Source organism: Streptomyces lushanensis (assembly GCF_001700515.1).
GTDB lineage: Bacteria > Actinomycetota > Actinomycetes > Streptomycetales > Streptomycetaceae > Streptomyces > Streptomyces lushanensis.
Genome location: NZ_MAUD01000074.1, coordinates 1 through 40,746, shown reverse-complemented (window position 1 = coordinate 40,746; position 40,746 = coordinate 1). Strand labels below are relative to the sequence as shown.

Here is a 40,746-nt window from a genome sequence, read left to right as displayed (position 1 = left end):
CCCCCCGCACCGCCGAAGACCCGCCGACCGCCCGGTCCCGCCCCCGTACTCCGGAAGGGCGTGAGCACCGGCCGACGAGAGGAAAACCTCCCGTGCCAGCCTCCCGCTCCCTCGCGCGCCGCCGCCTCGCCGCCGTCGCCACCGCACTGCCGCTGCTCACCGCCGTACTCACCTCCTGCGGCTACGGCTCGGAATCCACCACCGACAAGGCCGCGGACAAGGCCGCTCCCGCCGCGTCGGGCAAGGCTCTCTCGGCCGACACGGTCAAGATCGGCTACTTCCCGAACCTGACCCATGCCACGGCCCTGGTCGGCATCCAGGAAGGGCTCTTCCAGAAGGAGCTCGGCGGTACGAAGGTGGCGCCCTCCACCTTCAACGCGGGCCCCTCCGAGATCGAGGCGCTCAACGCCGGCAGCATCGACATCGGCTTCATCGGCCCGTCGCCCGCCATCAACGGCTACGCCCAGACCGGCGGCGAGAGCCTGCGCATCATCGGCGGTTCGGCCTCCGGCGGTGTCAAGCTCGTGGTCAATCCCGCGAAGATCAAGACCCTGGACGACATCAAGGGCAAGAAGATCGCCACGCCGCAGCTCGGCAACACCCAGGACGTGGCCTTCCTCAACTGGATATCCGAGAAGGGCTGGAAGGTCGACGCCCAGTCCGGCAAGGGCGATGTGTCCGTCGTCCGTACGGACAACAAGATCACGCCGGACGCCTACAAGGCGGGCTCCATCGACGGCGCCTGGGTACCGGAGCCGACCGCGTCCAAGCTGGTCGCCGAGGGCGCCAAGGAGCTGCTGAACGAGTCCGACCTGTGGCCGGACAAGAAGTTCGTGATCACGAACATCATCGTGTCGCAGAAGTTCCTCGGTGAGCACCCGGACGTGGTCGAGGCCGTGCTCCGCGCCTCGGTGAAGACCAACGAGTGGATCAACGCCAACGACGCCCAGGCGAAGGCGTCCGCCAACGAGGCGCTCAAGACGCTCTCCGGCAAGGCGCTGCCGCCGGAGGTGCTCGACCCGGCGTGGGAGTCGATCGAGATCATCAACGACCCGCTGGCCGCCACGCTCCAGTCCGAGGCCGACCACGCGGTCAAGGCCGGTCTGCTGGAGAAGCCCGACCTGGCCGGTATCTACGATCTGCGGCCGCTGAACAAGGTGCTCACGGCCGCCGGTGAGCCCGAGGTCTCCGACGCCGGTCTCGGCGTCAAGTAGCCGCGAGGTCCACGGCGTCCGTCCGGTCCGGCACCTCCGCCGGACCGGACGGGACAGACGGACCCGCCGCGCCCGGCGGATCCACCGCGTCCGCGTGATTCCTGACCCTTCCCACACCGTTCCCAGGAGGTGACGACCATGGCGACAGCCCTCGCCAAGGCCGCCGACAGCACCCCGGCGGTGGACCACGCCGCCCGTATCGCGCATGTCTCGAAGTCCTTCGTGACGCCCGCCGGGCAGCAGCTCGTCCTGGACGACATCACCCTCGATGTCGCTCCCGGCGAGTTCGTCACCCTCCTGGGAGCGTCGGGGTGCGGCAAGTCCACCCTGCTCAATCTGGTCGCGGGACTGGACGCTCCGTCCGCCGGGTCCATCGAGACGCCCGGCGGACGGCCCGCCCTGATGTTCCAGGAGCACGCGCTGTTCCCGTGGCTGACCGCGGGCAAGAACATCGAACTGGCGCTGCGGCTGCGCGGCGTGGCCAAGCAGGAGCGGCGCGGCGAGGCGGAGCGGCTGCTCTCCCTCGTCCGTCTCGACGGCTCGTACGGCAAGCGGGTGCACGAGCTGTCCGGCGGGATGCGGCAGCGGGTCGCGTTGGCCCGCGCGCTCGCACAGGACAGCCAACTGCTCCTGATGGACGAGCCGTTCGCGGCGCTGGACGCCATCACCCGGGACGTGCTGCACGACGAGCTGACCAGGATCTGGCGTGAGACCGATCTGTCGGTGCTGTTCGTGACGCACAACGTACGGGAGGCGGTGCGGCTCGCCGAGCGGGTCGTCCTGCTGTCGTCGCGGCCCGGCCGGGTGGCCCATGAGTGGCGTGTGGACATCCCGCAGCCGCGCCGTATCGAGGACCCCGCCGTCGCGGAGCTGTCCGTCGAGATCACCGAAGAACTGCGTGGGGAGATCCGCCGCCATGGGCAGCACTGACACGACAGCACCGAAGGACACGGCACCGCGGGACCCGGCGGCGGGCGACGCGGCGTCGAGGAGCCGGACGGCGGCCGGAAGCCCGGCGGATCCGGGACTCCAGCACGATCTGGCGGGTCTGGAGGCCGGGCTCGACGCGCTGGACACCGTGCAGACCGGACGGACACCGCTGCGCCGGACGCTCGTCCAGAAGGTCCTGCCGCCCGTCATCGCCGTCGCGCTGGTGCTGGTGGTGTGGCAGATCCTCGTCTGGGCGAAGATCACCGACGACTACAAGCTGCCGTCGCCGACGGCGGTGTGGGACGAGGTGGCGGACGCCTGGGCCCAGGGCACCCTGCTCGGCTACATCTGGACCAGCGTCTCGCGCGGCCTGCTGGGCTTCCTGCTGGCCCTGGCGATCGGCACCCCGCTCGGGCTGCTGGTGGCCCGGGTACGGTTCGTCCGCGCGGCCATCGGCCCGATCCTGTCCGGACTCCAGTCGCTGCCCTCGGTGGCCTGGGTGCCGCCCGCGGTGATCTGGCTCGGGCTGAACGACTCGATGATGTACGCGGTGATCCTGCTCGGCGCGGTTCCCTCGATCGCCAACGGTCTGGTCTCCGGTGTCGACCAGGTGCCGCCGCTGTTCCTGCGGGCCGGGCGCACGCTCGGCGCGACCGGGCTGCGCGGCACCTGGCACATCGTGATGCCCGCGGCGCTGCCGGGCTATCTGGCCGGGCTGAAGCAGGGCTGGGCGTTCTCCTGGCGCTCGCTGATGGCCGCGGAGATCATCGCGTCCTCGCCCGATCTCGGTGTGGGGCTCGGCCAGTTGCTGGAGAACGGCCGTACGGTCGGCAGCATGCCCATGGTGTTCCTCGCCATCTTCCTCATCCTGATCGTCGGTATCGCCATCGACCTGCTGATCTTCAGTCCGCTGGAGCGGCGGGTGCTGCGCGGTCGCGGTCTTCTCGTGAAAAGCTGATTTCCATGCGCCACCACTCCGTCCAGCCGTCCGCGCCCCGGTCCGGTCGCCGGCCCGTGCCGCGGCCCGTGCTGCTCGTCGTGGCCCACGGCAGCCGCGATCCGCGGCACGCCGCGACCGTGCACGCCCTGACCGCGCGGCTGCGCTCGCTGCGCCCCGGGCTGCGGGTGGAGACCGGCTTCCTGGACTTCAACGCGCCCGCCGTGCCACGGCTGCTGGACCGGCTGGCGCGGGAGGACGTCCGGGACGTGGTGGTCCTGCCGCTGCTCCTGACACGCGCCTTCCACGCCAAGGCCGACATCCCGGCGGTGCTGCACGAGGCGGCGGCGCGCCATCCTCTGCTGCGCGTCCGCCGGGCCGAGGTGCTCGGTCCGTCACCGCTGCTGACCGACGCGCTGGAGCGGCGGCTGCACGAGGCCGGGCTCAGGCCCGCCGACCGGGCCTCGACCGGGATCGTACTGGCCTCGGCGGGCTCCTCCGACCCGGAGGCGATCGCGGTGATCGACGGCATCGCGCGGGAGTGGCGGCGTACCGGCTGGTGCGCCGTGCGGCCCGCGTTCGCCTCCGCCTCGCTGCCGCGCACCGAGGACGCGGTGCGCGCGCTGCGGGCCGAGGGGGTACGGAAAATCGCCGTGGCGCCTTATGTCATCGCTCCCGGGTTCCTTCCCGACCGGATCGCCGCCGGTGCCCGCGAGGGCGGCGCCGACGTACTGGCCGGAGTGCTGGGCGCGGCCCCGGAGCTGGCACGGCTGCTGCTGCGCCGCTACGACGATCGGGCCGCGGCCCCGAACGCCCTCGTACCGCTGGCCCGGCCCGCGTAGAACGCCGCGCGACGCCACGGCACACCGCGCTGTGCCGCGCTGTGCCGCGCCGGACGGCGCGGATCAGCCGAACGGTGTGCCCTGATGGAAATAGAGCCGCCATCCGCTCTCGGTCAGCCGCCACACCGAACTCCGGTGGGCCCGCAGGCCGTTGAACTCCGTGTCGAAGGTCAGCAGCACCACCCCCGGAGCGAGCTGGACACCTCGCATCTTGGAGGTGGTGATCGGCCGGGGCCCCGGCGCGCCCTTCGCGGTGAGCGCGGCGACGATCGAGCCGCGGTCCCGCTCCCGGCCCGAGGCACCGAACTCCCTGAAGTCCGGATGGAGCAGTTCCGCGAGCCGGTCCGCGCAGGCGCGGACCGCCGGGTCCAGCAGCCGCAGTTCGGCCTTGATGACGGACGAGATCGCGGAGGCACGCTCAGGCACGGGTCAGCTCCACCAGCTTGACGACGGTGTTCCAGTTGCGGCTGGTGGCCGTGACGCCCTTCAACAGGCCCGGCCTGGCGAGCGCTTCGGAGAGCTTGGAGCGGCCGAGACCGTTCGGCGTGTAGAGGTACAGCACGCGGTCCCCCAGCCGGAAGTCCTCCGGGAGGTACGCGGCCCGGTCGACGGCGGCGAACCGCTCGGCGTCCACCGGCGCGGAGAAGTAGGTGGCGTGGAGCTGCCTGCCCTCAAGGGTGGCGGCGGGAAAGGGGCACTCCTCGGCGACGGCCCGCAGATAGGCGGCGCCGCGCACCAGAACGTCGACGGTGAATCCGAAGCGCCGCTCGATGGCCCGCTCCAGCCCGCCGGTCAGGGCGTCCTCGTCGTCGGAGTCGCTGGTGAAGACCGCGTTGCCGCTCTGGAGATACGTACGGACGTCGCGATGGCCCAGTTCGGAGAGCAGCTCGCGCAGATCGGCCATCGGAACGCGTCGGTGGCCGCTGACATTGATCCCGCGCAGAAGCGCCCCGTATGTCGTGGTCATCCGCCCACGATAGGCCGCGGTCCGTGCCCGGGGCAGCGGACGCGAGCGGGACGGCCGCCGCGCCCCGTGGGGGAGAGCGCGACGGCCGCCGGTTCCGCGGGCCGTACGGCTGCCCGGCCGCGGCAGCCGGTGACGGCTATTCGACGATCTTCAGCAGCTTGTTCACGGTGTCCGGCGACGCGTTGACGATCGCGCCGGGCGTGGCACCGTCGGTCAGGGCCGTGGCGACCTGCTCGGGCGTCGCGTCCGGGTGGGCGCCGAGATGGAGGGCTGCCGCGCCGACCACATGGGGGGTGGCCATCGAGGTGCCGGAGCTGGTGCTGACGGCGGTGTCGCTGTTGTTCCAGTCCGAGATGATGCCGGAGCCCGGGGCGTAGATGTCCACGAGCGGGCCGAAGTTGGAGAAGGACGACTGCGCGTCGTCCACGGTGGACGAGGCGACCGTGATCGCCTCCTCGACGCGCGCCGGGGAGATCTGGCTCGCGTCGAAGGCGTTGTTGCCGGCGGCGACGCCGAAGGTGACACCGGTGGCGATGGCGTTGCGTACGGCTTCGTCGAGGGCCGGGTCGGCGCCGCCGCCGAGGCTCATATTGGCGACGGAGGGGCCCCGGTGGTTCGCGGCGACCCAGTCGATCCCGGCGATGACCTGCTCGGTGGTGCCGAAGCCGCTGTTGTCCAGCACCCGCACGGAGACGATCTTCGCCTTCTTGGCGACTCCGTGCGCGGCGCCGGCGATGGTTCCGGCGACATGCGTGCCGTGCCCGTAGCCGTCGTCGGCCGAGTTGTCACCGTCGATGGCGTCGTAGCCGTGGCTCGCACGGCCCTCGAAGTCCTGATGGGTGATCCGGACGCCGGTGTCGATGACATACGCGGTCACGCCCTCGCCGGCGCCGTCCGGGTAGGTGTACGCGCTGTCCCCGGCGGTCGCGGTCTGGTCGACGCGGTCGAGACCCCAGGAGGGCGGGTCGCTCTGGGTGGCGTTGACGGTGAAGGTCTTGTTCCGGACGACCATGGCGACGGCCGGGTCGGCGGCCAGACGCGCGGCCTCCGCCCCGGTGAGTCCGTCGGCCGAGAAGCCGTTGAGGGCCGTGGTGTAGTTCCGCGCGAGCCGGCCGCCGTACTCCTCGGCCAGTTCCCGCTTCCCGGTCCTGTCGTGGGTCTGCCGGGCGCCCGGCCGGCCGGCGCCCGGCCCGTCCGTCCGGTGCAGCATCACGATGTAGCCGCCGGCCGCCGCGTCCTGGGCGCCGGCGCCGTACACCACACCCTGTGCCGGAGCCGCGCCCGCCGTGGGGGAGGTGAGCGCGGTGATTCCGGCCGCCGCCACGACGGCCGTGAGGGCGGCGATGAGTTTGGTCCTGGTCGCACGTTGTCGAATTGCCATGAAGAGGGAACTCCTCGTCATCTTCCGTGGGGGGAGGCCCGGCGGACAGGAGTCTCCGCCGAACTGGCTCGAACCCTGGCCGATTGACGCGTTCAGATCAAGACCCTGGGGCGGCGGTGACCTGGTAAACCTCAATCCGCGTAAGGAATCGGCCAGTCCGGAAAGCGCCGGGCCCGCCCGCCGGCCCCCGCCCGTGACACGAGGCTTCGCTCCCTCTTGTCGGAGATATGACCGGCGCCGGGAGGAACGGACCTCCCTCCCCGCATCGGGGAAACGACGACGAAATGGCCCGACCCCGCCTTCCGGGAAGGACGGCACCGCGGGCCGCCGCGCTCCCGGCCGGTCCGGCCGCGTCGACGCCTCAGGACACCGCGGCGGGGAGCGCCGATTCGATCAGATCGGCCGCCCTCGGGGTGCCGCCCTCCGCCGCCATCGCGCGCCGGATCCCGGCGAGCCTCCCGGCCACCTCCGGATCGGAGACCAGCGCCAGCACCGCCTCCCGCAGCGCCTCCGGTGTCGCCTCTTCCGTGTCGAGGCGCCGGGCCACACCCAGCGAGACGAGCATGTCGGCGTTGCCGAACTGGTCGACCGCCTGCGGTACGGCGACCATCGGTGTGCCCGTCGCCAGGCCCTCCTGGCTGCCGCCCGCGCCCGCGTGGGTGATGAAGGCGTCGGCCTGGCGGAGAACGGCGAGCTGCGGCACCCAGTGACGCACCTCGACATTGGACGGCACCTCGCCCAGTTCGGACGCGTCCACATGGGACCCGACCTGGAGCACCGCGTACCAGCCGGGCAGACCGCCGAAGGCCTCGACACACGCCCGGTAGAACGCGGGCCGCTTGGTGAAGGCCGAGCCGAGCGAGACCAGCAGGACCTTCTCCGCCCCGGCCGGCCGCCGCCACTCGCCCTGCTCCGCGCGATCGCCCTGGCAGGCGCCGACAAAGGTGTAAACGGATTCGTCCACGCGGTCGGCGTGCGGTTGCAGCGCCTTGGGGATGAGCACCAGGGAGCGGCCGGGCCTGGCGACCAGCCGGTCCGGGTCGGTGTGGTCCATGCCCTGCTCCTTGAGCCAGTCCGCGAAGCGCGCGCGGTAGGCACGGCCGCGCGCGGAAGCCCGCAGCTGCGCGAGCATCGGCTCGCCGACCTCCTCCTCGTATCCCTCCCAGGCGACCAGATTCGGCGAGAGCTGGATGTACGGAACACCCCATTGGTGCGCCAGGACCGGCGCCGGATAGGACGTGATGTCACTGAGGACCAGATCGGGCCGGTCGTTCGCGAACGCGGCGGCGAGCCGCGGAAGCGCCTGGATCGCGTCGTCGAGGAACGGTTCGACATTGTCGATCAGTTCCGTGCCCCAGGCCGCCGGATCGTCGTCGGGCCCCGGCAGGACGGAGGTGTAGATCACCGGCCGGGCGCCGGTCGCCGCGACCTTCTCGGCGAAGGGGGCGGGGATCGCGTAACTGACCCGGTGCCCGCGGGCGACCAGCTCCCTGATGATGTCGAGGCTCGGATTCACATGCCCATGGGCGGCGATGGAGAACATGGCGATGTGGGCGGGGCGCGATACGGTCATGACCCCACCGTAGACAAGACGAGACGTCTCGTGCAATCCGATATCCGCCCCGGCCGACCACCGGCCACCGGCCACCGGCCGACTGTCGGCGACCGGCCGTCAGCGACCGGCCCGCCGGTCAGCGCTGATAGCGGGCCAGCACTCTGTTCCCGTCCTCGACCAGCCGCTTCTCCAGCTCGGCACGGCCGATCGCCCCGCTGTAGTACTCCTGGAGCGCCGGTGTCGCCACCTTGTCCTTCCACTCGGGATAGCCGCGCACCGACTGGGCGGGAGCCGGACGCAGCTCCCGCGCGAGCGCGGCGCCCGTCGCCCAGCCGTCCTCGGCGACCCGCAGGGACGGGTCCTGGAGCGCCCGCGTACCGGTCGGCAGCATCCAGTCGCCCTTGGCGAGCCGCACCATGTTCTCCGGCCGCAGCAGGAAGTCGATGAACCGCACCGCCTCCTTCTTGTACGGGCTGTCCTCGGCGACGGAGAGCGTCTGCGGACTGACTCCCTGGGCGAGGCCCCCGCTCTCACCGGCGGGCGCGGGCAGTACCGTCCACTCGAATCCCTCCGGCGCCTGCTGGATGATCTGCTGGCGGTACGAGAAGCCCAGCGGGACCATCGCGTACTTGCCGCCGAACAGACCGGGCAGGGTGTCCGATCCGCCCATGCCCAGCGTGGCGCCGGACGCGCTCCGGTCCTCGTTGACCTGGTCGTGGACGGTGTCCGGGACCACTCCGTCCGCGTCGGTGAACCGGATCGTCACCCTGCCGTCCGCGCCCCGGTGGAAGAGCCGCCCGCCGGCGGAGAGCCCGAGATTGAGTGTGGCGGAGACGGGATCCTTCAACGGCCAGGCGACCGCGTACTTCCCCGGGCCCATCCACCTGGTCAGCTCCCGGGCGATCCGCCGGAACTCCGGCCAGCTCCAGGGCTCCTCGGCGGTCGGAACGCGGACACCGGAGGCTTCGAGGATCTTCCTGTTCGCGATCAGGACACGCGGCTCCTGGAGGAACGGCACCCCGTACACACCCTCGCCGAAGGTGGCCGTCCGCCAGGCACGGTCCGGGATGTCCCGTTCGAGCCGGCCGGGCAGCAGAGGGCCGAGATCGGCGAGACGGCCGCCGTACGCGAAGTCGGCCAGATCGTCGGAGGCGTCATGGATGATGTCCGGCGCCTCACCGCCCTCGAAGGAGGTGAGCAGCTGGTCATGGACGCTGTCCCAGCTTCCCTGGACGTACTCGACCCGGATCTCCGGATGTGCCGCGTTCCACTCCTCCACCAGTTCCTTGTTGACCTGGACCGACTCGTCCTGCCAGGCCAGGGACTGGAAGCGCAGGGTGATCCGGCCGCCGCGCGTCCCGCCGCCGTCAGCCGAGCAACCGCCGAGCAGCAGGGCGACGACGGCCGCCACGACCGACGCCTTCCGTATGCGCGGCCGTCCGCGCGAAGGACGCATCAGCTCTTCACCGCCCCGGCGAGCATCCCGCCCGTGATCCGCCGCTGGATGACCGCGAAGATCACGAGCGAGGGCAGTGTCGCGAGAAACGCCGCGGCGGCCAGCGGCCCCAGATCGGCCACGCCCTCCGCTCCCAGAAAGTGGGTGAGGACCACCGGCAGCGTCTGTTTCTCCGGGGACTTGAGCAGGACGAGCGCGAAGAAGAACTCGTTCCACGCGGTGACGAAGGCGAAGAGCGCCGTGGCCACGATGCCGGGAGCCAGCAGCGGTCCGGTGACCGAGACGAGCGTACGGAGCCTGCCCGCGCCGTCCACGGCCGCCGCCTCCTCCAACTCGACGGGCAGGGCCCGGACATAGCCGCTGAGCATCCAGAGCGCGAACGGCAGGGCCCATACGGCGTACACCATGATCAGCCCGGTCAGCGAGTTGACCAGACGCAGATTCCTGAGCACCAGGAAGAGCGGAATGATCACCAGGACGAACGGGAACGCCTGGCTGATCACCACCCAGCCCGTCGCCGCCGCCGCGAGTCTTCCGCGTCGGCGGGCCATCACATAGGCCATGGGGGTCGCGAGGACCACGGCGACCAGGGCCGCGGCCACGGCGGCGGTCAGACTGTTGCCCGCCGCCCGCAGCAGCGGCTGTTCCTCGAAGGCCTGGCGGAAGTTGCCCAGCGTCGGGTCGCGCGGGATCCAGGTGGGGTGGAGACTGCCCAGCTCCCTGGCGGGTTTGAAGGCGATGGAGAGCAGCCACAGGAACGGCAGCGCGAGAAAGGCGAGATAGCACACGAGCGCGAGATACTGTCCGGCGCGCGCGGATCCGCCGGTACGCGGACTCATCACTCGTCCCCTCCCTGTCGGAGCCGCCCTACGAGCTGGAGCGCGAGGATCACCGCGATCACGGCCACCATCACGCACCCCATGGCGGCGGCATAGCCGAACTGGCCGTAGCGGAAGGCCTCCTCGTACGCGAAGAGCATGGGCAGCCGGGTGCGTCCGCCCGGTCCGCCGTTGGTCAGCACGTAGACCAGCGCGAAGGAGTTGAAGTTCCAGATGAGATTGAGCGCCGTGATGGCCAGCGCGACCGGCCGGAGCGCGGGCCAGGTGACGGTACGGAACCGGCGCCAGGCCCCGGCGCCGTCCAGCGCCGCGGCCTCGTGCAGTTCGCGCGGGGTGTTCTGGAGACCGGCCAGCAGCGCGACCGTCGTCTGCGGCATACCGGCCCAGACACCGACGACGATCACCGCGGGCAGAGCGGTGGCGAGCCCGGTCAGCCAGTCCCGCCCCTCGCCGAGGCCGAGATCCCGCAAGGTCTCGTTGAGGATTCCGGCGTCGGCGTTGTAGACGAGCCGCCACATGATGCCGACGACCACCTCGGGCATCGCCCAGGGAATGATCGCCAGGGCGCGGGCCGGCCAGCGGAAGCGGAGATTCTGGTTGAGCAGCAGGGCGAGACCGAGCGCGAGCACGAACTGCGGCAGGGTCACACCGAGCGCCCACAGCAGACCGATCCCGAAGGAGTCCCAGAAGAGGGTGTCGTGCAGCAGATCCCGGAAGTTGAGCGCGCCGATCCACTCGGTGGGCTCGGTACGGCCGGACTGCGCGTCGGTGAAGGCGAGCGCGACGCCGTAGAGCAGCGGTCCGACGCTCAGCACCAGGATCGGGAGCAGCGCGGGCAGCACCAGGAACCAGGCGCCGTGATCCAGTGGCCTGCCCGGCCGCCCCGGCCGTGCCGGGCGCCCGCCAACGGACCGTTTCCTGCCCGACCGTTCCTTGCGTGACCGCTCCACCGCGGTCGCCGATGTCACGGATTCGACTCCTTCGGGCGGCTTGTGGGGGTACAGCCCTGGCGGTCCCTGTCATCGTGCTGAGCGGGTCTCCGCCCGTCAAGGCGGTCCGCACGGATGCGAGACTTGCCAGGACCGATCGGCCGGAAGTACGGATGAGTGGGCGAACGATGCACGAGGCACGCGCGCGGGAGATCCTGGCCGCGACGGGGCTGCCGGACACCGCTGAGCTGCTCTCCCTCGGGGAGAACGCGGTGTTCGGGGCCGGTGGGCTGATCGTCAAGGTCGGACGCGATGCCGAGGACCACCCCGAACTGCTGGAGCGCGCACGGCGTGAAGTCGCCATCGCGTCCTGGCTCGCGGAGTGCGGCATTCCGGCCGTGCGCGCCGCGGAACCGCGCCCCCGGTCGGTGGACGGCCATCCGGTGACCGTCTGGCACCGGCTGCCCGCCGCCGTGAGGCCCCCGGGCCCCGGCGATCTGGCGTCCCTGCTCCGGCTCGTCCACGCACTGCCCGCTCCCCCCTTCGCGCTGCCCCGCCGGGATCTGCTCGGCGGAGTCGAACGCTGGCTGCGGATCGCGGGCGACGCGATCGACCCGGCCGACGCCGGCTATCTCCGTGAGCGCCGGGACGGCTTCGCCGAGGCCGGGACCACGCTCACGCCGGAACTGCCACCGGGCCCGGTCCACGGCGACGCGCTGCCGCGCAATGTCCATGTGGGCCCGCAAGGACCGGTCCTGGTCGATCTGGAGACCTTCTCCTCGGACCTCCGGGAACACGATCTGGTGGTGATGGCCCTCTCCCGCGACCGCTACGGCCTGTCCGCCGAGGCGTACGACACCTTCACCGCCGTCTACGGCTGGGACGTCCGCGACTGGCCCGGCTGTCCGGTCCTGCGCGGCGCCCGCGAGACGGCGAGCTGCGCCTGGGTGGCCCAGCACGCCCCGACCAACCCCAAGGCCCTCGCGGAGTTCCGCCGCAGAGTCGCCTCCCTGCGCGACAACGACCCCGAGGTCCGCTGGCACCCGTTCTGACGGACCGCCGGGACACCCGCCGCCGGTGCTCCGCCCCGGTCCTGTCCGACCGGTCCGCCGGACCCGCGAAGGCCGGCCCGGCAGGGCCCGGGGGCCGAGGGCCTCTCGTTCGGATCTTGCCGGGCCCGCGTGCCACGGCACCGCGCCTCGCGGCGTTGTCGTCGGTCCGGCCGGATCCGAACGAAAGACCCTGGGTCACCGGCTCCGCGGAATGACCGGCCAGGCCTGCTCGACCACCGCCGCCGGATTCGCGGTGCGCCGCAGATAGGCCTGCAAGGAGGCCGACTGCTCGGCCGCCGCGCCGACTTGAAGGTCGTGCAGCTCGGCCGGTGGCAGCAGCCCGACAGGCTGGTGCCGCTCGCCCATGCGCCGCACCACCCGGGCCGCGGCCAGCGCGTCCGCCCTCGCGTCGTGGGCGTCCTCGAGCGGCACCCCGTAGTGCGCGCAGAGCGCCTGAAGGGCCCGCTTGCCCTTCCGGTACTTGTCGACGTGCTTGTCTATCACCAGCGGGTCGATGACCGGTGACGGTGCCTCGCCCAGCCGCTCGCTGACCGACTCCGCCCCGTACCGCCCGCACTCACGGTCCAGCAACGACAGGTCGTACCGCGCGTTCATCACCACCAGGGGCGTGCCCGAACGCAGCACCTCGGCGACGGCCTCGGCGATCTCCTCGATCGCCGCGGCGGCCGGCAGTCCGTGCCGACGCGCGTGGTCCGTCGAGATGCCGTGGATCGCCGACGCCTGCTCGGGCACGGCCACGCCCGGATCGATGAGCCAGGCCCGTTCCCGCGAGACCGCCCCGTCCGCCTCCAGCCGTACGAGCGCCGCCGTGACGATCCGGTCGCTCTCCACGTCCGTGCCGGTGGTCTCCAGATCGAAGGCCACCAGCGGCCCGCCGAGCCAGCTCATCGCCCAGCTCTCGGCCGGCCGTTCCCCGTGCCAAGTCATCATGGCCCTCCCTCATGGTGCGGTGGCGCTGCCCCCGTTGGTGCTCCCCCGCCGGACATTCACCCTGCCACGCGCCACTGACAACGCCCGGACCACCGGTCGGGCCCGGCCGGCCGGACCCGCCGGTCGCACGCGGGCTCAGGAGACCGGACGGGAGTCCGTCCAGACCGACTCGAACTCCTCGCGGTAGGTCTGGAAGAGACCGTGCTCCGTCTCCTGTCCCGAACGGACGACCTCACGTCCGCCGCCCCGCAGCACCAGGACCGGCGCCTCCATCCCGCGTGCCCGCCGCAGATACGACTGCACCACGGCGAGCCCGTCGGCGCCGTCGCCGTCGACCAGATACGCGGTGAAGCGCGGTGTCTCGTCGAAGACGTGGATCTCGAAGGCGCCCGGATCGCGCAGCCGGGAGCGCACCCGGCGCATGTGAAGGATGTTCATCTCCACCGAACGGCTCAGTTCGCCCTTCTTGAGCCCGAGCTCGCGCTCCCGCCGTTTGACAGCGCTGCTCGCCGGGTTGAGGAACACCAGCCGTATCCGGCAGCCCGACTCGGCGAGCCGGATCAGCCGGCGCCCGGAGAAGTTCTGGACGAGCAGGTTCAGTCCGATCCCGATGGCGTCGACACGCCGGGCGCCTCCGAAGAGATCCTCCGCCGGGATCTGCCGTTGCAGCCGGACCCGGTCGGGATGGACGGAGACCACGTCCGCGTACCGGTCGCCGACCAGATCCTCCATGGCGTCGACCCGCAGCCGGGCCGCCGACGGCACTCCGCTGCCGCCGCCGAGGATCTCCAGCAGCCGGGCCGAGGCCCGCTCCGCCTGGGCGAGGACCGTCTCGGAGAGCGCGCGATTGCGGGACACGACATTCCGCGCGACCTCCAGCTCGTCGAGCGCCAGCTCCACATCCCTGCGGTCGTCGAAATACGGTTCGAATCCCGGCCAGTGCTGCACCATCAGCTCACGGAGCTGCGGCAGCGTGAGAAAGCTCAGGACATTGTCGTCGGCCGGATCGAGCAGATAGCCCTTGCGCCGCGAGACCTCCCGTACGGCGACGGCGCGCTGCACCCACTCCTGTCCCGCGGGCCCTGCCGCGGCGACCACCCACTCCTCGCCGTGGACCGGCTCGTAGATGGGCCGCAGCACCGCCGCGACCACCGCGCGCAGCCGCTGCTCCACCAGATTCAGCCAGATATACGCACGTCCCGCCCGCTGGGCGCGCGTACGGACCTCGCTCCAGGCGTCAGGCCCCCATTCCAGCTCCGCCCCGATCTCCATCGGCCGCGCGAGGGAGACCGCTCCGGGCGGGATGTCGCCGGAGTCCCCCGCGTGACCTGCGTCACCGGGGGGCAGCTCCAGCCCTCCCGAGCTCACCCGCGCACCGCCTTTTCTCCCCCTTCAACGATCAAGGAAGGGTACTCCGCCGACCGGAGGCGGTGCAGCCCGATGCACAGGCTCCTTTCTCAACTCCCTTATTCGTGAGGCTCGTTCCCGGCGCCGACTTCGGCACAAGTGAGCTGATTCATAGTGGTTGGAGCCGTTGCGTGCCCAGGTCCGACGGGACGTCATGGCCCTCGCGGGGCCGCTGGGACGACGGCCGGTCCCGGGCGACGGCCGGAAACGTGAAGTTGACCCCGGCCTGACCCAGCGGCAAGAACCCACCGAGTTCCTAGGTCGAGGGGCTTCTTTCGGGGAAGATCTGGCGCAAGGCCCCGCAGCACCCGGATCAGAAGTGGAAGAGTCCTATCTATGCAGGTCTGGCCGGGACAGACGTATCCCCTCGGCGCCACGTACGACGGCGCCGGCACCAACTTCGCGGTCTACTCAGAGGCCGCCCACAGAATCGAGTTGTGCCTGCTGCACGACAACGGTTCAGAAACGGCGGTGGAGCTGCGCGAGACGGACGCCTTCGTACGGCATGCCTATCTGCCCGGCATCATGCCGGGTCAGCGCTATGGCTTCCGGGTCCATGGGCCGTACGAGCCCGAGCGCGGGCACCGCTGCAACTCCGCCAAGCTCCTGCTCGATCCGTACGCCCGTGCGATCAGCGGGAGTGTCGAGTGGGGCGAGTCGGTGTACGGCTACCACTTCGGCAAGCCGGACTCGCGCAATGACATGGACTCGGCACCGCACACGATGACCTCCGTCGTCGTCAATCCGTACTTCGACTGGGGCGACGACCGGCTGCCGCGTACGGACTACCACCGCACGGTGCTCTACGAGGCCCATGTGAAGGGTCTGACCATGCTCCATCCGGAGCTGCCCGACGAGCTGCGCGGCACCTACGCGGGACTCGCCCATCCGGCGGTGATCGAGCACCTCACGGAGCTCGGCGTCACCGCGCTGGAGCTGATGCCCGTACACCAGTTCGTCAACGACCACCGGCTGGTGGACTCGGGCCTCGGCAACTACTGGGGTTACAACACGATCGGCTTCTTCGCCCCGCACAACGCCTATGCCTCGTGGGGCGACCGCGGCGAGCAGGTCCTGGAGTTCAAACAGGCCGTACGGGCACTGCACCGGGCCGGGATCGAGGTCATCCTCGATGTCGTCTACAACCACACGGCGGAGGGCAACCACCTCGGTCCGACGCTCTCCTTCCGGGGGCTCGACAACGCCCAGTACTACCGGCTCGCCGAGAATCCCCGGTACTACACGGACACCACGGGCACCGGGAACTCGCTGCTGATGCGCAGTCCGCATGTCCTCCAGCTGATCATGGACTCGCTGCGGTACTGGGTGACCGAGATGCATGTGGACGGCTTCCGCTTCGATCTCGCGGCGACGCTGGCCCGTCAGTTCCACGAGGTCGACCGGCTGTCGTCGTTCTTCGATCTGGTGCAGCAGGACCCGGTGGTCAGCCAGGTGAAGCTGATCGCCGAGCCCTGGGACGTGGGCGAGGGCGGTTATCAGGTCGGCAACTTCCCGCCGCTGTGGACGGAGTGGAACGGCAAGTACCGCGACACCGTGCGGGACCTGTGGCGGGGCGAGCCGAGGACGCTCGCGGAGTTCGCCTCCCGGCTGACCGGCTCGTCCGATCTCTACCAGGACGACGGCCGCCGGCCGCTGGCCTCCATCAACTTCACCACCTGCCACGACGGCTTCACGCTGCGCGATCTCGTCTCGTACAACGAGAAGCACAACGAGGCCAACGGCGAGTCCAACCGGGACGGCGAGAGTCACAACCGGTCCTGGAACTGCGGAGTGGAGGGCGAGACCGACGATCCCGCGATCATCGAGCTGCGCGACCGTCAGATGCGCAACTTCATCGCCACGCTGATGCTCTCCCAGGGCGTCCCGATGCTCAGTCACGGCGACGAGTTCGCCCGTACGCAGAGCGGCAACAACAACGCGTACTGCCAGGACAACGAGGTCTCCTGGGTCCGGTGGCCGGAGCCGGGCGCGGAGACCGACACCGGCATGCTGGAGTTCACCCGGGCGATGGTGTGGCTGCGCCGCGACCATCCGGTCTTCCGGCGCCGGCGCTTCTTCCACGGACGGCCGGTGGAGGGCACGCACGACGATCTGTCGGACATCTCGTGGTTCACCCCTGAGGGTGATGAGATGAAGCAGCAGGACTGGACGGCCGCGCACGCGCAGGCCATGACGGTCTTCCTGAACGGCAACGCCATCTCGGAGCCGGGACCGCGCGGCGAGCGGATCTCGGACGACTCGTTCCTGCTGATGTTCAACGCGAGCGCCGACAAGCTGGAGTTCGTGGTGCCGCTGAACCACGGCAGGCACTGGCAGATCATGGTGGACACGGCGCGCCCGGAGGGCGTGGCTCCGGGACAGGGCGAGAAGGTCGACGGAGGCGACCGGATCACCATGATCGGCCGCAGTATGACGGTACTGATGCGACCCGCGTAGGCATGGTCCGACCGGGAGAGGCGGGTACCGGTGGCGGCGATGACACAGAAGGCGCCGAGCTGGGTACGTACGATCGTATGACACCGACCGCGACCTATCGGCTCCAGCTCCAGCCGGACTTCCCCTTCTCGGCGGCGGAGCGAGTGGTGCCCTATCTCGCCGCGCTCGGGGTGTCGCATCTTCATCTCTCGCCGGTGCTGGAGGCGGTACCGGGCTCGGCCCACGGCTACGACGTGGTCGACCACTCCACCGTACGGGCCGAGCTGGGCGGTGAGGACGGGCTGCGGCGACTGGCCCGTACCGCCGGGGAGCACGGCCTCGGGATCGTCCTCGACATCGTGCCCAACCACATGGCCGCCGCGCCCGCCCACAACCGGGCCCTGTGGGAGGTGCTGCGCGAGGGCCGGGACTCGCCGTACGCCCGCTGGTTCGACATCGACTGGGACGCGGGCGGGGGCAAGCTCCTGCTGCCGGTCCTGCCCTCCCCGATCGGGGACGAGCTCGGCGCGCTGCGCGTGGAGGACGGCGAGCTGCGCCACGGCGACGCCCGCTATCCGCTGGCGCCGGGCACCGGGCACCTCCCGCTGCCCGAGCTGCTGGACGCGCAGCACTACCGGCTCGCCTGGTGGCGGCTGGCCCGTACCGAGCTCAACTACCGGCGCTTTTTCACCATCTCCGAGCTGATCGGCGTACGGGTCGAGGATCCCGAGGTGTTCGCCGCCACCCATGCCAAGATCCTTGAGCTGGTGCGGGACGGAGTGGTCGACGGCCTGCGGATCGACCATCCGGACGGGCTCGCCGATCCGGAGGAGTATCTGCGCCGGCTGGCCGAGGCGACGGGCGCGACCGGCCGGAGCTGCTGGACCGTGGTGGAGAAGATCCTCGCCGACGACGAGGTGCTGCCCGCCGGCTGGCCGGTCGCCGGCACCACCGGCTACGACGCGCTGCGCCATGTCGACGGGCTCTTCACGGATCCGGCGGGCGCCGCCGCGCTGGAGCGGCACTACCGCGATGTCACCGGGCCCGTCGGCGACCGCGGCGGCTACTGGGAAGGGACGGTCCGGCGGGCCGCCTACAAGGTGGTCATCCATGAACTGGCCGCCGAGACCTCCTTCCTGGTCCGTACGGCGCGGCGGATCTGCGCCGCCGATCCCGCGCTGCGCGACCACGCGCCGTGGGCACTGCGCACGGCGGTCCAGGAGCTGCTCGTACGGGTCCCGGTCTACCGCCCGTACACGACGGCGGGCGGCCCGTGCCCGGAGGCGGCCGAGGCCGCCGTTCCCGAGGAGGCGGTCCGCCGGGCGAAGGCCGCGTTCACGGTGGAGCGGGAGGCGACGGCGGTGGACGTGGTGCGGGAGCTGGCGCTCGGCCGGCTCGGTACGGGCCCGGACCACACGGCGTTCTGCGCGCGCTTCGCCCAGACCGCGTCCGCGCTGCGCGCCAAGTCCGTCGAGGACACGGCGTTCTACCGCTACATGCCGCTGATCTCGGCGAACGAGGTGGGCGGTGATCCGGGGCACCCGGCGGTGAGCCCGGAGCGGTTCCACGCGTACTGCGCGCGGCTCGCGCGCGACTGGCCCACCACCGGCACCGTACTGACCACGCACGACACCAAGCGCAGCGCGGACGTACGGGCCGGGATCGCGGTTCTGTCGCAGTGTCCTCGACGCTGGTCGGCGCTGCTGGAGCGGGTCACCGGCGAGACGGGAGTGGCCGCGCCCGATCCGCAGCTCGCCTGGCAGGCGTGGCAGACGGCGGTCGGTTTCACTCCGGCCGCGGAGGGGACCGCGAGCCTTCCCGAGAGCTCACGGATGGTGCCCTCCGGTGCGCGGATGGTGCCCGCGCTGCTGAAGTCCGTGCGGGAGGCGGGGCTGCACACGAGCTGGACGGAGCCCGATCCGCTGTACGAACAGGCGGTGGCGGCCTTTGTCGAGGCGGGTCCGGCCGGTCCCGCGCGCAGGACGGTCGCGGAGTTCCGGCGGGCGCTCGACCCTTATGTACGGGCCGGTGCGCTGGGGGCGGCGCTGGTGCAGCTGACCATGCCGGGTGTGCCCGATCTCTACCAGGGCACGGAGCGTACGTATCCGGCGCTGGTGGATCCGGACAACCGGCGGCCGTTCAGGACGGGACCGCCCGACGAGAAGACGGTGGTGACGACGGCCGCGCTCCGGCTGCGGCGTGAGCGGCCCGCGGTCTTCGGCGAGTCGGGGACCTATGCCCCGCTGCTCGCCACCGGCCCGGCGGCAGCCCACTGTCTGGCCTTCTGCCGGTCGGGCCAGGTGGTCACGGCCGTCACCCGGCTGCCGCTCCGGCTGGTGGAGGCGGGAGGCTGGGCCGGTACGGAGCTGACGCTGCCGGAGGGCCGCTGGACGGATCTGCTGGCGTCGCCCGGACGTGAGTTCGAGGGCGGGGGTCCGGTCGATCTGACCGCGCTGTTCGCGGACTGGCCGGTGGCACTGCTGAGCCGCCGGATGTGACGGCTTTCGCGAGGGACACGGAGGGCCGCGAGGGCCGCGGCGGGCGGGACGGCGGGCCCGGGCTCTTCGGGCCGACAGGAGCGCCCGGTTGACCGGGCCGCGTACCGATGTGCCGACGGGAGCGGTGCTGTTGGAGAAGGGGACCGTCGCGGACGGGACGCGGGTCGCGGCCGTGCGTACCGCGCCCGGCGCCGAGGCGCGCTCAGTCCGTGGCCAGCCGGAAGCTCATCTGGCCGAAGCTCACCAGGTCCCCGTCGTGGACGACCGCGGTCACCGTCACCCGCCGCCCGTTGACCGTCGTGCCGTTGGTCGAGCCCAGATCGCGCAGCACCCATTCCCCGCCCTGCATGCTCAGTTCGGCGTGCAGCCGCGAGACCGTGTCATGACTGAGCCGCAGTCCGTTCATCGGATCGCGGCCGATACGGAGCGGATACGGGCCCGGCTGGGGCAGCAGCAACTTCGGCAGCCGTTCCGCCTGCCAGGCCCTGCGCAGCCGTACGGAGAACGCAGACACCCGGCCCACCGCGCCGAACAGCCGTCGTGACCACGGGCTTTCGATCTCCAGATCCGCGGTGAGCAGCTTCAGCTCGTCGGACCGCCGCGCGGCCAGCGCGAGATCCATCCGGCGCAGAAAGGTGTCGTGCGACAGCATCCCCTGTGCCGCGCCCTCCCTGAGCACCGCGAGGACACGGTCACGCTCGGCGTCGGAGAGCCGCGCGGGATACGTGTGGAACTCGAAGGAGGACGTCACATGTGTGATTGTCCGTCGGACGGCCCTGAGGTGTCCAGACGGAACGGGCGCACCGCGGTCCACCGTTACGTGCGTCGTGACGACCGTTACAAGCGGTGGAGCCGGCAGGGGCGGTGGAGGCGGAAGCTCCCCATCCGCTCCTCGTCCGCACCCGGTCCGCCCCTCTCCCGCACCGGGCCCGCCCCTCGCCCATGCCCCCTTTCCGCCCTCCTGTCCGCCGTCGCGGCCGGTCCCGGAATTTCCTGCCGCAAGCGTTTACAGAGTCGGCCACCGGCGCTACGTTCCGAATTGGGAGCGCTCCCAGTCACCCAATCGCTTGTCATGATCACGCCGAAGGGACCTCGTGCGATGACTCGCCCCCCACTGTGGTTGTCACCTCCGCGCAGAGCCGTACTGCTCGCCCTGCTCGCCGTACTCCCCGCCCTTCTGCTGATCGTCGGCGGCAGCGGGACCTCCACCGCGCACGGCACCCCGATGAAGCCCGCCAGCCGTACCTTCATGTGCTGGCGGGACGGGCTCACCAGCACCGGTGAGATCAAGCCCGTCAACCCGGCCTGCAAGGCCGCCGTCGCGGAGAGCGGCACGACTCCGCTCTACAACTGGTTCTCCGTGCTGCGCTCCGACGGCGCCGGGCGGACCAAGGGATTCATCCCCGACGGTCAGCTCTGCAGCGGCGGCAACACCACGTTCTCCGGCTTCAACAAGGCCAGGAACGACTGGCCGCTCACGCATCTGACCTCCGGCGCGCGGCTCGACTTCTCGTACAACGCCTGGGCCGCGCACCCCGGTTGGTTCTACGTCTATGTCACCAAGAACGGCTTCGACCCGACCAAGACCTTCACCTGGGACGATCTGGAGTCGCAGCCCTTCCTGACCGTCGACCACCCGGCGGTCACCGGCTCCGTCGGGACCGTGGACGGCGCGTACAAGTGGAGCGGCACCCTGCCCGGCGGCAAGACCGGCCGGCACATCATCTACATGGTCTGGCAGCGCTCGGACAGCAACGAGACCTTCTACAGCTGCTCCGACGTGGTCTTCGACGGCGGCAACGGCGAGGTGACCGGCGTCGGCGAACCCGGCACCACGCCTCCGACCGATCCGCCCACGGACCCCACCGCCACCTGCACCGCGACCAGGAAGACCACCAATTCCTGGTCCGGCGGCTACCAGGCCGAGATCACGGTGAAGAACACCGGCGCCAACCCGATCCTCGGCTGGATGGTCGAGTTCACCCTGCCCACCGGCCAGCGGGTCGACAGCCTCTGGAACGGCACCGCCACCTACGGAGGACAGGAGGTCATGGTCCACAACACCGACTGGAACGGCTCGCTCGGGGCGGGAGCCTCCACGACCTTCAGCTATGTCGCCTCGGGAGGACCACCGGACACCGCCGCCACGGCGCCCTGCTCGGTCCACTGATCCCGTAGCCGTACGCATGGGCGGCCCGTACGGCTCGAACGGCCCCGCACCGGCCCGGTCCTCCGCTCCCTCCACCCACCCGGAGCGGCGGACCGGGTCCCTCGTGTCTCCACCGGGGCTCCACCGCTCCTCCACCCGACTCGGCTCGATCCCCGGGCCCGGGGACGTCTCTCTTGCGACCATGGGAGAGACAGCCGAAAGGCCGCGGCAGCGGGCCTGACGACGAGGGGGAACCGCTCGTGCAGTTCGAGGTTTGGGCACCACTGGCGAAGGAGCGGGTCGCACTCCGGCTGGCGGACACCGAGGTGCCCATGGCCCGGGACCCGGAGCGCGACGGCTGGTGGAGCGCCGAGGCTCCCGCCGCCGACGGCACGCGCTACGGCTTCGCGCTCGACGGCGGCCCCGTGCTCCCCGATCCCCGCTCCCGCCGCCAGCCGGACGGGCCCGACGGCACCAGCGCCGTCGTCGACCAGTCGGCGTACGAGTGGCGCGCCTCGTGGCAGGGCCGCGACCTGCCCGGCGCGGTCCTGTACGAGCTGCACATCGGCACATTCACCCGGGAGGGCACCTTCGACGCGGCGGCGGACCAGTTGGCGCCGCTGGCCGGTCTCGGGATCACCCATGTCGAGCTGATGCCGGTGTGCCCGTTCCCCGGTACCCACGGCTGGGGATACGAGGGGGTGTCGCTGTGGGCGGTCCACGAGCCGTACGGCGGCCCGGAGGCGCTCAAGCGCTTCGTCGACACGGCGCACGGTCTGGGCCTCGGTGTCGTGCTCGACGTGGTGCACAACCATCTCGGCCCGTCCGGCAACCACCTTCCGCGCTTCGGCCCGTACTTCACCGACACGCACCACACGCCCTGGGGCGCCGCGGTCAATCTCGACGCACCCGGATCCGACGAGGTACGGGCCTACCTCCTGGGCAGCGCGCTGGCCTGGCTGCGGGACTTCCGGCTCGACGGGCTGCGGCTCGACGCGGTGCACGCCCTCGCCGACCAGCGCGCGCTGACCTTCCTCGAAGAGCTCTCCACGGCCGTCGACGCGCTCTCCGCCGATCTGTGCCGTCCGCTCTTCCTGATCGCCGAGTCCGACCTCGGCGATCCCCGGACCACCACCGCGCGCGCGGAGGGCGGTCTCGGAGTGCACGCCCAGTGGAACGACGACTTCCACCACGCCCTGCACACCGCGCTCACCGGTGAATCCCAGGGCTACTACGCGGACTTCGCCCGGGAGCCGCTCGCCGCGCTGGCCAAGACACTCAGCCGGGTCTTCTTCCACGACGGTACGTATTCGAGCTTCCGGGGCCGGACCCACGGCCGCCCGGTCGACCGTACGAGAACACCCGCGCACCGCTTCCTCGGCTATGCCCAGACCCATGACCAGATCGGCAACCGGGCGCTCGGCGACCGGCTCTCCGCCACCCTCTCCCCCGGGCTGCTGGCCTGTGCCGCGCTGATCGTCCTGACCGCTCCGAGCACTCCCATGCTCTTCATGGGCGAGGAGTGGGGCGCCTCCACGCCCTGGCAGTTCTTCACCGACCACCCGGACCCGGTGCTCGCCGAGGCCGTACGGACGGGCCGGCGGCGGGAGTTCGCCTCCCACGGCTGGGCGGCGGAGGAGATCCCCGACCCGCAGGACCCCGCGACACGGGAGCGCTCCTGTCTGGACCGTTCCGAGGCCGGGAAGGAGCCGCACGCGCGGCTGCTGGCCTGGTACCGCGAACTGATCGCCCTGCGCCACGGCCAGCCGGACCTCTCCGATCCGGATCTGGCCGGGACGAAGGTCGCGTACGACGAGGAGGCGCGCTGGCTGGCGTACCGCAGGGGCGATCTGCGGATCGCGGTGAACCTCTCCCGCGAACCGGTGGTGATCCCGCTGGGCGGCGGCAGACCCCGGTCCGGCGGCGGCCGGGTGCTCGCCGCGTGGGAGCCGGTGGGGCCGCCGGACGAGAACGGGGTGCTGCGCCTGCCACCGGAATCGGGTGTGGTGCTGGCGGGAGGGTGAGGCGGAGCGGCCCGCGGCCCGCCGAGGGGGCCAACAGCCTGCCCAGTGGGCCTAGCTGTCCGGCGGGTCCTGTTCCACCAGCCGTTCCAGGAGTTCCTGGAAGTCCTCGCCCACCACGATCCGCAGCCCCTCGCCGTCCTCGTCCTCGTCGCTGAGCTGCGTGAGCGTGCCGCCGCGCCACCAGTAGACATACGGGCTGATGGCCCCCGGTGTGTCCTCGTACCCGGCGGCGGCGAAGGAGGCCATGGCGTTCAGCGACGGGATCATGGTGCTGTCGCGGATGACATGGAAGGCGAGCTGATGGCGGAAGGGCATCGCGACCAGCGCGCCTTCCGGCGGGATCGGCCGGCCCGTGAGCTGCTCCACGACCGTCTCCAGGGCCAGGACCCGGCTCGCCGTGTAGAAGGAGTCGCCGAGCACCACCTCGAACCGGGTCCCGTCGGAGTCCTTGACGGTCTCGCGGCCCTCGACCGGCAGCATACGGAGGTTGTGCAGCGCGCGCTCCCGCAGCTGCCGGGTCTCACCGAGCGGCTCCAGCGCGTCGTCGGTGAGCATCATGACGCTCTCGGGAAGATCGAGGGCGAGGACCTCGTACAGCCCCGGGGCGACGGAACGCGCGTAGCCGAAGGTCTGCGGATCGAGGCCGTCCTGGCTGATCACCCGCGGGTAGAGCTGGGCGCGGATCTGCTCGGGGGCCAGGGTGTCCAGCGCGGAGGGAGCGTCCATGGTGCGCAGCACCATGCCGACATGCCGGCGTACCAGTACGCCCCAGACACGCGGGCCACGGTCGTCGTTGTGGCAGACCGCCGCGAGATTGCCCAGACCGAACTGGCGTCCGGCGCTGTCCTTCGCCATGTCCGCGTAGAGCGTGACCTCCAGCCCCCGCTCGGCGAAGGCCTCCCGGACCTGGCCGCGGAACCGCGCGGCCTCGTCGGCCGAGAAGAAGGAGAAGGCGGGATCCCTCGGTGTCGTCTCGCGACTGTCGCGCTTCGGTCCTCGTCGGAACAGCCCCACTCCATCGCCTCCGCTCATGTCCGGCCGCGCTCGGGCGATCACCGCCGGCCGGTGATCGTCGTACCTTCGATGCTAGTGCCCCTCCCGATCTCGTTGTCTCCCTCTGCGACTAGTCGCAGAGGGAGACAACGAGATCGGCGCGGTGCCGGCCGCGTTCCACGAGCCGGGCATTGGCCTCGTCGGACTCCCTGACCCAGCGCTCCGCGTACGGCCGGTCCTTGCCGTGGCGGACATGCCGGTCCACCAGTCTGCGGACCCGTGTCACCGGGTCGAGCTCCAGGAACCAGACCTCGTCGAGCAGGGCGTGGACCGGCGCCCAGGGACCGTCGTCGTGCAGAAGGTAGTTGCCTTCGGTGATGACGAGCGGAGTCCCGGGCGCGACGGCGATGCTGCCCGCCACCGGCTCCTCCAGGGAGCGGTCGAAGGCGGGCGCGTAGACGACGGCGTCCGGTTCGGGCGCGCGCAGCCGGGCCAGCAGGGCGGCGTAGCCGGTGGCGTCGAAGGTGTCGGGCGCGCCCTTGCGGCCTGCCCGCCCGAGACGGTTCAGTTCCGCCTGGGCAAGATGGAATCCGTCCATGGGGACGAGTACGGCGAGGCCGCCGAGCCGGTCGACGAGCGCGGCGGCGAGGGTGGACTTTCCCGCGCCCGGCGGCCCGGCGATACCGAGGACGCGGCGGGCGGGAGGCCGGCCCGCGTCGGGCCGGTCACCGGCCGAAGCGGCCGGGCCGGTGTCGGCGGAGAGATGTCCCGGGCCGGCGAGCCGACGGGCGCGGGCGGTCAGCCCGGCGAGCTGCTGCGCATCCATGACCGGCATTCTTCCACCTTGCCCGACCATGAGTCATACGTATAACGTCTGGCCCATGTCCTTCATCGCCCTCATCACCCTCGTCGTGGACGACTACGACAAGGCCATCGCCTTCTACACCGGCCCTCTCGGCTTCGAGCTGGTCGAGGACACCGACCGCGGCGACGGTTCCCGCTGGGTCGTGGTCCGGCCGCCCGGCTCCGGCGGCGCCGGTACCGGTCTGCTGCTGGGCCGCGCCAAGGACAGCGCCCAGCGGGCGAGCGTCGGCGCGCAGACGGGCGGCCGGGTCGGCTTCTTCCTCCACACCGAGGACTTCGCCCGCGACCGCGCGCGCATGCTGGCCGCGGGAGTCCGCTTCGTACAGGAACCACGCGACGAGCCGTACGGCACGGTCGCGGTCTTCGAGGACCTCTACGGCAATCTCTGGGACCTGCTCCAGCCCGCGTAGGTTTCGTGCCCGGCCACCGGACGCAGCGCGTATGTTGGCGGGGGCCGAGTGGTGCCGGGCGGTGCCGCGCCGGTACGGTCGGGCGCGAGGTCGGGGCGGGCTCGCTGCCTGGTCCGTACGCCCGCGTGGCTCTCCTCGGCCGCCGGGCCGCCTTCGCGCGTCTCGACGAACGCTTCCCCGCTCACCTGGTGGTTCGCTGACATGACGACCGTCGTCCGCCCTTGCTGTGCCGGCCGCGCCCCGGCCGCCCGGCTCTCCGCACCGGCCGAACAGGCCGGTACCGGCAGGCCCGGATCGAAAGGGGCCGGCGCATGAGCCTGGCGCAGCTCCACTGCACCTCCGCCGTGCCGGGCGCCGACGGATCGCCCGTACCCGGCGGACCCGGCTTCCGCTTCACGGCGGTCACCCCCGGCGTGCCCGAGTCGCTCCTCGAAGAGGCCGAGCGGCTCCTCGGGTACGAGCCGCCGCCCGGAGCGCCGCTGCGCGCCACCGCCGCCGAACTCGCCTCGTTCCCGGAGTCGTTGAGCCACAGCGTGCTCTCCGACGGCAGCCGGCTGCTGGCCAGGACGGTGTACGCGGGAGCCGACTTCACCGGTGTCTGGGGCACCTTCCACGCCCACGCCATGCGTCTGCCCGCCGATGCCGCGCTCTCCGCCGGAGCGCCGCCCATCAGCACCTGGGACTCACCGCAGTGGGTGGCCGGTACACCGGAGGGCGGGACGCTCCCGCCGCTGGACCGGCTGCCCTCGTCGCGCGGCTTCGACCGGCGTGAGCTGGTCTCGTTCGCCGCCTCGCGCGCGCCGTGGCTCGCCCGGTTCTTCGCCGCCGTGCGCGGGCTGGCCGAGGAGGAGGCCGCGCCGCGGCTCGTGCTCGTGGAGCGCAACAGCGCCGATGTGGCCCGGTGGATCGCGCTGGCCTGCGCCGTGCTGCCGGGCGCGAGCGCCCACCGGCTGACCTTCACCACATACACCCGGCGTCCCCAGCGGGCCGGGCAGCAGATCATCGGTGTGCTGCCGGAGGACGCGCGGGACCTGGCCGGGCTCGACCACCACTACCGCGTGATCGACTGCACGGCGTCCCGCCCGCCGGGCACGCCCGGACAGGGCACGGCCGGACAGGGCGTGTCCGCCGTGGACGCCTGGGCCGAGACCGCCGCGCAGGTCTGGCTGGGCAGGGCCCCCGAGCTGTTCGCGGAGGCGGCGGCGCTGCCGGGCGCGCCGTTCGCACCGGGCCCGCTCGCCGTTGTCGCACTGTGCACGGGGACAGCCCTGGACGCGAACGGCCGTACGGCTGCGGCCACTTGGGTGTACGAGCACACGAACGCGCTGGACGCGGAGCGTATCGAGCAGCTCGCCGACGCCCTGACCGCCCCGGCCGTGGATCGCGGTTCGGCCGAAACGGCCGCGCTGGCACGCCTGTTCGCGGTGCTCGGCGACAGGGCTCCGGCCCGTACGACCGCGCCGCTCGCGGCGCTGGTCCTGGCGGAGGCCGTCCGCAATCCGGCCGCCGGGCTCGAACTGCCCGCCCTGCACATCGTGTCGCTCCCCGAGGACCTCAAGGGGCGTCTCGCCGGTCAGCTGGCCCCCGAACTCCGCGCGGGCATCGCGGACGGCGACGGCCCGGACCCGGCCGTCCCGGGCGCACCGGCCGCACCCGCCGGCACCTCAAGGGCGGCGGAGCTGCTGCGTGTCGCCGAACTGCTCGGGGTGGACTGCGCGGATCTGCTGCCCGGTCTGGCCCGTCGGCTCTCGCGGGATCTGATCGCCGATCCGGTGTCCGCCTACTCCCCGGCCGTACGAACCGCGCTGGAGGAGTACTTCGACCTGCGCACCACGCTGCTCAGCGAACTCGACGCCCTCGCCGCCGACGATCCCTCCGCCGCCGCCCATCTGTTCGGCCGTATCGACCTGCCCCTCACGGAGGTGCAGGCGATACCGCATCTGCGGATGTGCGCGGAGGTGGCGGGCTCGGCCGACTCGGCGGGCCCGGCCGTCGCGGCGCTGGAGAACGGCGACCGTATCGCGGCCCTCCGTTTCGTGCAGCGCGCCTGCGGAGTCTCGCCGTTCGCCGAGCCGCTCGTCCTGCGCACCGCCGTACGGCTGGTGTGGGCCGACGGAGCGCCCACTCCCGGTGAGGCCCGGCAGATGCTGACGGAGACCGGCTCGGACGCCCACCGGACCGCCGGGACCTGGCACACACTGGTCAGGGCCGCGCTCGAAGGTCCGGGCGACAGCCCCGACTCGCCGGGTCTCGCGCACGATCTGCTGCGCGGCTTCCGCGAGGAGCTGGAACCGCGCGTCCGCGGTGCCCTCCAGCTTCTCGAATACGCCGGGGAACTCGCGGCGGGCCGGGCCGCACCGGGATGGACCGACCGGGCGCTGGCGCTGCGCGCCTCGGCGGAGCCGGTCGAACCGGGCGTGCTCGACCAGGCGTTCAGGGCGCTGAGCGGCCAGCTGCTGTCCGAGCGGCGGCCGGAGGGAGAGCTGTACGCGCTGGTCCACAGCGGCGACCCGGAGCTCACCGCCGCCTACCGCGAGGCCGCCCACGACGAGTCCGTACGCGAACGGCTGCGTACCGTACCGGCGTTCGTGGCCCACTGCTTCACCACCTGGACCGCGCTGCCCGGCGCGAACAGCGCCTGGGACCAGATCCGCACGACCCTGCTCGACAAGGTGCTGCGTCCGGCCGTACGGGCGCTGCCCGCCGCCGAGGTCGCCGCCGTCGAGCGCTGCCTGGAGGGGACGGGCGACCGCAAGGCGGAGGAGTTCAGGACGTGGAACCGGCCGGGCGCCCTGGGCCGGCTGGGCATCCGCTTCGGCCCCCGCGCCCGCTCCTGACCGGCGCGCCACCGGCCGTCGCCCCCTCGGACCGGCGGCCCGGCCTCGAGCCGGGCCCCGGTCGGGGCCGGGCTCGCGCCGGTCCGGTTCCCGTCGGGGCCCGGCTCCGGTGCCGAGGTCAGGTCAGGTCTGGTCGGGGGTCCGAGGTCGGTTCCGGTCGGAGGTCAGCTCTGGTCGGGAGCCAGCCGCAGTGAGATCGAGTTGATGCAGTACCGCTGGTCCGTCGGGGTCGGATAGCCCTCGCCCTCGAAGACATGGCCGAGGTGCGAGCCGCAGCGCGAGCAGCGGACCTCGACGCGGACCATGCCGTGGGAGCGGTCCTCGATCAGTTCGACCGCGTCCGTGTCCTTCGGGTCGTAGAAGGACGGCCAGCCGCAGTGCGACTCGAATTTCGTGTCGGAGCGGAACAGCTCGGCGCCGCACGCGCGGCAGGAGTAGACACCGGCCGTCTTCGTGTCCGTGTACTCGCCGGTGAAGGCGGGCTCGGTGCCGGCCTTGCGGAGCACCTGGTACTCCGCGGGCGACAGCTCCGCGCGCCACTGCTCGTCCGGCTTGTCGATGTCGTACGACATGCGCTCTCCTCAGTCGGTCAGACGGGCCAGGATGTGCGGACCGAGGTCCGTGACATCTCCGGCACCCATGGTGAGAACGAGATCACCGGGTCCCGCCATTCCCGCCACGGCGTCGGCGACCGCGCTCTTGTCGGACACGGCCGTCACCGTGGCGCCCGCCGCCTCGGCCGCGTCGGTGATCAGGGCGCTGGTGACACCGGGAAGGGGATCCTCGCGGGCCGGATAGATGTCCAGGACCAGCGACGCGTCGGCGAGGGCGAGGGCCTGGCCCATCTCGGTGGCCAGCTCCTGCGTACGGGAGAAGAGGTGCGGCTGGAAGACGACCAGCAGCCGGGCGCCGGGAGCCGCGGCGGCGCGCATCGCCTCCAGGTCGGCCGTCATCTCGGTGGGATGGTGGGCGTACGAGTCGATCACCTGGACGCCAGCGGCCTCGCCCTTGAGCTGGAGGCGGCGCTTGACGCCGGTGTACGTGCCGAGGGCCGAGGCCAGATTGTGCGCGGGAAGGCCCAGCGCGACACCGGCCGCGAGGGCGGCGACCGCGTTGTTGGCGTAGTGGCGGCCCGGGACCGAGACCGTGAAGGTCAGCGGCCGGCCGCCGAGCAGCACGGTGACCTCGCTGGTCAGCCCGCGTGCGGTGATCCTGTGGATCCGTACGTCCGCCGTGTCGGCCTCGCCGTAGGTGACGACCTTGACCGGGGGCGGACCGCCGGCCGCGGACGGACCTGCGGCGGCCGGGCGTGCGCGGACCCGCGTGGCCAGTTCGACCGCGCCCGGCTGGTCGGCGGAGATCACCAGGGTGCCGCCCGGGACGATCTTGTCGGTGAACGCCTCGAAGGACTCGTAGATCTCGTCCATCGACGCGTAGTTCGCGTGGTGGTCCAGCTCGACATTGAGGACGATCGCGACCTCGGGGTCGTACTTCTGGAAGCTCCGGTCGCTCTCGTCCGCCTCGGCGACGAAGATCCCGCCCTCGCCGTGCCGCGCGTTCGTGCCGGGCCCGGCGAGATCGCCGCCGATCGCGTACGACGGGTCGAGGCCCAGTTCGGTGAGCGCGACGGCCAGCATGGATGTCGTCGTGGTCTTGCCGTGGGTGCCCGCGACGGCGATCGACCGCAGTCCGCGCATCAGCGAGGCCAGCGCGTCGGAGCGGTGCACCACCGGTACGGAGAGCTCCGCGGCCCGCGCCAGCTCGGGGTTGTCGGCGCGGATGGCGCTGGAGACGACCACGCACGACGCGTCGTCCGCGAGATGCGCCGCGGCGTGGCCGATGTGCACGGTGGCGCCCAGGGCCCGCAGCGCCTCCGCGGTCTCCGACTCCTTCGCGTCGCTGCCCGCGACCTTGGCCCCGCGCTGGGCGAGGATCTTCGCGATACCCGACATTCCGGCGCCGCCGATACCGATGAAGTGCGGTCGTTCCATGTCGGCGGGGACAGCGGGGGCCGGTGCCATTGGTGTTTCTCCCGGGTGCGCGTGGGGCGGAGCGACAGGTTTTATGTGTCGTCCCAGCCTATTCGCTGTGGGCGAAGAGTTTGAGCACCGGTACGCCGACCTTGTGGCGCGCCCGGGACGCCCAGTCCCGGTGGAAGAACTCCTCCACGTAGTGCGGCTCGGTCAGCACGATCACCTCGTCGGCGGCCGACGCCTCCACGACCCCCTTGAGGTGGTCGAGCGGATGCTCCTCGACCACCTGGCCCGTGGCCTCGGAGCCCTGGGCGCGCAGGGCGGCCAGGGACGCCTGGAGGGCCAGCTCCGCGGGCTCTCTGGCCTGCGCGCCCTCCGGCGTCCCGCCCTCCCGGGCGGCGTCCCTCAGCTCGCCGAGCGCGACGTCGTCGATGGCGCGCAGCAGCACGTCCGCCTGATCGCCGCGCGGCTGCATGAGCACGACGAAGGACACCGGCTCGTCGCCATGGAGCGTGGTGACGAATTCCACGTCCTCGGGCGTCAGGGGCTTCTCGATCATCAGTACGCTTGTGAACACGACAGGCGCCCTTCGTCTTCATGGACCGTCCGGCCCCACTGCTGAAACCATCCTTCCCCGTGCCCGCACGGGGTCTGCGAAAGTAAGTCTGCCCAGCGGAAGCTAACCGGAACGGCGAATTCCGCTGATTGTCAGACGTCGATCGTCAGACGCGGCGGTACCGGGTGAAGAGGAACCCGTCCTGTTCCAGGAGCGATACGAGAGCGAACCGTTCGGGTACGGCGGGACCCGGGCCGCCGACGACGCGCTGCGCGTACCCGGCGGTGAGCACCGGAGACACCGTCAGGCACATCTCGTCCAGCAAGCCCGCCGCCACGAACTGACCGAGCAGCCGCGGCCCGCCCTCGGTGAGCAGCCGTACGAGACCTCGCTCCGCGAGCGCGCGCACGGCGGCGGCGACGTCCACGCCCGGTCCCTCGCCGGCGATCACCACCTCCACGCCCGCCTTCTCGGCGGCGCGGATCCCGGCCGCCGGCGCCTCGGCGCCGGTGATCAGGAGGGTGGGCACACTCGGTTCGCTGAAGAGCGGCAGCGAGAAGTCGAGCCGCAGGCCGGCGCTGACCACCGCGATGGCCGGCGCGGGACCCTGTCCCGCCGCCGCGCGCCGCGTGGCGAAGACCTCCCGGGCGCGGGCCGGCCGGTAGCCCTCCAGACGAACCGTTTCCGCGCCGACCACCACCACGTCGGCGAGCCCGCGCAGCGTCCCGAAGATCCGCATGTCGGCGGCGGAGGAGACGGTCTGCGAGCGGCCGTCGTGCTGGGCGGCGCCGTCGAGCGTGGACACCATGTTGGCGCGCAGCCAGGGCCCGGCCCCGGCCCGGACCGCCGAGGGGTACGCGTAGGCGTCCGCCAGCTCGTCAAGGGTCCACTCACGGTCCTCGGCGGCGCGCTCCTCGGCACGGTCCTCGGCCGGGACTGTCTGATCGGTCACAGGGAACAGGCGTCGCATGCGAAGCAGTCTGGCACGGCGCATAGAGTGAAGAGTTGTGTCGTACTCCACCGCCGCCTCCGGCCCACGGCCGGTCACCGAAGCGACTCCGATCGCCCTCCGTACACGTGAACCGCGGGTTCCCGCCGACCGTCTGGTGGCGGACATGGTGCCGCCGCCGCGCTTCGACTCCGTACGGTTCGACACGTACGTACCGGACCCGGGCCGGCCCAGTCAGTCCGAGGCCGTCGCGGCGCTGAGCGCGTTCGCCGCGGGCCTCGGCGGGCCGCAGGGGCCGGGGGCCGGGAGCGCGCGGCGCTGGTTCGCCAGGAAGCCGGCCGCGCCCACCGGCCCGCGCGGTGTCTATCTGGACGGCGGCTACGGCGTCGGCAAGACGCATCTGCTGGCGTCCCTCTGGCACGCGACTCCCGCGCCGGCCGAAGAGAAAGCTTTCGGCACTTTTGTCGAGCTGACGAATCTCGTCGGCGCGCTGGGCTTCCAGCAGACCGTGGAGACCTTGGGCGGCCATCGGCTGCTCTGCATCGACGAATTCGAACTGGACGATCCGGGCGACACGGTCCTGATCTCCAGCCTGCTCCGCCGGCTGGTCGACTCGGGTGTGGCGCTGGCCGCGACCTCCAACACGCTGCCCGGCAGGCTCGGCGAGGGCCGGTTCGCCGCCGCCGACTTCCTGCGGGAGATCCAGGGCCTGGCCGCGCGGTTCCGGCCGCTGCGCATCGACGGCGAGGACTACCGGCACCGCGGACTGCCCGAGGCGCCCGCTCCGTACTCCGACGAGCAGGTGACCCGGGCCGCCCATGCCACCGAGGGCGCGAGCCTGGACGACTTCCCCGGGCTGCTCGGCCATCTCGCCAAGGTCCACCCGAGCCGGTACGGAGCGCTCACGGACGGGGTACGGGCCGTCTGCCTCACGGATGTCGCGCCCGTGCCCGACCAGTCGACGGCGCTGCGGCTGGTCGTCCTCGCCGACCGGCTGTACGACCGGGAGATTCCGGTGCTCGCCTCCGGTCTCCCCTTCGACCGGCTGTTCGGCGAAGAAATGCTGAACGGCGGCTACCGGAAGAAATATTTCCGGGCGATCTCCCGGTTGACGGCACTGGCACGGGACGCCAAGGGACTCGTGCCCCAGTAGGTTCGACAGGTCAACACGTTCGGCAGGTCGGCAGGTGCGCCGCCGCGGCGGGTCCGGTGGCCCGGGAAGGGCAGGCCGTTCCGCCGTCGTGGCCGTCGCATCTGTACCACCCAGTTCCAAGCAGAAGGGTTCCACCATGGCCACCACGCGCCAGGCGCACACGGTCTGGGAGGGCAACCTCCTCCAGGGCACGGGCACCGTCTCCTTCGACTCCTCGGGCATCCCGGACCAGCAGGTCTCCTGGCCCTCCCGCGCGGAGGCGGCGAACGGCAGGACCAGCCCGGAGGAGCTGATCGCCGCCGCCCATTCGAGCTGCTTCTCGATGGCGCTCTCGAACGGTCTCGCCAAGGCCGGCACACCGCCGACCAGGCTCACCACGCAGGCCGATGTCACCTTCCAGCCCGGCACCGGCATCACCGGCATCCACCTCACGGTCGAGGGCAACGTTCCCGGCCTGGACGAGGCGGACTTCGTCAAGGCCGCCGAGGACGCGAAGGTGAACTGCCCGGTGAGCCAGGCGCTCACGGGCACGACGATCACGCTGAGCGCGTCGCTCGCCTCCTGACCCGGTTCCGGCGCCGGTCCTCCCCGCTCCGGTCCCACCGGCCGTGCCGCCCCGTCCACCGGACCGGGCGGCACGGCCGCCGTCGTACGCGGGGCGGGAGCGGCGCCCAGCGGTCGCGGACCGCGCCGGTCCGGCACACCCTGAGGTGACCGACCGATCTGACCGGAAGGGGTGCGCGGTGGCCAGGACGGCGGCGCCGAAGGAGAAGGGGAAACGACGGCGGGACCATCCGCCGGCTCTTCGCGAGCTGCTGCGCGTCCCCGGCGGCGAGCCCGTGGACCTCTCCTCGTACGACTCCAGGGCCGTCCCGGGCGGCCCGGCGGACAAGGCGGCGGGACTCGCCGCCACCGCCCGGCTGGCGGAGCGTCTCGCCGGTCTCCAGGACCGGCTGTACGCGGCCAGCACGGCGGGCGACCCCCGTCGGCTGCTGCTCGTCCTCCAGGGCATGGACACCAGCGGCAAGGGCGGCACGGTCAAGCATGTGATCGGGCACTTCAATCCCGCGGGCTGCCGGGTCAGGGCGTTCAAGACGCCCACCGCGCGGGAGCGGAGCCATCCCTTCCTCTGGCGCGTCAGACGCGCTCTGCCCGAGCCCGGCGAGATCGGTATCTTCGACCGCTCGCACTACGAGGACGTCCTGATCGCCCGGGTGCGCGAGCTGGTCCCGCGCGCCGAACTCGACCGGCGCTACGGCGAGATCAATCTCTTCGAGCGGTCGCTCGCCGAGACGGGCACCACCGTCGTCAAGGTCTTCCTCCACCTCGGCCACGACGAACAGCGCGCCCGGCTGCTGGCCCGTCTCGACAACCCGGACAAGCACTGGAAGTTCAGCCCGGCCGACATCGACGACCGCGCCCTGTGGCCCGCGTACCGCAAGGCGTACGAACTGGCCCTCGAACGCTGCTCCACCGGCACGGCACCCTGGTACCTGGTCCCGGCGGACCGCAAGTGGTACCGCAACTGGGCGATCAGCGCACTGCTCCTGGAGCATCTCGAAGCCCTGGATCCGGTCTATCCGAAGGCGGGCTTCGACGTCGGAGAGGCCCGGGACAGGCTGCTGAAGATGCCCTGACCGCGCGAGTGCCGTACAACCGATTCGGGCATATCGTCATATATTTTCCGTGAGTGACCACATATGTACGGATGCTCGCCACCGGCGCCGCCACCATCGCCGTCCTGGCCGCCGCGCTCGCCGGATGCGGCGCCGGCACGGAGTCGCCCCCCTCGCCCTCCGCCTCCCGCTCCGGGGCTCCCGGGAGCAAGGGGGTCGAGGCGCCACCGACCCTGGCCCCCGGTCCCGACGGACTGACGCCGGTGTTCAAGCGCGGGACCCCGGCCGCCGGCAAGACCGTGGCGCTCACCTTCGACGCCGACATGACGGCCGATCAGGGAACCCGCGCGGCGGGCGGCGAGCGGTTCGACAACCCCTCCCTGATCTCCCTGCTGCGCCGGCTCCGCGTACCGTCGACGGTCTTCATGACCGGGCGGTGGGCCGAGGAGTATCCGAGCCAGGCGAAGGCGATCGGCGGCGACCCGGTCTTCGAGATCGCCAACCACTCCTACAGCCACTACGCCTACACCGCCGACTGCTTCGGGCTGCCCACCATCGGCGAGCAGAGGATGGCCGAGGACGTGGAGCGCGCGTTCGCCGCGTTCCGGGCCGCGGGCGCCCGGAATGTGGTGCCGTACTTCCGCTTCCCGGGCGGCTGCTACGACGACACCGCGCTCCGGGCCCTCGCCCCGGCCAAGGTGACCGCCGTCCAGTGGGACGTCGTCAGCGGGGACGCCTTCGCCACGGACGCGGACGCCGTCGCCGAACAGGTCCTGAAGGATGTGAAACCGGGCTCGCTGGTGGTGATGCACTGCACGCGCAGCGCGGCGCCGGTGACGGAGGAGGCGGTCGGCAGGATCGTGCCGGAGCTGCGCAGGCGCGGCTACCGCTTCGTCAAGGTCTCCGAGCTGATGCGGCACTGAGCACGGGACCCGGGAACGGCCCGGGTGCAGGAGGCTCAGCCCGAACAGGCCGTCCGCTGGGCCTCCTGCCACTCGCAGACGGGACAGAGCGTCACGCCCTTGACCGACTCCGGGTACTCGGTCGGCTCTGCGCAGTGCACACAGTCCGCGTACACGGTCTCCTGCGCCCCGGACCGGTCCGCGTCCACGTCCGTCTTCCCGCTCATACCGCCCTCACTCATACCGTCGAGCGTACTCGGTCGCGGCGCGCCGCCAACCGCGGCGCGGGCCGGCGGGGTCAGTGCGCGGCGGGCTTCGTCGGGGTCGTCTCGCTCGGCCGGACGATCACGAAACCCTCTCCCTGGAGCATGAGCTGGACGGCCTCGCCCGAGCCGCCGCGGATCATCGAGCCGACGGACTGCGAACGGTGCAGCGAGGTGCCGAGCTGGGTGCTCCAGCCGACGACCGCGTCCGTGTCGACGTACACCGGCGACTGCGCTGTGACGGGGATCACGATCGGTGTGCCCTCGCAGATCAGACCGAGCTTGCCGTAGCCGGTGAACACGCTGTTGAAGAGCCCGCCGCCGGCCACACCGGCACCCTTCACCGTCTTTATCCCGTACGCGAGAGTCGGATCGAAGCAGAGCACGTTACGGCCGCTGACGGTGAGCGAGTCACCGTGTTCCACGTCGACGATGAAGCAGTTGGCGGCCTCCTGGGCGAACCAGGCCTCACCCTGTCCCCGGACGGCCATCAGCGGCAGACCCTCGCCCGTGACGGCCCGCTTGAGCATGCCGCCGAGGCCCTGGCTCTTCCGCTCGAACTGGAGACTGCCCCGGTAGGCGATCATGGAGCCCTGCCGGGCGTGCATCTCGCCGTTGACGGCGTACTTGATCGATTTGGCGTTCTGGAGGGTCATCCCGGGTGCCGTCGCCGGCTGTGCCAGATACTCCGCGGTGAAAAGGTCGCTCTTCATGCCGTGCATACTCGCCCGGAGGCTTCCCTTCCGCCAAGAATCCGGCGGAAGGCGCGCCGGAGGCGGCTGGCAGACTGGAGCCGTGAGCAGCGACAGCGACGACGTCCCCGGCAGCGGAGCCGGCACCGGCAGCGGCACCCCCGCAGGCAACGGCGACGGCACCGACAGCCCGTTCCGGCACGAGCGGACGGCCCGCGACGAGGCTCCGCAGTTCGTGCTGCCGCTGGTGGTCCATATCGAGAGGGCCACGCCCCCGGCCCGTACCGACGCCCTGGAGACGGCGGCCCGCGCGGTGCTGGTCATGCTCTCCGACGAACGGTCGCTGGGCGAGGGCGAGTGGGCGAAGGCGGTACGGGACTGGCAGGACGCCCGGATCCGCAAGGTGGTGCGGCGGGCGCGCGGCGCGGAGTGGCGCCGCGCCTCGGCGCTCCCGGGCCTGTCGGTCAGCGGTACGGGCCTCTCGGCGCCGGAGGCCGTACCGCCCGCCGAGGTACGGGTCTTCCCGCCGGTCCCGCTCGACGGCTGGCCCAAGGAGCTGGCCAGGCTCCAGGTCTCGGGCACCGACCTCGCCGACCCCGGGCCACCGTCGGCCCCCGACCCGGCGCACCCCGTCCTCTGGCTCAACCCCGAGTTGGACATGTCCGCCGGCAAGGCCATGGCCCAGGCCGGGCACGGCGCCCAGCTCGCCTGGTGGGAGCTGTCGGACACGGAGCGCAAGGCGTGGCGGACCGCGGGCTTCCCGCTCGCCGTACGCACTCCCGGTGCGGCGCACTGGCGTGAACTCACCGCCGCGGGCCTTCCCGTGGTCCGCGACGCGGGCTTCACCGAGATCGCGCCGGGCAGCGCCACCGTGGTCGCCGATCACCCGGCGCTGCGGAACTGAACGTTTCGCCGTCCACGTACGTATCTCCCGGTACCGCCGAGCAGGTTGAACGGCCCACGGGCCGGCGGTGGGTTCAGCGGTGTCCTATATCGGTTCGGGAGGCAGCACATTGTTGCGACGCATCAACGGTACGGCGCTCATCATCGCGGCACTTGTCGCCACGGTCGGGGCGCTGGCCTTCCCCGTCTGGTCCTACGCCGACCGTTCCGGCACCGGGCAGGCCAATCTCAATGCCTCGTCCGTCGCGACACAGTGGGGGCCGCTCACCGCGATCGACCGCGATCTGCTGGTCAAGGTGCGGCTGGCCGGGCTCTGGGAGCTGCCGGCCGGGCAGCAGGCGATCCAGCGCGCGCCCAGCCAGGCCATCAAGGACTGCGGCGACCATCTGGTCGTCGGCCACACCGACCTCGACAAGCGGGCCCGTGACGTGGCGGCCAAGCTCGGGGTCGAGCTGCCGAACCAGCCGACCGAACAGCAGCAGGGCTGGCTCAGGGAGCTGTCCGCCGCCACGGGCCAGGAGTACGAGCGGAAGTTCGCCAATCTGCTGCGCAACGCGCACGGCAAGGTGTTCGCGGTGATCGCGCAGGTACGGCACACGACGAGAAACACCCTGATACGGCAGCTCGCCAGCGACGCCAACCAGACCGTCCTCGACCACATCACGATGCTGGAGGCCACCGGCTTCGTCGACTTCGACAGCATCGCCAACGAGGCCGCGGGCGCCGCCACCGCCAGCCCGACCGGGCCGCCGCCCCCGAACGGTAACCTTCCGCCGGCGCCGTCACCCGTGGAGGCCACCGGCGACCAGTCCTTCACCTCCCGGCCCTCCACCCAGCCGGGCGCGCCGACCGCGATCAACACCAACCGCCCGGAGCCCGGAACGGAACAGCAGCCACCCGCTCCACCGGCACCCACGCCATAGCCGGGCCGTGGCGCCGGGGAACCTCAAATCGACCTCTGAACGTCCCTCTCAACGGATTCAGCGGCGCCCGGCGGGGTCATCACCTCTGCACCGTTGCGCTGTCGCGCACCGAGGAGGGGGAGCCATGAACGGCACACCAGAGCTGGGGATCGGTATCGGCTGGCGCCCGGAGATAGCCGACGCGGTGGAAGGGCTGTCCGGGATCGACTGGGTCGAGGCCGTCGCGGAGAACCTCTGCGCCGGCCATCTGCCCGACTCGCTCGTACGGCTCCGGGAGCGCGGAGTCACCGTCGTCCCGCACGGTGTCTCGCTCGGTCTGGGCGGCGCGGACCGGCCCGACGCACGGCGGCTCGCGGATCTCGCGGAGCGCGCCGGGGCGCTCGGCTCACCGCTGGTCACCGAGCACATCGCGTTCGTACGGGCCGGAGGGCCGCTCACCGCGTCCCCGGCGCTCGAAGCGGGTCATCTGCTGCCGGTGCCACGGACCAGGGACGCCCTGCGGGTGCTCTGCGAGAACATACGGATCGCCCAGGACGCACTGCCCGTACCGCTCGCCGTGGAGAACATCGCGGCGCTGATCTCCTGGCCCGGCGAGGAGCTGAGCGAGGGCCAGTTCCTCGCGGAACTGGTCGAGCGCACCGGTGTCCGGCTGCTGATCGACGTCGCCAATCTGCACACCAACCAGGTGAACCGCGGCGAGGATCCGGCGAAGGCGCTGGACGAACTGCCGGTCGAGGCCATCGCCTATGTCCATGTGGCGGGCGGGGTGGAGCGTGACGGCGTCTGGCACGACACCCACGCGCACCCGGTCACCCGGCCGGTCCTCGACGTGCTGGCGGAGCTGCGCTCGCGGGTCGCGCCGCCCGGTGTGCTGCTGGAGCGGGACGACGACTTCCCGCCGGCGGCGGAGCTGGCGGGCGAGCTGACGGTGATACGCGAGACGCTCACGATCGCCGCCGGCACCGGTGCGGCCACAGCCACAGCCACGGCTACGGGTGAGCCCGCCGCCGTGCCCGTACCGGCGGCGCCTCCCGCAGCTCCCGCACCGCACCGGCCGCCCACCGACGCCACGCGTGAGCGGCTCGCGCTGCGCCAGGCGGCCCTGCTCTCCGCGCTGGTCGCCGGTACGCCCGTCCCCGAAGGGTTCGACACCCGGCGCGTGCGGGTGCAGAGCCGCGCCCTCGCCGCCAAGCGTGCCGACGTGATCGCCAAGGTCGCGCCCGAACTGCCCGAGATCCTGGGCAGCGGCTACCGGCCGGCCTTTCTCCCGTACGCCGCGAAACAGCCGATGCGCGCCGGTTACCGCCGTGACGCGCTCGACTTCGCCGAGCATCTGCTGATCGACGGACGGCCGGACGATCCCGTCGCCCGGCGGGAGCTGACCCTCTGGTGGCAGGAGCGCGCCGGATCGCGTCCGCCGCGCCGGGCGACCCGGCTCGTCCGCAGGGCGCGCGCCGCGCTCATCGGGATCGGGAGATGACGACGATGACCGTGATTCTCGTGACGGTGGTCCACCTCGCCGTGATCGTCTCCTGCGTCCTGCTGATCACCACCGTGGTCCGGCTGCGCCGCCGCGGCCCGGGCGGTCCCGTCCACGAGGCGATGGAGGCCGCCTTCCTCGGCGGCGGTCCCGGCCGGGTCGCGGACGCCGCGATCGCCGGGATGCACGCGGACGGGCGGCTGGTCGTCGGCGGCCCCGGCATCGTCTCCGTACCGCACCCGATCGCCAGGAACGAGGTGGAGCAGGCGGTGATCCAGGAACACGCCCTGGCGCCGAACGGCGCGCTGCACACGCTCCGGCTCGCGGTGATGCGCGGTCCCGCCGTGCAGCGGGTGGGCGACACGCTCGCGGCCCGGGGTCTGCTGGTGCCTCCGGCCGAGGCGCGCGGGCCCGGACGCTGGGGCGGGACACAGGCGCTGATCTGTCTCATCGGGCTGCCCGTGTGCTTCGTCCTCGCCATCATGGTGTTCGTCGCGGGCTCCGTGCCGGGCGACGGCAGTCCGGCCGGCTTCTCCCTGCTGCCGACACTGTTCGCGGGGGTCGTCGTCGGCGTGGTCTGTTCGTCCCTCACCGGGCGGCGGATCACCACGGCGGGGCAGCGCGCGCTGCGGGAGTTCGTCCTCGCGCACCCGTACGGCGGCGGC

General features: G+C 71.8%; 37 protein-coding genes. 19 read left to right on the top strand and 18 right to left on the bottom strand.

The window, feature by feature from the left end:
• The first annotated feature begins 92 nt into the window (after positions 1 to 92).
• The 4 genes from BFF77_RS06705 (at position 93) to BFF77_RS06690 (ending at position 3,923) form a co-directional block, all read left to right on the top strand.
• Complete coding sequence (locus BFF77_RS06705) at positions 93 to 1,214, top strand: aliphatic sulfonate ABC transporter substrate-binding protein (protein WP_066944828.1); 1,122 nt, start codon at positions 93 to 95, stop codon at positions 1,212 to 1,214.
• Between the two features lie 138 nt (positions 1,215 to 1,352).
• Complete coding sequence (locus BFF77_RS06700; RefSeq protein ID WP_066944825.1) at positions 1,353 to 2,144, top strand: ABC transporter ATP-binding protein; 792 nt, start codon at positions 1,353 to 1,355, stop codon at positions 2,142 to 2,144.
• Positions 2,131 to 3,102, top strand: a complete 972-nt coding sequence (locus BFF77_RS06695) for an ABC transporter permease (RefSeq protein ID WP_079124892.1) — start codon at positions 2,131 to 2,133, stop codon at positions 3,100 to 3,102. The genes BFF77_RS06700 and BFF77_RS06695 overlap by 14 nt, the downstream gene beginning before the upstream one ends.
• A 5-nt stretch (positions 3,103 to 3,107) precedes the next feature.
• Positions 3,108 to 3,923 (top strand): sirohydrochlorin chelatase, encoded by an 816-nt coding sequence (locus tag BFF77_RS06690; RefSeq protein WP_066944822.1) that lies wholly within the window; start codon positions 3,108 to 3,110, stop codon positions 3,921 to 3,923.
• 63 nt (positions 3,924 to 3,986) lie between these two features.
• Here the strand turns inward: BFF77_RS06690 and BFF77_RS06685 are convergent, their stop codons facing one another.
• The 7 genes from BFF77_RS06685 to BFF77_RS06655 form a co-directional block, all read right to left on the bottom strand.
• The gene (locus BFF77_RS06685) at positions 3,987 to 4,349 is read right to left on the bottom strand and encodes a nuclear transport factor 2 family protein (protein ID WP_066944819.1); all 363 of its coding nucleotides are present in this window, start codon (positions 4,347 to 4,349) and stop codon (positions 3,987 to 3,989) included.
• Entirely contained in the window at positions 4,342 to 4,890 is a 549-nt protein-coding gene (locus BFF77_RS06680) for a DUF1697 domain-containing protein (protein WP_066944817.1), read from the bottom strand. Before BFF77_RS06680 ends, BFF77_RS06685 begins: the two co-directional genes overlap by 8 nt.
• Positions 4,891 to 5,026: 136 nt before the next feature.
• Positions 5,027 to 6,271, bottom strand: a complete 1,245-nt coding sequence (locus BFF77_RS06675) for a S8 family peptidase (RefSeq protein WP_066944815.1) — start codon at positions 6,269 to 6,271, stop codon at positions 5,027 to 5,029.
• Between the two features lie 361 nt (positions 6,272 to 6,632).
• Entirely contained in the window at positions 6,633 to 7,844 is a 1,212-nt protein-coding gene (gene mgt / locus BFF77_RS06670) for a macrolide-inactivating glycosyltransferase (protein ID WP_066944812.1), read from the bottom strand.
• 118 nt (positions 7,845 to 7,962) lie between these two features.
• Positions 7,963 to 9,282 (bottom strand): ABC transporter substrate-binding protein, encoded by a 1,320-nt coding sequence (locus tag BFF77_RS06665; protein ID WP_066944810.1) that lies wholly within the window; start codon positions 9,280 to 9,282, stop codon positions 7,963 to 7,965.
• Positions 9,282 to 10,121 (bottom strand): carbohydrate ABC transporter permease, encoded by an 840-nt coding sequence (locus tag BFF77_RS06660; RefSeq protein ID WP_066944807.1) that lies wholly within the window; start codon positions 10,119 to 10,121, stop codon positions 9,282 to 9,284. Before BFF77_RS06660 ends, BFF77_RS06665 begins: the two co-directional genes overlap by 1 nt.
• Positions 10,121 to 11,089 carry a carbohydrate ABC transporter permease gene (locus BFF77_RS06655; RefSeq protein WP_079124891.1) on the bottom strand — a complete coding sequence of 323 codons (969 nt, stop codon included), beginning with the start codon at positions 11,087 to 11,089 and terminating at the stop codon, positions 10,121 to 10,123. The genes BFF77_RS06660 and BFF77_RS06655 overlap by 1 nt, the downstream gene beginning before the upstream one ends.
• Before the next feature lie 149 nt (positions 11,090 to 11,238).
• Between BFF77_RS06655 and BFF77_RS06650 the strand changes: the two genes are divergently transcribed.
• Complete coding sequence (locus tag BFF77_RS06650; protein WP_066944805.1) at positions 11,239 to 12,102, top strand: phosphotransferase enzyme family protein; 864 nt, start codon at positions 11,239 to 11,241, stop codon at positions 12,100 to 12,102.
• A gap of 195 nt (positions 12,103 to 12,297) precedes the next feature.
• Here BFF77_RS06650 and BFF77_RS06645 read toward each other — a convergent pair whose 3' ends face one another.
• Both BFF77_RS06645 and BFF77_RS06640 read right to left on the bottom strand, forming a co-directional pair.
• The gene (locus BFF77_RS06645; protein WP_066944840.1) at positions 12,298 to 13,011 is read right to left on the bottom strand and encodes an exonuclease domain-containing protein; all 714 of its coding nucleotides are present in this window, start codon (positions 13,009 to 13,011) and stop codon (positions 12,298 to 12,300) included.
• 177 nt (positions 13,012 to 13,188) lie between these two features.
• The gene (locus tag BFF77_RS06640) at positions 13,189 to 14,421 is read right to left on the bottom strand and encodes an SAV2148 family HEPN domain-containing protein (RefSeq protein WP_066944803.1); all 1,233 of its coding nucleotides are present in this window, start codon (positions 14,419 to 14,421) and stop codon (positions 13,189 to 13,191) included.
• A 375-nt stretch (positions 14,422 to 14,796) separates the two neighbouring features.
• Here BFF77_RS06640 and glgX point away from each other — a divergent pair, with 375 nt between their 5' ends.
• Both glgX and treY read left to right on the top strand, forming a co-directional pair.
• Complete coding sequence (gene glgX / locus BFF77_RS06635; protein WP_066944800.1) at positions 14,797 to 16,917, top strand: glycogen debranching protein GlgX; 2,121 nt, start codon at positions 14,797 to 14,799, stop codon at positions 16,915 to 16,917.
• A gap of 77 nt (positions 16,918 to 16,994) precedes the next feature.
• A complete protein-coding gene (gene treY, locus BFF77_RS06630; protein ID WP_066944837.1) occupies positions 16,995 to 19,394 on the top strand; it encodes a malto-oligosyltrehalose synthase in 2,400 nt (799 codons plus the stop codon).
• Positions 19,395 to 19,596: 202 nt separating this feature from the next.
• Here treY and BFF77_RS06625 read toward each other — a convergent pair whose 3' ends face one another.
• Positions 19,597 to 20,145: an FHA domain-containing protein gene (locus BFF77_RS06625; protein ID WP_066944799.1), complete on the bottom strand. Its 549-nt coding sequence runs from the start codon at positions 20,143 to 20,145 to the stop codon at positions 19,597 to 19,599.
• Between the two features lie 348 nt (positions 20,146 to 20,493).
• On the opposite strand from BFF77_RS06625, the gene BFF77_RS06620 reads away from it, so the two are divergent.
• Positions 20,494 to 21,564, top strand: a complete 1,071-nt coding sequence (locus BFF77_RS06620; protein ID WP_066944797.1) for a lytic polysaccharide monooxygenase auxiliary activity family 9 protein — start codon at positions 20,494 to 20,496, stop codon at positions 21,562 to 21,564.
• A 239-nt stretch (positions 21,565 to 21,803) separates the two neighbouring features.
• Entirely contained in the window at positions 21,804 to 23,567 is a 1,764-nt protein-coding gene (treZ, locus tag BFF77_RS06615) for a malto-oligosyltrehalose trehalohydrolase (protein ID WP_066944795.1), read from the top strand.
• Between the two features lie 51 nt (positions 23,568 to 23,618).
• Here treZ and BFF77_RS06610 read toward each other — a convergent pair whose 3' ends face one another.
• Both BFF77_RS06610 and BFF77_RS06605 read right to left on the bottom strand, forming a co-directional pair.
• Positions 23,619 to 24,599, bottom strand: a complete 981-nt coding sequence (locus BFF77_RS06610) for a DUF1444 domain-containing protein (protein ID WP_425424346.1) — start codon at positions 24,597 to 24,599, stop codon at positions 23,619 to 23,621.
• Positions 24,600 to 24,690: 91 nt separating this feature from the next.
• Positions 24,691 to 25,386 carry a nucleoside/nucleotide kinase family protein gene (locus tag BFF77_RS06605; protein ID WP_425424347.1) on the bottom strand — a complete coding sequence of 232 codons (696 nt, stop codon included), beginning with the start codon at positions 25,384 to 25,386 and terminating at the stop codon, positions 24,691 to 24,693.
• 55 nt (positions 25,387 to 25,441) lie between these two features.
• On the opposite strand from BFF77_RS06605, the gene BFF77_RS06600 reads away from it, so the two are divergent.
• Positions 25,442 to 25,834: a VOC family protein gene (locus BFF77_RS06600; RefSeq protein ID WP_066944790.1), complete on the top strand. Its 393-nt coding sequence runs from the start codon at positions 25,442 to 25,444 to the stop codon at positions 25,832 to 25,834.
• 311 nt (positions 25,835 to 26,145) lie between these two features.
• Positions 26,146 to 28,671: a GTPase-associated protein 1-related protein gene (locus BFF77_RS06595; protein ID WP_066944787.1), complete on the top strand. Its 2,526-nt coding sequence runs from the start codon at positions 26,146 to 26,148 to the stop codon at positions 28,669 to 28,671.
• 164 nt (positions 28,672 to 28,835) lie between these two features.
• On the opposite strand, the gene msrB is transcribed toward BFF77_RS06595, so the two are convergent.
• The 4 genes from msrB to BFF77_RS06575 form a co-directional block, all read right to left on the bottom strand.
• Positions 28,836 to 29,243, bottom strand: coding sequence for a peptide-methionine (R)-S-oxide reductase MsrB (gene msrB / locus BFF77_RS06590; protein WP_066944785.1), 408 nt, complete (start codon positions 29,241 to 29,243; stop codon positions 28,836 to 28,838).
• Between the two features lie 9 nt (positions 29,244 to 29,252).
• Positions 29,253 to 30,692, bottom strand: coding sequence for a UDP-N-acetylmuramate--L-alanine ligase (gene murC, locus BFF77_RS06585; RefSeq protein ID WP_066944783.1), 1,440 nt, complete (start codon positions 30,690 to 30,692; stop codon positions 29,253 to 29,255).
• 58 nt (positions 30,693 to 30,750) lie between these two features.
• Entirely contained in the window at positions 30,751 to 31,221 is a 471-nt protein-coding gene (locus BFF77_RS06580; RefSeq protein ID WP_066944781.1) for an indole-3-glycerol phosphate synthase, read from the bottom strand.
• A 145-nt stretch (positions 31,222 to 31,366) separates the two neighbouring features.
• Positions 31,367 to 32,170, bottom strand: a complete 804-nt coding sequence (locus BFF77_RS06575; protein WP_066944834.1) for a pyrimidine reductase family protein — start codon at positions 32,168 to 32,170, stop codon at positions 31,367 to 31,369.
• Between the two features lie 37 nt (positions 32,171 to 32,207).
• Here BFF77_RS06575 and zapE point away from each other — a divergent pair, with 37 nt between their 5' ends.
• The 4 genes from zapE to BFF77_RS06555 all read left to right on the top strand — a co-directional run bounded on the left by zapE (position 32,208) and on the right by BFF77_RS06555 (position 35,841).
• Positions 32,208 to 33,302 carry a cell division protein ZapE gene (zapE, locus tag BFF77_RS06570; RefSeq protein WP_066944779.1) on the top strand — a complete coding sequence of 365 codons (1,095 nt, stop codon included), beginning with the start codon at positions 32,208 to 32,210 and terminating at the stop codon, positions 33,300 to 33,302.
• 136 nt (positions 33,303 to 33,438) lie between these two features.
• A complete protein-coding gene (locus tag BFF77_RS06565) occupies positions 33,439 to 33,867 on the top strand; it encodes an OsmC family protein (protein ID WP_066944777.1) in 429 nt (142 codons plus the stop codon).
• Between the two features lie 178 nt (positions 33,868 to 34,045).
• Entirely contained in the window at positions 34,046 to 34,939 is an 894-nt protein-coding gene (locus BFF77_RS06560; RefSeq protein ID WP_079124890.1) for a PPK2 family polyphosphate kinase, read from the top strand.
• A gap of 71 nt (positions 34,940 to 35,010) precedes the next feature.
• Positions 35,011 to 35,841, top strand: coding sequence for a polysaccharide deacetylase family protein (locus BFF77_RS06555; RefSeq protein ID WP_066944773.1), 831 nt, complete (start codon positions 35,011 to 35,013; stop codon positions 35,839 to 35,841).
• A gap of 35 nt (positions 35,842 to 35,876) precedes the next feature.
• On the opposite strand, the gene BFF77_RS35080 is transcribed toward BFF77_RS06555, so the two are convergent.
• Complete coding sequence (locus BFF77_RS35080) at positions 35,877 to 36,062, bottom strand: hypothetical protein (RefSeq protein WP_141698371.1); 186 nt, start codon at positions 36,060 to 36,062, stop codon at positions 35,877 to 35,879.
• 56 nt (positions 36,063 to 36,118) lie between these two features.
• Entirely contained in the window at positions 36,119 to 36,796 is a 678-nt protein-coding gene (locus tag BFF77_RS06550; protein WP_066944831.1) for an AIM24 family protein, read from the bottom strand.
• A gap of 82 nt (positions 36,797 to 36,878) precedes the next feature.
• On the opposite strand from BFF77_RS06550, the gene BFF77_RS06545 reads away from it, so the two are divergent.
• The 4 genes from BFF77_RS06545 to BFF77_RS06530 all read left to right on the top strand — a co-directional run.
• Positions 36,879 to 37,679 carry a peptidyl-tRNA hydrolase gene (locus BFF77_RS06545; RefSeq protein ID WP_066944766.1) on the top strand — a complete coding sequence of 267 codons (801 nt, stop codon included), beginning with the start codon at positions 36,879 to 36,881 and terminating at the stop codon, positions 37,677 to 37,679.
• Between the two features lie 112 nt (positions 37,680 to 37,791).
• Positions 37,792 to 38,601, top strand: coding sequence for a DUF4142 domain-containing protein (locus BFF77_RS06540; RefSeq protein ID WP_211280172.1), 810 nt, complete (start codon positions 37,792 to 37,794; stop codon positions 38,599 to 38,601).
• 124 nt (positions 38,602 to 38,725) lie between these two features.
• Positions 38,726 to 40,081: an MbnB/TglH/ChrH family RiPP precursor modification enzyme gene (locus tag BFF77_RS06535; RefSeq protein WP_066944762.1), complete on the top strand. Its 1,356-nt coding sequence runs from the start codon at positions 38,726 to 38,728 to the stop codon at positions 40,079 to 40,081.
• Positions 40,082 to 40,086: 5 nt separating this feature from the next.
• Positions 40,087 to 40,746 (top strand): TIGR04222 domain-containing membrane protein (locus tag BFF77_RS06530; protein ID WP_169922620.1); only part of this gene is annotated, 660 nt, incomplete at its 3' end.

What these genes read in the sequence shown, in the direction of transcription:
- BFF77_RS06700 (WP_066944825.1), top strand. Translation starts at nt 1,353, where the DNA reads ATGGCGACAGCCCTCGCCAAGGCCGCCGACAGCACCCCGGCGGTGGAC.
- BFF77_RS06695 (WP_079124892.1), top strand. Translation starts at nt 2,131, where the DNA reads ATGGGCAGCACTGACACGACAGCACCGAAGGACACGGCACCGCGGGAC.
- BFF77_RS06690 (WP_066944822.1), top strand. Translation starts at nt 3,108, where the DNA reads ATGCGCCACCACTCCGTCCAGCCGTCCGCGCCCCGGTCCGGTCGCCGG.
- BFF77_RS06680 (WP_066944817.1), bottom strand. Translation starts at nt 4,890, where the DNA reads ATGACCACGACATACGGGGCGCTTCTGCGCGGGATCAATGTCAGCGGC.
- BFF77_RS06675 (WP_066944815.1), bottom strand. Translation starts at nt 6,271, where the DNA reads ATGGCAATTCGACAACGTGCGACCAGGACCAAACTCATCGCCGCCCTC.
- mgt (WP_066944812.1), bottom strand. Translation starts at nt 7,844, where the DNA reads ATGACCGTATCGCGCCCCGCCCACATCGCCATGTTCTCCATCGCCGCC.
- BFF77_RS06665 (WP_066944810.1), bottom strand. Translation starts at nt 9,282, where the DNA reads ATGCGTCCTTCGCGCGGACGGCCGCGCATACGGAAGGCGTCGGTCGTG.
- BFF77_RS06660 (WP_066944807.1), bottom strand. Translation starts at nt 10,121, where the DNA reads ATGAGTCCGCGTACCGGCGGATCCGCGCGCGCCGGACAGTATCTCGCG.
- BFF77_RS06650 (WP_066944805.1), top strand. Translation starts at nt 11,239, where the DNA reads ATGCACGAGGCACGCGCGCGGGAGATCCTGGCCGCGACGGGGCTGCCG.
- BFF77_RS06645 (WP_066944840.1), bottom strand. Translation starts at nt 13,011, where the DNA reads ATGAGCTGGCTCGGCGGGCCGCTGGTGGCCTTCGATCTGGAGACCACC.
- glgX (WP_066944800.1), top strand. Translation starts at nt 14,797, where the DNA reads ATGCAGGTCTGGCCGGGACAGACGTATCCCCTCGGCGCCACGTACGAC.
- treY (WP_066944837.1), top strand. Translation starts at nt 16,995, where the DNA reads ATGACACCGACCGCGACCTATCGGCTCCAGCTCCAGCCGGACTTCCCC.
- BFF77_RS06620 (WP_066944797.1), top strand. Translation starts at nt 20,494, where the DNA reads ATGACTCGCCCCCCACTGTGGTTGTCACCTCCGCGCAGAGCCGTACTG.
- BFF77_RS06610 (WP_425424346.1), bottom strand. Translation starts at nt 24,599, where the DNA reads ATGAGCGGAGGCGATGGAGTGGGGCTGTTCCGACGAGGACCGAAGCGC.
- BFF77_RS06605 (WP_425424347.1), bottom strand. Translation starts at nt 25,386, where the DNA reads ATGGATGCGCAGCAGCTCGCCGGGCTGACCGCCCGCGCCCGTCGGCTC.
- BFF77_RS06600 (WP_066944790.1), top strand. Translation starts at nt 25,442, where the DNA reads ATGTCCTTCATCGCCCTCATCACCCTCGTCGTGGACGACTACGACAAG.
- BFF77_RS06595 (WP_066944787.1), top strand. Translation starts at nt 26,146, where the DNA reads ATGAGCCTGGCGCAGCTCCACTGCACCTCCGCCGTGCCGGGCGCCGAC.
- msrB (WP_066944785.1), bottom strand. Translation starts at nt 29,243, where the DNA reads ATGTCGTACGACATCGACAAGCCGGACGAGCAGTGGCGCGCGGAGCTG.
- murC (WP_066944783.1), bottom strand. Translation starts at nt 30,692, where the DNA reads ATGGCACCGGCCCCCGCTGTCCCCGCCGACATGGAACGACCGCACTTC.
- BFF77_RS06575 (WP_066944834.1), bottom strand. Translation starts at nt 32,170, where the DNA reads ATGCGACGCCTGTTCCCTGTGACCGATCAGACAGTCCCGGCCGAGGAC.
- BFF77_RS06565 (WP_066944777.1), top strand. Translation starts at nt 33,439, where the DNA reads ATGGCCACCACGCGCCAGGCGCACACGGTCTGGGAGGGCAACCTCCTC.
- BFF77_RS06555 (WP_066944773.1), top strand. Translation starts at nt 35,011, where the DNA reads ATGCTCGCCACCGGCGCCGCCACCATCGCCGTCCTGGCCGCCGCGCTC.
- BFF77_RS35080 (WP_141698371.1), bottom strand. Translation starts at nt 36,062, where the DNA reads ATGAGTGAGGGCGGTATGAGCGGGAAGACGGACGTGGACGCGGACCGG.
- BFF77_RS06550 (WP_066944831.1), bottom strand. Translation starts at nt 36,796, where the DNA reads ATGAAGAGCGACCTTTTCACCGCGGAGTATCTGGCACAGCCGGCGACG.
- BFF77_RS06535 (WP_066944762.1), top strand. Translation starts at nt 38,726, where the DNA reads ATGAACGGCACACCAGAGCTGGGGATCGGTATCGGCTGGCGCCCGGAG.